This window comes from Pseudomonas sp. PS01301 (assembly GCF_029960215.1).
Lineage (GTDB): Bacteria > Pseudomonadota > Gammaproteobacteria > Pseudomonadales > Pseudomonadaceae > Aquipseudomonas > Aquipseudomonas coleopterorum.
The window spans coordinates 1-56749 of the sequence record NZ_JASCPM010000008.1 but is presented as its reverse complement, the minus strand read 5'-3'; the positions used below and the strand labels follow the sequence as shown (position 1 = coordinate 56749).

The window sequence follows — 56749 nt, the reverse complement described above, 5'->3', positions numbered from 1 at the left end:
GCATGCCGCTCAGACCCAGCGACCTTGTCCGGCACAACTGCCTGCGCTTCAGCGGGCTGGCGTCGTTTCCCGAGTGGCGGCTGCACCATGCGCAGCGGCAGGAGAGCGTGACGACCCAGGGCACCCTGACCTCCAACGACAGCGAAACCCTGCTCAGCGCCGCATTGGCGGGCGTGGGCATTCTTGGCGCGGGTGAGTGGCTGATGAGCCGTCAGCTGGCGTCAGGCGAGCTGGTTCAGGTACTGCCCGACTGGCGATTGGATTCAGTGGGCGGGGTCTACCTGATACGGCCGTCCTCGAAATTCCCGGCGGCCACTGTTCTGGCGTTCAAGGCGTGGATCGAATCCAGGTTTGCCAATGGGCCGCTCTGGGCGTTGTGAACGGTCCCTGGTGGGTCCTTTAGCACGCAAAGCGGAACCACGTCACAGTAGTGTCACTGTGATATTAAAGTCTCTGACAACTCGACCGATACCCCCATTACAGGCGAACACATGAGGGCCAACAGCCATCATCGAAGTTGCTTGCTCGCAACAAGTGATGGCACAATGTCATCATCGGTCATTGCGTCCTGAATTCAGGGCGTCATGGCCTTGGTTGGTTCGACATGCCCTATGCAGCCTTTGAGCTTCCTGATCATGCCGACCGACACCCGATCATGCTGTCAGTCACGATCCGACAGGATCGCCAGGGAACAATGGCGGCCTGGATCTCCACGTAGCGCTACAGGCCTGCGTTGACATCCAGGGTCTTTACAAACACTCGCGCAAGCGAACCTATTCTCATCCAGAGGGGTGAGAACCACGCAAGCAAGGTTGCTTTTATAATCCCAGAAATGGGATTGCTCCATTGGAACACAATGAATCGATCTATCTGCCTGACGCTCGGTCTGCTTCTTTCCGGCTGTAATGGCATCCCGACTCCCTTTGTAAGCGATGCTGCCTACAAAGACGCTTTCATGGTTACCTCCAGTCTTCCCGCGCCTCTTCTGTATCAAGCCTCGGCCGTGCAATGGAACGAGGACTACGCCGTTTCTGCCAAGCACACGCCTTATCTGAGTGATGTCGCGTACCGCGGTCGCGGCGACGTGGTCTTCATCAAGCGCAAAGCCACTTCGGCGCCGCACTGGCGTCAGGCAACAGTTGGCGAAAGCGTCACCGCTGTGGGTTTCAGCCCTTTGCTGATGCCCGTCAAAGGCAGTGGTCAGGTGAAGGAAGGCAAGCTGCTGCTCCAGAACCTCAACGATGGCGTGCTCTATTCCATCCACGATGGTCCCAGCGCCGTAGGCATGTCCGGCGGGCCGGTGTATGGCAAAGACGGCTCCGTGGTCGGTATGACGGTGGCATTCGTGCCCACGCACTACACCCAAAACCTGACCAACAGCGACCTGGCCGATGCCAAGCGTGTGAGCGTGTTCATGGGTTACAAGGAAATCGAGAAGGAATGGCGTCGCTTTCAGGGTGACGTCAAGGTACCGGCCCCGGTTGCAGGCTACGTGATACGTTGAGTGGGTTGCGCGAGGGCAGGGGTGTTGTCGAGGCGGGGAACGTGGCGGGAAAAGCACGGCTCGGGCGGCCTTGGCAGCCGCCCAAGCCCTTCACTCATTTCTGAGCGCGAGCTGCGTCACGCAGGGCCTTGATCTTGTCATGGTTGCGCATCACGCCTTCGAATTGCTTCTGGATCAAAGCGTGTGCCTCAGGGGTCACATCCTTGTTTTCCAGTGCCTTGGTGTAGCTCTTCTTGGCAACGTCTTCGCCACGCTCGGCTTCGTTGAGCAGGGCAACATCGTCTTTACCGGTGATGGCCGACTTCAGGTCGACCCAACGACGGTGCAGATCGCCGGCGACGCTGGTGGTGGTTTCAGCTTCGCCACCCAGTTGACGGACGTAGGCTTGCAACTCGGCAGCGCCGGAAGCGGTGTCGGCAGCAGCGGTGGTGAAGACGCCTTTGAGTTCGGCGTTTTTGGTGTTCTCGGCGAGATCCTTGAAACCAGCCTCACCATCTTTCGATGTCTCGATGAGGTCGTTGAGTACCTTGATCGTTTCTTTATGAGCGTCGGTCATTTCAAAATCTCCGTGATGGACGGTCTGGCTCAGACCCAAGAGGCAGCCATGGCGTATGCATGGTACGTACGCTGTGATTAGGGCGCCCGGTTGTGCCGAAGGTTCCGATTTTTTTGAAAATGAGCGTTCGACGTTCGTGCAGAACCCGTCCACTTGACGTGTCGAGGCGCGGCTGCACCCAGCAAAATCAGGTGACTGGCTGAGTTGTGTCGGCCAACTCCCTGACCAATCGATCCAGCTCGGCAAGTTCGAACGGTTTGCGCAGCACCACGGCACCGGCGATGGCGTCGAGCGCGAGGGTGTCGGCGTAGCCGCTGATGAAAATGATCGGTAACTGCGGAACGAATTGGCGGGCCTTGCGCGCCAGCTCGGCGCCGTTCATCTCCGGCATCAGAAAATCGATGACGGCCACCGCGAAGCGGGTGTTGCCCAGCAGCGCCAATGCCTTGCTGCCGCGGTCGACGTCGATCACTTGGTAGCCGCGGGCGCGCAGGTCATCGACCAGCACCGTGCGTACCGCATCATCATCGTCGACGACCAGCACCGGCTGGGCGAAGGGTATCGCCGGCGCGGTCGTCATGGGCTGCACCACGCCGCGCGAGGGCACCTGCGGTCGCTCGGCCGCAGGCAGCACCAGCTCGAAAGTCGAGCCCTGGCCCGGTTCACTGGTGATCCTCAGATCCCCGCCGCATTGACGGCACAGGCCATACACCTGAGCCAGGCCCAGGCCGGTACCGCGGCCCGATTCCTTGGTGGTGAAAAAGGGTTCACAGGCCTTGGCCAGCACCTCGGGCGACATGCCCGTGCCGCTGTCGCTGACGTGAATCGATACCGTGGGCGGCGTGCTCGACGGCTCGGTGGGCGAGCACTTGACGGTGAACCAGCCGCCATCGGGCATGGCATCTCGGGCGTTCAGGGCCAGGTTGAGGATGGCCATCTCCAGTTGCAGCGGGTCGGTGCTGACGAACAGATGACGATTCGGCGTCTGCATGTCGATGTTGATGTCAGGGCCCAGTGCGTTACCCACCAGTTCGAAGGCAGCGTTGACGCTATCGGCGAGATTGACCGCCGATACGTTCAGGCGTTGCGTGCGTGAGAAGGCCAGCAATTGCCCGGTCAGGCGAATGCCCTTTTCGGTCGACAGGGTGGCCCGTGTCACGTACTTCAGCGCCTTGGGATCGCTTACGACGTGGCGATGGAGCAATTCGAGATTGCCTGAAACGCCCATCAGCAGATTGTTGAAATCATGAGCGATGCCGCCCGTCAATTGGCCCACTGCGTCCAGGCGCTGGGCGCGGTTCATTGCCTGTTCGGCGACGATGCGTTGCGCCGATTCCTGTTCCAGCTCGGCCCGCTTCTCGTCCAGTTCCAGCTCCAGACGCTGCCTTATGGTGGTTTCCAGTCGCCGCTGCTTGTGCCGTTGAAGGTCCAGTCGAGCGGTTACCCGGCCATCCTTGATGATCAGAATCACCAGCGGCATGAACACCGTTGCCACCACCAGGGCCAGTGCGGCAGGCGCACCAATGGCACGGGCGTTGACGGCCGATAGCAGCAGCCAGCCGATGACTGGCAGGATGGCGGTCAGTAGCAACTGTCGACGGGTCGCGGCGCCGGCGCGATTGCTCAGCGTGACCACGTTCAACCAGCCCTGGTCGGCCTGAAACAGCATCATCGATACCGCCAGGCACACCAGCGCCAGGGCGGTGTGGACCGCCATGGCGTTGAACAGCAGCACCGAGTACAGGTCCTTCACGCCGTAGGCATAACCCAGCAGGCCAATGCCGGCCACGGCGAAAGCGAGCAGGGCGAGGACATCGCAGACTTTGTGTCGACCGGCGAGTTGCGCCATGCGCGCCACGCTCAGCAGGGCCAGACAGCTCGCCGTGGCCGGGGAAACACTGCCCAAAGCAAGCGCAGAAGGGGCAAACAACCACGCGTTCACCGGGCCACTGAACACGTCACGACCGATGAGCAAGTGCGCGCCCAGCAAGGCGAAGGCGATGCACGCGGCGACTCCGGCGAGCAGCCAACTGGGGCGCGCACGCCGTCCCAGCAGGCAGGAAAGCGCCAGCGCGGCAAGGGCCATGGCCGTCAGTGGCGACATTCCCGTGAGGGCTGGCGCCAAGTGATCGAGCAGTGGTCGACCCAACCCGTACTCGCACAGCGCTGCAGTACCGGTGAGCAGCGCCACCCAGGCCAATAGCTTGGCCACCCACCTGACCGACGTCGCGGCATGCAGACGGCTCAATCCCCAATCGGAAGTGCGGGTTCCGATGTCCAGGTCGTCGTCAGGTGCGTGCATCGGTGACAGGCCTCCGTGGTGGCATGGGCGATCGAGGGGCTGGTGAGTGTGCGGCGAAGGCTGGGTCTGTCATTTGTAGAGCCAATACCGCCAAGTCTCAAGCCTTGGGCTGCTTTATTCGGATCGGGAAACTACCGCCACGCCGCTGCCGGTGGGGAATCGTTGCCGGCTGGCAAACCCGTGCGCAGCTCCGCAATCTGGCCACGCCCGACCGTTCATCAGCAGAGATCACCATGACACACATTCAACAGGTACACGATGTCGTTGCGCGAACGTTATGGGGTGAAGCCCGTGGCGAAGGCATCCGCGGACAAATCGCGGTGGCCTGGGTCATCCGCAACCGCGTGCAGGACGCCCAGCCACGGTCATGGTGGGGCGAGGGCTACATCGGTGTGTGCCGCAAGCCCTGGCAGTTCAGCTGCTGGAACCTTCGCGATCCCAATTACCCCTATGTCAGTGGCGCTCGTCCCATTCCCCCGGCGCAGCTGGCGCAAGCCCTGGCAGTAGCCGAACAGGTGGTGGCCGGCCAGGTGGCAGACCCCACCCGGGGTGCCACCCATTACCACGCCACGCACCTCTCCCCACCGCCAGCCTGGACAAAGGGCGCTACCCGCACCTTGGTGCTGGGTGGCCATGCCTTCTTCAAGAACGTGGCCTGAGCCTACCTGCGGTCTCGACAAAACCTGGTCAGTATTACCGCCCGTGCAACAGTGTTTCACCGCGCTGCGCTATGGCGATTTGTCGCAGCTGCAGGATTTTTTTGATATCGTTGCGTAACTAACTAATTAGTTAATGCTGCGGCGGCACCCGTTTCCCTTCCGGGAGCTTTGACGGGAGGCCGTGCAGGTCGTGGAACCACGTCACCCATCGTGTCATGACAAGCGTGTCGTACAGGCTTGCCTACACTGTGTTCGACCTTCCAGAAACGTTCATGCGTCAACAGGATCATGCAACATGACTAAGCCTCAACCTTCGCCAGCGGTGCGCCGTTGGCCCATCTGGGTCGCTGCCTTGGGCGTACTCGTATTCGGACTGCTCTATCTTGCTGGCGGTGGCTACCTCGCCGCGCTGGGGGGGAGCTGGTACTTCCTGCTGGCCGGTCTGGGCATGACCGTCGCCGCCATCGCCCTGTTCAAGTCGCGCCTGCTGGGCGCCTGGCTGTTCGCCGCGGTTATGGTGCTGTCGGTGATCTGGGCCCTGGTCGACGCCGGTCTGAACTTCTGGCCGCAAATCTCCCGTCTGTTCGCTCCGGCGGTGCTGAGCCTGGTGGTGGCGTTGGCCTATCCGACCTTGCGTCGGGCCAATGGCCTCAGCGGCGGCCGCGCTGGCTATGTGCTCGGCGCCGTGCTGGCGGTGGCGGTGGTTGCTGGCGGCGCCGGCATGTTCGTACCACACCCTTCGGTCGCGCCGACCGGTGAAGGCCCCGGCCTGACCCAGGTCAACCCGGCCAATGCGCAGAAAGACTGGGCCCATTACGGCAACGACGAAGGCGGCAATCGCTTCGCGGCCCTGGACCAGATCAACCGCGACAACGTCGCCAGCCTGGTACCGGCCTGGACCTACCACACCGGTGACGTTGCCATCAGCAACGGCAACGGCGCCGAAGATCAGGCCACACCGTTGCAGGTGGGTGACAAGGTGTTCGTGTGCACCCCGCACAACAACATCATCGCCCTGAATGCCGACACCGGCAAAGAGCTGTGGAAGAACGAGATCAATGCCCAGGCTGCGGTCTGGCAGCGTTGCCGTGGCCTGGCGTATTTCGATGCCAGCAGCCCGGTGGTTGAGTCCAGTGAAGGCAACACGCCAGTCAAGGCGGTGTCGGTCGCACCCGGCGCCAACTGCCAGCGTCGCCTGCTGACCAACACTATCGATGCCCGCCTGATTGCCGTGGACGCCGACACCGGCGAGTTCTGCCAGGGCTTCGGTAACAATGGCCAGGTGGACCTGAAAGCCGGTCTGGGCAAGGTTCCCGATTCCTACTATCAGTTGTCGTCCGCGCCGTTGATGGCAGGCACTACCGTGGTGGTCGGCGGCCGTGTTGCCGACAACGTGCAAACCGACATGCCCGGTGGCGTGATCCGTGGTTTCGACGTGATCACCGGCGAGATGCGCTGGGCCTTCGATCCGGGCAACCCTGAGGACAAGCAGGCGCCGACCGGCGACAACACCTATGTACGCAGTACGCCCAACAGCTGGGCGCCGATGTCGTACGATCCGAAGATGAACACTGTGTTCCTGCCCATGGGCAGCTCGTCCACCGACATCTACGGTGTTGAACGTACTGCGCTGAACCATCGTTACGGTGCTTCGATTCTGGCGCTGAACGCGACCACGGGTGAGGAAAAGTGGGTCTATCAGACCGTGCACAACGATCTGTGGGACTTCGACCTGCCGATGCAGCCCACCTTGATGGACTTCCCCAAGCCTGACGGCAGCAGCGTGCCAGCAGTGGTGATCGGTACCAAGGCAGGGCAGATCTATGTGCTGGACCGCGCCACGGGTCAACCGCTGACCGCTGTGCAGGACATTCCGGTCAAGGGCTCGGACATTCCTGGCGAACCCTATGCCAAGACCCAGCCGCTGTCGGTGGGCATGCCGCAGATCGGCGCGCAACACCTGAGCGAATCGGACATGTGGGGTGCCACGCCGTTCGACCAGATGCTGTGCCGCATCTCGTTCAAGAAAATGCGTTATGAAGGCCTGTACACCGCGCCGGGCACCGATGTGTCGCTCAGCTTCCCGGGCTCCCTGGGTGGTATGAACTGGGGCAGCTTGTCGACCGATCCGGTGCATGGCTTCATTTTCGTCAATGATATGCGCTTGGGCCTGTGGGTGCAGATGGTGCCTCAGCAGAAAGATGCCAAGGCTTCTTCGGGTGGCGAAGCGCTGAACACCGGCATGGGTGCGGTGCCGCTCAAGGGCACGCCGTATGCGGTGAACAAGAACCGCTTCCTGTCCATCGCCGGCATCCCGTGCCAAGCGCCGCCATTCGGCACCTTGACCGCGATCGACATGAAGACTCAGAAAGTGGCGTGGCAAGTACCGGTCGGGACGGTGGAAGACACCGGCCCAATGGGTGTGAAGATGCACCTGCCGCTGCCGATCGGCATGCCGACCCTGGGTGGCACGCTGTCGACCCAGGGTGGCCTGGTGTTCATTGCCGGTACACAGGACTACTACCTGCGGGCGTTCAACTCGGCCACCGGTGAAGAGGCCTGGAAAGCCCGTCTGCCGGTTGGCAGTCAGGGCGGCCCGATGACCTTCGTCTCGCCCAAGACCGGCAAGCAGTACGTGGTCATCACCGCCGGCGGCGCGCGCCAGTCGCCAGACCGCGGCGACTACGTGATCGCCTACGCCCTGCCCGACAAGAAGTAACCCTCACCGCCGCTGCCACACCCCTGTAGCAGCGGCGCGAGCCGCGTCGGCGGTGCATGCGGTGTATCAGACAATCCGCGTCGAGGCCGGACGCGGCTTGCACCGCTGCTACAGGGGATTGCAGCGTCAATGTCTCACGCGGTGTGTCTACTTGCTCCGGGCGTCAAATCACCTCGGTGATGACCTGAACGTTGCCGCCCATGCTGACCTCATCGTCCACCTCTTTGCCCAACAGGCTTTGCCCCAGCGGCGAGCGTGGGGTGATGACCATGACCAGGCAGCCTTCGAACTCAAGCTTCAACCCCGCCGCATCCGGCCCCAGGAAAAACCACTGGCGCGCACCCGTTGCCGATTCCAGCGTCACCAGTGCGCCCAGCTCGATTCCCGCCCGAAAATCACGCAACTGCAACGCACGAAACTTCGCCAGCCCCTGGCGAATCTCCTCCATTCGCCGCGCCTGTCCGGTGGCCAGGTAGGACGCTTCCAGCCCCAGCGTGTCGTATTTGTTCTCGGCCACGTTCTCTTCGTGGGTGGCGGTTTCATAGGCCGTCTGGGCAGCCCGCTGGGCCACGTCCAGGTCCAGGGTCAGGCGTTCGATGATCGATTGCAGCAGGGCAGGCTTGTTCATGGGCAGACTGATGATTGGGGCGAGCGCACGATTGTCGCACGAACCGCCTTTAATGCTTCTGTGCGCCGGTGTTTATGCGGACAATAGCGCGCTTTGTGTAACCGTTTGCGTTGGAGTCAGCCATGAAGGCCACCTGGGACATTTTCTGTACGGTCGTGGACAACTACGGCGACATTGGTATCACCTGGCGCCTGGCCCGGCAGCTGCAGGTCGAGCACGGCATGCAGGTTCGTCTGTGGGTCGACGACCTGGTGCCGTTCGCCCGCCTGTGGCCTGCGGCGAACGCCGAGCAGGCGCAGCAGTGGCACGACGGCGTCGAAGTCCGGCATTGGAGTGGCGAATGGCAAGCGACCGAGGTCGCCGACGTAGTGGTGGGGGCCTTCGCCTGCAAGCTGCCGCCCGAATACGTCGACGCGATGGCGGCCCGCAGCCCGAAACCGTTGTGGTTGAACCTCGATTACCTGAGCGCCGAAACCTGGGTCGATGGCTGCCACGGCCTGCCGTCGCCGCAGCCGGGCGGACTGCGCAAGTACTTCTTCTTCCCCGGCTTCACCACGGGGACCGGTGGCCTGCTGCGCGAAGCCAGGCTGATCGAGCGGCGCGAGGCTTTCCAGGCCGATCCTGCGGCACGTCAGGCGTTTCTCGCAGAACTGGGGATTGAGCCCGAACAGGGAGCGCGCGTGCTCTCCCTGTTCGCCTACGAGCACAGTGGCCTGGCCTCATGGCTGGACGCGCTGGCTGACGATACGCGCAGCAACCATCTGCTGGTCCCCGAAGGACGAGTGCTGGCCGATGTACGGCAATGGCTGGGCGACGCTTCCCTGGAGGTCGGCAGCCAGGTGCAACGAGGCAGCCTGAAGGTCCAGGTGCTGCCGTTCGTCCGCCAGAGCGAATATGACCGGCTGCTGTGGTGCTGCGATTTCAATGCCGTGCGCGGCGAAGATTCCTTCGTTCGCGCCCAGTGGGCCGCCGCGCCGATGGTCTGGCACATCTATGTGCAGGAAGAATACGCCCACTGGGAAAAGCTCGAAGCGTTCCTCGATCGCTACGGCGAAGGCCTGTCGCCCGCGGCCTATGCGGCGCTGCGCGGACTGTGGCGGGCCTGGAACCAGAGCGTGGAGGGCGCCGACATCGGCCCGGCGTGGCGCGAGGCCCTCGAACACTGGCCGGAACTGGTCGCGCACGCGCGTCAATGGTGCGCGCTACAGGCCGCACAAGCTGATCTTGCGACGGCGCTGGTGCAGTTTTACCGAAATTGGCTATGATACGCGGCCTAGATTTTTGTAAATCACCATCCAAATTCGGATATTCGTAATGAAAACTGGTAAAGAACTGAAACCCGGTACCGTGATCCGTATCGACAACGACCCTTGGCTGGTTCAGAAAGCTGAATTCACCAAGTCGGGCCGTAACAGCGCGATCATGAAGACCAAGCTGAAGAACCTGCTGACCGGCTACAAGACCGAAACCGTCTACAGTGCCGACGACAAGCTGGACGACGTGATCCTGGACCGCAAGGAAGCGACCCTGTCGTTCATCAGCGGTGACAGCTACACGTTCATGGATACCACCGACTACACCATGTATGAACTGAACGCCGAAGACATCGAAGCCGTTCTGCCATTCGTGGAAGAAGGCATGACCGACGTCTGCGAAGCCGTGTTCTTCGAAGAGCGTCTGGTCAGCGTAGAGCTGCCGACCACCATCGTGCGTCAGGTCGACTACACCGAAGGTTCCGCTCGCGGCGACACGTCGGGCAAGGTCATGAAGCCTGCCAAACTCAAGAACGGTACCGAGCTGAGCGTTGCGGACTTCATCGAGATCGGCGACATGATCGAGATCGACACCCGTGAAGGCGGTTCGTACAAAGGTCGCGCCAAGTAAGCTTCATGCCTGCTTGATAGCGATGCAAAAACCCGACCTTGAGTCGGGTTTTTTTATGCCCAGTCACCGCCCATTTCGTAGGAGCGGTCATCGGCCGCGAAAAAAACGCCACGGTATATCCTGATACACCGTAGTGCTTTTTTCGCGGCCACTGACCGCTCCTACAGGCTGGCGTCGCGGGGCGGGGTGGTCAATGCGAATGCCGCGGCACCTCGGACCCCCTGCACCCGACCAGAAAATCGAAATCGCAACCCTGGTCGGCCTGCATCACGTGGTCGATGTACAGCTGCCGGTAGCCGCCCACCAGCAACGACTGCGATGGTGCCTGCCAGTCAGCCAGGCGGGCCTGCAGTTCGCTGTCGGGGATGTCCAGGTGCAAGCGCCCGCTGGCGCAATCGAGCTCGATGTAATCGCCTTCGCGGACCACCGCCAGCGGCCCGCCCGCAGCCGCTTCCGGCGCCACATGCAGGACCACCGTGCCGTAGGCAGTGCCGCTCATGCGCGCGTCGGAAATGCGCACCATGTCGGTGACTCCTTGCGCCAGCAGCTTGGCCGGCAGGCCCATGTTGCCCACCTCGGCCATGCCCGGATAACCCTTGGGCCCACAGTTCTTCATGACCAGGATGGAGCTGGCGTCCACGTCCAGGTCTGGATCGTTGATGCGCGCCTTGTACATGTCGAAGTCCTCGAACACCACCGCGCGACCGCGATGGGTCATCAGCGCAGGAGTGGCGGCCGAGGGCTTGAGCACCGCCCCTAGCGGCGCCAGATTACCGCGCAACACGCAGATGCCACCGTCGGCCACCAAGGGGTTGTCGATGGCGCGGATCACCTCGTCCTCGCCATAGATCGGCGAGTTCTGCACGTTCTGCCACAACGTCTGACCGTTGACGGTCAAAGCATCCGGGTTGGGGATCAGATTGTTTTCCCCCAGGCGGCGCAGGACGGCCGGGAGACCACCGGAATAATAGAACTCCTCCATCAGGAAGCGCCCCGACGGCTGCAAGTCGACCAGGGTGGGGGTGCCGCGGCCGATGCGCGTCCAGTCGTCCAGCTCCAGGTCCACGCCGATCCGGCCGGCGATGGCCTTGAGATGGATCACCGCGTTGGTCGAGCCGCCGATCGCCGCGTTGACCCGAATGGCGTTTTCGAACGCCTCCTTGGTAAGGATCTTCGACAGACGCAGGTCTTCACGGACCATCTGCACCGCACGCATGCCCGACATGTGCGCAAGCACATAGCGACGCGAATCCACTGCCGGAATGGCGGCGTTGTGTGGCAGCGAAGTGCCCAGCGCTTCGGCCATGCAGGCCATGGTCGAGGCGGTGCCCATGGTGTTGCAGGTACCGGCCGAACGCGACATGCCGGCCTCGGCCGAGAGAAACTCGTCGAGGCTGATCTGGCCTGCTTTGTACGACTCGTGCATCTGCCAGACGATGGTGCCGGCGCCGATGTCCTTGCCCTTGTGCTTGCCGTTGAGCATCGGCCCGCCGGTCACGACGATGGCCGGCACGTCGCAGCTGGCCGCGCCCATCAGCAGGGCAGGGGTGGTCTTGTCGCAGCCGGTGAGGAGCACCACGCCGTCGATCGGGTTGCCGCGGATCGCTTCTTCTACATCCATGCTGGCCAGGTTGCGGGTGAGCATCGCCGTGGGGCGCAGGTTGGACTCGCCATTGGAGAACACCGGAAATTCCACAGGGAAGCCACCGGCCTCGATCACGCCGCGTTTGACGTGTTCGGCGATGGTGCGGAAGTGGGCGTTGCACGGCGTCAGCTCGGACCAGGTGTTGCAGATGCCGATGATCGGCTTGCCATTGAACTGGTGATCGGCGATGCCCTGGTTCTTCATCCAGCTGCGGTACATGAAGCCGTTCTTGTCAGCCGTACCGAACCATTGGGCCGAGCGCAGGGTGGGTTTGTTGTCAGGCATGAGGGCTCTCTTATTGTAAGACTTGTTTTTGTGTATGCCCTCAAAATAGGCCATTGGATCGTCGATTGGAAGAGCTTGTGAAGCAAATAGTAATACTATAAAGTCGATTTCAGTGAAGGTTGAGCGTCGTTCAGGCCCCCCGAAAAGGGCGACGGGGCGCTGTGGCCTTCCCACCCAAAACAAGCATAAAAACAAGAAAGTGGAGATCGATCCCATGAGCCAGGAACTCGGGCTTATACGCCGCATCACCTTCAAATTGATCCCGTTCCTGATTCTGCTGTACCTGATCGCCTACGTGGATCGCTCCGCAGTGGGCTTCGCCAAGCTGCACATGGGCGCGGACGTGGGCATCGGCGACGCCGCCTACGGCTTGGGTGCAGGGCTGTTCTTCATTGGTTACTTTCTACTGGAAATCCCCAGCAACCTGATGCTCGAACGCTTCGGCGCCCGTCGCTGGTTCGCCCGCATCATGATCACCTGGGGCGCCATCACTATCGGCATGGCGTTCGTGCAAGGTCCGCACAGCTTCTATGTCATGCGCTTCCTGCTGGGGGCGGCTGAAGCCGGCTTCTTTCCCGGCGTGCTGTACTACATCACGCAGTGGTTCCCGGTCCGTCACCGCGGCAAGATCCTGGGTCTGTTCATTCTGTCCCAACCCATCGCCATGATGATCACCGGGCCTGTGTCCGGCGCTCTGCTGGGCATGGACGGCGTGCTCGGCCTGCACGGCTGGCAGTGGTTGTTCATCGTCATCGGCACGCCGGCCATCCTGCTGACCTGGCCGGTGCTGCGCTGGCTGCCCGATGGCCCGCAGCAGGTCAAATGGATGAACCAGGCTGAGAAAGACTGGCTGGCCACTGAACTGCAGAACGACCTGCAAGCCTATGGCCAGACCCGCCACGGCAACCCGCTGCATGCGCTCAAGGATTTTCGCGTGCTGCTGCTGGCGTTGTTCTACCTCCCGGTGACCTTGAGCATCTACGGCCTGGGCCTGTGGTTGCCGACCTTGATCAAACAATTCGGCGGCAGCGACCTGACCACCGGATTCGTGTCTTCGGTGCCGTATGTATTCGGCATCATCGGGCTGTTGCTCATCCCGCGCAGCTCGGATCGTCTCAACGACCGCTACGGCCACCTGGCGGTGCTGTACGTGCTGGGCGCAATCGGTCTGTTCCTCAGCGCCTGGCTGAGCCTGCCGGCGGCGCAGCTGGCGGCTCTGTGCCTGGTGGCGTTCAGCCTGTTCTCCTGCACGGCGGTGTTCTGGACCCTGCCGGGCCGCTTCTTCGCCGGGGCCAGTGCGGCGGCCGGCATTGCCCTGATCAACTCGGTGGGCAACCTGGGCGGCTACATCGGGCCGTTCGTGATCGGCGCGCTCAAGGAGTACACCGGTAACCTGGCCAGCGGCCTGTATTTTCTCAGCGGCGTGATGGTGTTCGGGCTGGTGCTGACCGCAGTGGTCTACCAGCTGCTGGAGCGCCGTCACGTGCTGCCGGCCGATACGTTCGCCGCCAGCGCCCGTTCCTGAACCCAGCAAAAGGAAGCTCGTCATGCATCTGGTGCAATTTGAATTGAACAACGGTCAACGTCGGGTCGGTCTGGTCGACGGCGATCGGGTCCACGAAGTGCGCGGCGCGAACAGCGTCCGTGAACTGGCTTTGGCCGCCATCGCCGCAGGTCATGGCCTGGCCCAGGCGGTGGATGGCTGCGGTCTGGGTGAGCAGCACGACTACCCGCAGTTGCTCGAACAGGGGCGCATTCTGCCGCCGCTGGATCACCCCGATCCGGCGCACATGCTGGTGACCGGCACCGGCCTGACCCACTTGGGCAGTGCCGCCACCCGCGACAAGATGCACCAGCACAGCGCCGACACGGCAGTCACCGACAGCATGAAGATATTCCAGTGGGGTGTGGAGGGCGGCAAGCCTGCCGCGGGCCAGCCCGGGGTGCAGCCGGAGTGGTTCTACAAGGGCGACGGCAGCATCGTCGTGCGGCCCGGCCAGGCGTTCCCCGTTCCGCCCTTCGCCGAAGACGCCGGCGAAGAGCCCGAGCTGGGTGGGCTGTACGTGATCGGCCCGGACCGCCGCCCGTATCGCTTGGGATTCGCCCTGGGCAACGAATTCTCCGACCATGTGATGGAACGCAAGAACTACCTCTACCTGGCCCATTCCAAGTTGCGCAGTTGCAGCTATGGTCCGGAGCTGCGCGTGGGCGAGCTGCCCGAACACCTGTCCGGTACCAGCCGTATCCGGCGGGCTGGCGAGGTGATCTGGGAAAAGGAATTTCTCAGTGGCGAAGCGAACATGTGCCACAGCTTCGACAACCTCGAGTACCACCATTTCAAGTACGCGCAGTTCCTCAATCCCGGCGACGTGCATATTCACTTCTTCGGCACGGCCACGCTGTCGTTCGCCGATGGCCTCGCCACCCAGGTGGGTGATCGCTTCGAAATCAGCCTGCCGGAGTTCGGCGCACCGTTGGTGAACAGCGTTGGCCAGGCAGAGCAAGCGTTCGCTCCAGGCACCGTGGGCGTCCTGTAGGGGCGCGACAGCAGGCCAGAAGGATGCATCGCAGGTATCATGGTCCGACTTTACCCAGGAGGTCCGACCATGACCCTGCCCACCGCGCTAGAAACCTGCGACATGCTGCTGATCGACACGCTGCATGCCTTCGACTTCTCCTTCGACGAAGAGCAGACCCTGCACATCGAATGCATGGACGGCCGCGAGCTCAAGCGTTGGGCGTTTACCCTGGCTGAGCAGCAGGCTGCTCAGCCAGGTGCCGAGCCCGACAGCTTCGTTATCACTCGCGACGGCACGTCCCACACCTTGACGTGCCTCAGTGCCTTTTCGGCCCGCGACGAAGACGATGAAACCCAGGCGTGAACACGGTGGTCTGTAAAGTCCGATCCACGTTCGCTCCTGCTGCCGCAACAACATTCAGCGCCATGCAAGATCGGCCACACACAAGAGGCTTCGGAGAAACCTTCATGAAGCGAGTTTTGCTATCCATGCTTGTCAACGGCTTGGCCCTGACATCCCTGCACGCCGCTGCAGCCGAAAAATATGACCTGCTGGTGGGCACCTACACCCAGGGTTCCAGCGAAGGCATCTACCGCTATGCCTTCGACAGCACTACCGGCCAGATCGAGGCCCAGCCTCGGCAGACGGTCAAGAGTTCCAACCCGTCCTGGCTGACCTTGTCCCAGGACCAGCGCCGCCTGTTCGTGGTCAATGAAAACGGCCCCGGCCAGAAAGACGTAATTGGCAAGGTCACCAGCTTCACCGTGGACGGCAAGACCCACGATATCCGTCAGGTCAATCAGGTGGCCACCAGCGGCGACGAGCCGACCCATTCCAGCCTGAGCCAGGACGGGCGCCACCTGTTCGTCGCCAACTATGCCGTCAGTGCCAATCCGGGCGGCAGCCTCAGCGTGCTGAATGTGGCCGAAGACGGCACCCTCAGTAACGTCGTGCAGGAGCTCAAGCACGTGGCCAGCCAGGTCAACCCCGAGCGCCAGGCCGGGCCCCACGTGCACTCGGTGGTGTCGCTGCCGCCTTCGGGCCGCTACGTCTACGCCAGCGACCTGGGCGCCGACCGGGTCTACGTGTACCGTTATGAGCCCAAGTCCGCCGAGCGTCCGCTGGTGCCCGCTCAACCGGCCTCGGTGCAACTGCCGGACGGCAGTGGTCCGCGTCACCTGCTGTTCAGTCGTGATGGCAAGCACGCCTACCTGACATTGGAAATGAGCGGTCAATTGGCCATGTTCGACGTCAAAGATGGCAACCTCGTACGCCAGCAGCTGCTCGAACTGGGCACTGTCGGCAAGGAAAGCGCCAGCGGCGCCTTGCACCTGTCTGCCGATGGTCGCTTCCTCTACGTGAGCAACCGTGGCACGGCCAACCAGATGCTGGTGTTCAGCGTCGACCCCGGCACCGGCCATCTCAAGGAGATCCAGCGTCGGCACGTGGACGGCGATCACCCACGCGAGTTCGCCCTAGACCCCACCGGTCACTTCCTGTTGATCGCCAACCAGAAGAGCAACCAGATCACCGTGCTCAAGCGCGACGCCAGCACCGGGATGCTGGGTGAGACGGTACAGAGCTTCAAGCAGGACGCGCCGTCGGACCTGAAATTCCTGACTCAGTAACACGCTACAGAGAACCCGGCGTGCCAGGCACGCCGCGTTGTCCGGGTCAGGGCGCTAGCCGCTGACCTCGACGCTGCTCAGCCCATTGCCCAAACGCCGCACCTGAATCTGCACCGGGATGCGTTCGTGCATCTCCTGCACGTGGGAAATCACCGCCACCTTGCGGCCCTGCGCCTGCAGGCCGTCGAGTGCGTCCATCGCCAGTTGCAGCGATTCGGGATCGAGGCTGCCGAAGCCTTCGTCGATGAACAGCGACTCGATGCGCAGCGTGCTCGATGCCATCGACGCCAGCCCCAAGGCCAGTGCCAGCGACACCAGAAAGGTTTCCCCGCCCGACAACGAATGCACCGAGCGCAGTTCGTCGCCCATTTCGGTGTCCAGCACCAACAGCCCGAGCATGCTGCCGCCGCGCTTGAGGCGGTAGCGGCGCACCAGCTGACGCAGTTGCACGTTGGCGTGATGCACCAGCAGGTCGAGGTTGTAGGCCTGGGCGATCTTGCGGAAGCGATCGCCTTCGGCCGAACCGATCAGCGCCGCCAGGCGCGCCCAACGCTGGTAGTGCGCATCGGCCTCGGCAATCTGCGTCTGCAGGGTCTGGTTGGCGCGGTGCCGACGCTGGTCTTCGGCTTGCTGTGCGCGCAGCTCGGCGCATTGCTGCTCCTGCCGTTCGACGTCCATCAGCAGGGCCGCGTGCTGTGCGTCCAGCGCCTCGGCACTGGCAATCGCGTCGACCTGTGTCCGATGAGCCTGCTGGCGCTGCTCGCGTTCGTGCAAGCGGATGCGCGCCTGTTCCAGGGTTTTTTCCGTGGCCTGCAGGCGGCTGCGCAGCTCATCGACTTGGGGTTCATCGATGGCGAGCAGTGCCTGCAACCCGTCGTCGTCCAGTTGCGGACGCTGCTCGCGCCAGGCGTGCAGGGTCTGCTGCACGTCAGCCAGGGTTTGCTGCAATTGGGCCTGCTGCGCAGTGTCGGCCTCCAGGGCGCTGGCGGTCTGCACTGTCTGGGTTCGGAGATCCTGTTGCTGTCGGTCGACCTGCCGTTCCTGCTCGCGCGCCGTCTCGACCTGATCGTGCAAGGCCGTCTGCCAGGCGGACGCCTGGGCATGCTCGCCCAGCAATTCGCGCAGTCGTGCTTCGCAAGTCTGCAGGTGCGTGGACAGCGCCTCGACCCGCTGGCGTTGCTGCTCGCAGTCGGTCTGGTGCCGCGCATGCTCGCTGCGGGCCTGCTCGATGCGTCGCGCACGGGCGTCGAATTCCGACTGTTCTTCATCGCGCTGCTCGATCTGCGCCAGGCGCTCGGCGATGTTCTGCTCCAAGGCCATGAACGTCTGCGCCGGGTGTTCGCGCAGGGCCTGCAGGCGAGCGGCGGGCAACTGACTGGCCAGCGCCTGCAACTCGTCGTCGAGCCGCTGCTGGTCGGCGTCCAGGTGGGACTGATGCGCCTGCAGTGTCTGCTGCGCCTGCTGGCTGGCTTCCCTGGCCTGCGTCACGGCGCGCTGCAGGGCGGTCGCCTGCTGTTGCAAGGCCAGCAGGCTGTTCTGCTGACGTTCATCCTCGTCAATCAGACGCGTGTGGTTGGCCAGGGTGTCGCGCAGCCAGTCCGCCGGCTGCTCGGCGTCGCTCAGGGCAGGGTAGAGCGGATGCCGGGCCAGCTCGGCGTCGCCTGGCTGGTCGAGCCATTGTTGCTCCTGCGCCTTGAGCTGCTTGTGCTGCTCGATCAGCGCGCCGACTTCGGTACGCAGCTCGACCAGGCGTTCGGACAGCGGCTTCAGCGCAGCGCGGGCGCGCTGCTCTTCGTCGTCATCGTGCGCCGACAGCGCCTGCAACAGCGCCTCCGGCGCATGATAGGGGTGCTCGATACTGCCACAGACCGGACAGGGCTGCTCGGGCTGCAAACGTTCGCGCAACTGCTCGACGCTTTCGCTGCGCGCCAGGCGCTGGCGTTCGAGCAGTTGCAGGGTCACCTTCAAGGCTTGCTCGGCCTGTTCATGGGCCGCGCGGACCTCCAGCCCCTGGGCGGTCAATTGCTCGCGCCGGGCCAGCAAGGTGGCCTGCTGCTGGCGCCCTTGTTCCAGACGTTCCTGAACGGCGTTGCGCCGCTGCCACAGCCGTTCCAGTTCCTGTACGCCACGCAGTTCCAGGCGTTGCTGTTGCAGGCGCTGGGTCAGTTGCTGCAAGCGCTCGGGCAGGTCCTCGGCGCTGCATGGGGCATGCTGAAAGACGTGGGCAAGGTCGCTTTGATGCGCTTCCAGGCTCGTCTTTGTGGCCTGTGCCTGCGTCTGCAACTCTGGCAGTTCGATCTCGCCCTGGCGCAGGCGACTGCTCAGCGTCACCACTTGCTGCAGGCGCGGCAGGTAGGCGCTCCAGGTGGCGGCCAGCGGCGCCAGTTCGGCGCTGCGCTCGAGCGCGTCGGCGACCTGCTGCAGGCGTTCGCCACTGTCGGTCTGTTGCTGCTCCATGCCCAGCAACGCCTGCGCCCCGGACGCAAGCTGCCGCTCGGAGTCGGCCAGCGCCGGACTCAGGGGTTCGAGCTCGGCCTGCAATCGGCTTCGGTTCGACTGCTCGTCGAAGGCCTGCTGCAACCGGGGCTGCGCTTGGGCCTGTTGCGCCAACGCCTGTTGCAGCGTGCGCCCGGCCTGCTCGCGTTGCTCGTCCAGTTGTTGCTGCTGCACCGCCTGCTGTTGCTGCCGCGAACGCGACAGCTCGATACGTTCGGCTAGGGGCTGGAGCTGGGTGCGCACTTCCTGCTCGCGGCTGAACAGGTAGCGTTGCGGTGCCAGTTGTTCGAGCATGTGCAATTGCAAACGTTGCTCGGCGCCTGCTTCCCATGCCTGGGATGCGTCTTCCACCTGCTGCCGTGCCGCCTGGCAGTCGTCGCTCAGGCGCCGGTCTTCGCGGTGCCACTGTTGTTGCTGTTCCACCTGCTTGAGGTGCGCCTGGTGCTGCCGCAGTTGCTCGCTGGCGGTGTGAAATTCCAGATCCAGCGCTTCGCGCGCTTCGGCGGTCAGTGGCGCGATACCGGTGGCCTGGTCCTGCCAGTGCTTGAGCTGCTCGCGGGCGTCGCGGCTCTTTTCGAAGGCGCGTTTGCCCAGGCGCGTATAGAGCGCGGTGTCGGTGAGCTTTTCCAGCAGTTCGCTGCGTTCATTGTCGTCGGCCTTGAGAAAGGCACTGAACTCGCTCTGCGCCAGCATCACCGCACGGGTGAATTGCTCGAAGTTCAGCCCCAGGCGGGCTTCCAGCAGTTGCTTGTATTCCCCTTTCTGGCTGGCGAGCAACTGGTCATTGTCCAGATCGCGCAGCGACTGCCGGCTGTTCTGCAACTTGCCCGCCGGTTTGTCCCGTGCCCGGTTGGCCTCCCAGCGCGCGCGATAGCGACGACCGTCGACGCCGAGGAAATCCACTTCCGCATAGCCCGCCCCGGTACCCCGGCGCAACAGGGTCCGCGGGTCGTAGCTGCCGATTTCACCGTCGGCGTCGGGCACCTTGGCACTCTGCGACGCATTGCCCAGACGCGGTACGGCGCCGAACAGCGCCAGGCACAGGGCGTCGAGCAGGGTGCTCTTGCCCGCGCCGGTGGGGCCGGTGATGGCGAACAGACCGGCGCTGGCCAGCGGTTCGGCGGTGAAGTCCAGTTCGAACGGGCCTGCCAGCGAGGCGAGGTTCTTCAGGCGGATGGCGAGAATCTTCATGGGGTTTCGCCCTCCAGCTGCACTTCCTGCAACAACTGCGCGAAGTCGTCCAGGGTCTGTTCGTCCACCTCGCTGCCGTAGCTGTCCAGCCAGGCGCGGCTGAACAGTTCGTGGGGGCTGAGCTGGTCCAGCTCGATCAGGGCGCCGACATCCTCGTGGTCGGCGTTGACCCGCCCGGCGTACTCGGCAGCGATCCGCACCAGACGCACGGCTTTGCCTTGCAGGGCGGTTTCGATGTGCTGGCGCAGGTCCGGTTGCGGCTCGTCGAGTACTACCCGCACTTCCAGCCAGGGGTAGCTCAGCACATCGGCCAACAGGTCCACGTCCGGTAGTTGCTGCAACTGTTCGCGGACCTGCGGCAACGGCGCCGGGCCGATGCGCAGCAGGTCGACCGCGCGCGGGATCAGGATCGGTTCCACGCTCACCAGCTGCTCGCCGGCGCACTCGATCTCGAGGATCTGGTGCGGGTACTCGATCTCGGAAAACGACAGCGGTATGGGCGAGCCGCTGTAGCGAATGCGTGATTCGCCGTTGACCTTCTGTGGCTTGTGCAGATGGCCCAGCGCAACGTAGCTGATGCTGGCATCGAACAGGCTGGCCGGAAGGGCTTCGGCGCTGCCGATCACCAGGCTGCGCTCGGACTCCATCGACACCGAACCGCCCGCCATGTGCGCGTGGCTGATGGCGATCAGGGCCTGACCCGGCGTGCGTCGGGCATTGGCAGCGGCGATCAGCATTTCGTGGACCTGGGCGATGCCTTGCAGGTAATCCTCGCCCAGGGTTGCGCCGGTCACCTCGGCGGGGCGCAGGAAGGGCAGGGCCAGGCACCAGGCCTGCACCTGGCCATGGGCATCGGGCAGCGGCAGCAACAGCCGCTCGCTGTCGAGGCGGCCGTCTTCGAGCCACATCACCCGGCCCAGCGCATGGGTGCGCAGGCGACGCATCAACGGCCCCGGTAATTCGATGCGCGAACCGGAGTCGTGGTTGCCGGCGATCATCACGATGGTCAGCTGCGCTTGTTGCTCATGGGCGCTGACGATGAAGTTGTAAAGCCGCTCCTGCGCCCGCACCGGCGGATTGACCGTATCGAAGATGTCGCCCGCCACCAGCAGCACGTCGGGCTGGCGCTGGGCGAGCTGACGCAGCAGCCAGCGCAGGAAGCTTGCGTGTTCGAAGTCGCGCTCCTGACCGTGCAGGCTTTGGCCGAGGTGCCAGTCGGAGGTGTGGAACAGGCGCATGAAGGCTCCAGGGGGCAGGGAAGGCCGCCATGATAGCCGTTCGGTCCCGCGCTTCCCATGCGCCCGCTCGTAGCGGGATGTGACGGACCGATTTTTACGCTTTCTTTACGGCCAGGCCCGGGTATCGATCTCGCGCCTTTACACCCTGGCCTCGGAGAATGTCGGCAAGCGGCAGCCGCCGCGCCTGGAGATATTCCCATGTCTGTTCTGGACGGCCTGTTCCTGCTGCTGGCCATCGGTTTGTTCGTGTACCTGCTCGTTGCCCTCTTGCGCGCCAGTGGAGGCTAGTCATTGATGAACAGTCACGATTTCGCCCTGATAGCGGCCTTTCTCGCCTTGATCCTGCTGCCGGCGCCCTGGCTCGGACGTTTCTACTACAAGGTCATGGAAGGCCAGCGCACCTGGCTCAGCGTACCGCTGCAACCGGTGGAGAAGCTGTGCTACCGCGTTTGCGGTATCGATGCGCAACAGCAGCAGAGCTGGCAGCAATATGCCTTGGCGCTGCTGGTTTTCAACCTGGCCGGATTCGGCCTGCTGTTCGCCATGCTGATGCTGCAGGGATATCTGCCGCTCAATCCCCAGCACCTGCCGGGCCAGGAATGGACCCTGGCGTTCAACACCGCCGTCAGCTTCATGGCCAACACCAACTGGCAGGCGTACAGCGGCGAAACCTCGCTGAGCTACCTGAGCCAGATGGCTGGCCTGGGCGTGCAGAACTTTCTCAGTGCTGCCACCGGGTTGGCGGTGCTGGTGGCGCTGTGCCGTGGCATCAGTCGCCGTTCGGCCAGTACCCTGGGCAACTTCTGGGTCGATGTGACCCGTGCCACCCTGTATGGGCTGCTGCCGCTGGCCTTGCTGCTCGCTGTGTTCCTCGTCTGGCAGGGTGTGCCGCAGACATTCGCGCCCTATGTGGACGCGCTGACCTTGCAGGGCAACCCACAGACCATCCCCCTCGGCCCGGCAGCCAGCCAGATCGCCATCAAGCAACTGGGCACCAATGGCGGCGGGTTCTTCGGGGTCAACTCGGCCCATCCGTTCGAGAATCCCACGGCCTGGAGCAACCTGTTCGAACTGGTCGCGATCCTGACCATCCCGGTCGCCCTGGTCTTCACCTTCGGCCATTACGTGAAGGACCTGCGCCAGAGCCGGGCGATCCTGGCCTGCATGTTGACCTTGCTGTTGCTGGGCCTGGGGCTGTCGCTGTACGCCGAGCAGCAACCCAACCCATTGCTGGCCAGTGCCATGGTCGAACAGACCGCGCCGCTGGAAGGCAAGGAAAGCCGCTTCGGCACCACCGCCAGCGTGCTCTGGTCGGTGACCACCACGGCCGCCTCCAATGGCTCGGTCAATGCCATGCACGACAGCCTCAACCCGCTCTCCGGGATGGTCGCGCTGGTCAACATGATGCTCGGCGAAGTCATCTTCGGCGGTGTCGGTGCCGGTCTCTACGGCATGCTCCTCAACGTGCTGCTGACGGTGTTCCTGGCCGGCTTGATGATCGGTCGGACTCCGGAATACCTGGGCAAGAAACTCCAGGCGCGCGAGGTGCGCTGGTTGGTGGCGAGCCTGCTGGTGATGCCCGTGGGCGTGCTGGTGCTCAGCGCCATCGCCGTGAGCCTGCCGGGGCCGGCCGGAGCGGTGAGCAACCCCGGCCCCCATGGCTTCACTCAGCTGCTGTATGCCTACACCTCGGCCAGCGCCAACAACGGTTCGGCCTTCGCCGGCCTGTCCGCCAACACGGCCTTTCACAACCTCATGCTGGCTTTGGGCATGTTGCTTGGCCGCTTCGGCTACATCCTGCCGGTGCTGGCCCTGGCCGGAGCCCTGGCCAGCAAAAACGCCAGCGCGCCGAGCGCCGACAGCTTCGCCACCCACGGCCTGCTGTTCATCACCCTGCTGACCGTGACCCTGCTGATCGTGGGTGGCCTGACTTTCCTGCCGGTGCTGGCCCTGGGGCCGATCGCCGAGCACTTGAACCTGCATTTCTGAGGCCTGGACCATGAACCGATCGACCGTTGCCGCTGCCACGCAACCACAACCGCCCGCCGGGGCCACCTTGAGTGCCCTGTGGCGACCCGCGCTGCTGCAGGCGTTCGTCAAGCTCGACCCCCGGCGACTGCTGCGCAGCCCCGTGCTGCTGGTGGTGGAATTGTGCGCCGTACTGACCACTGGCCTGTGCCTGCTGCCCGACCCGGCAGTGTCGGCCTCGGTTGCCGTGCAGATTGCCGTGTGGCTGTGGTTTACCCTGCTGTTCGCCAATTTCGCCGAAGCACTGGCCGAAGGCCGTGGCCGTGCCCGCGCCGACAGCCTCAAGGCCGGCAGCCAGGGCCTGCAGGCTCGCCGGCAACGTGCCGACGGCAGCTTCGAGACGGTTGCCGCCACCGCCTTGCGCAAGGGCGATGTGGTTCGCGTCGAAGCCGGGCAGATGATTCCCGGTGACGGCGAGGTGCGCGAGGGCATCGCCGCCGTCAACGAGGCCGCCATCACCGGTGAGTCGGCGCCGGTAATCCGTGAATCGGGTGGCGACCGCTCGGCCGTCACCGGCAATACCCTGGTGGTGTCGGACTGGCTGCTGATCGAGATCAGCACCGACCCCGGCGAGTCGACCCTGGATCGCATGATCGCTCTGGTGGAGGGCGCGAAGCGGCAGAAGACGCCCAACGAAGTGGCCCTGGACATCCTGCTGATCGGCCTGACCATGGTCTTCCTGCTGGTGGTGGTCACCCTGCAGCCGTTTGCTCGCTTCTCCGGGCACAGCCTGCCGTTGGTGTTTCTCCTGGCATTGCTGGTGACCCTGATCCCGACCACCATCGCCGGCCTGCTGTCGGCCATCGGTATCGCCGGGATGGACCGCCTGGTGCGGCTCAACGTCGTGGCCAAGTCCGGCCGCGCCGTGGAAGCGGCCGGCGACGTCCATGTGTTGCTGCTCGACAAGACCGGCACCATCACCTTCGGCAACCGCCGCTGCAGCGCCTTGCATGCCGCCCCTGGCGTCAGCGACGCACAGATGGCCGAAGGTGCGCTGCTGGCTTCGCTGGGCGATGAGACGGCGGAAGGGCGCTCGGTGGTCGAGTTTATCCGGCCGCTGTTCAGCATCGACGAGCCGGCCGCCGAGCGCTGGCAATCGGTGCCGTTCAGCGCCCAGACACGGCTGTCGGGCGTCGACCTCGACCAGCAGAGCTACCGCAAGGGTGCGGTGGACTCGCTGCTGGCGTTCATCGGCCAGTCCAGGGCGCAGCTTGCGCCTGCGCTGGCCGAACACATCGAGCGCATCGCGCAAAGTGGCGGCACACCGTTGCTGGTATGCCGCGACCGGCAGTTGCTGGGTGTCATCCACCTCAAGGACGTGGTCAAGCCCGGCATTCGCGAGCGCTTCGAGCAGCTGCGCAAGCTGGGCATCCGCACCGTGATGGTGACCGGCGACAACCCGCTGACGGCTGCCGCCATCGCCGCCGAAGCCGGGGTCGACGATGTGCTGGCCGAAGCCACGCCGCAGAAGAAGCTGGCGCGCATACGCCAGGAACAGGCCGACGGCCGCCTGGTGGCCATGTGCGGCGATGGGGCCAACGATGCCCCGGCGCTGGCCCAGGCCGACGTCGGCGTGGCGATGAACGATGGCACCCAGGCCGCGCGCGAGGCAGCCAACATGGTCGACCTGGACAGCGATCCGACCAAGCTGCTCGACATCGTGCGTATCGGCAAGGAACTGCTGGTCACCCGCGGCGCCTTGACCACGTTTTCCATCGCCAACGACGTGGCCAAGTATTTCGCCATCCTCCCGGCGCTATTCGCTGCGGTGTACCCATCCCTGGGCGTGCTCAACGTGATGAACCTGGCCAGCCCGCAGAGCGCGATCCTCTCGGCCATCGTCTTCAACGCCTTGATCATCATCGTGTTGATCCCCCTGGCCCTGCGCGGCGTGCGGGTGCAGGCCGACAGCGCCGCGCAACTGCTGCGGCGCAACGTTCTTATCTATGGCCTGGGTGGTTTGGTGGTGCCCTTCATCGGCATCAAGGCCATCGATATCGTCCTCACCGCTTTGCACCTGGTCTGACCCTGGAGCTTGAATGATGAACAGTTTGTTGCGTCCGGCCTTGAGCCTGATTCTGTTGATGACCTTGCTCACCGGCGGTGCCTATCCGCTGCTGGTGTGGACGGTAGGGCAGTGGGCCTTTTCCGCCCAGGCCAACGGCAGCCTGGTGCGCGACGCGCAGGGCGAGGTGCGCGGTTCCACCTTGCTCGCCCAGGCCTTCACCGATGAGCGCTGGTTCCATTCACGGCCTTCGGCAGCCGACTACGCGACCCTGGCGAGCGGTGCGAGCAACCTGGCGCCGAGCAATCCAGCGCTGGGCACTCGCGTGCTGGCGCAGGCCGATGAGCAGTTCGATGCGCAGCAAGGTCCGGTGCCGCTGGCGCTGTTGACCACCTCGGCCAGTGGCCTGGACCCTGATCTGCCACCGGCAGCGGTGAGCTATCAGGTCCCCCGGGTGGCGCGCGAACGCGGGCTGCCCGAGTCGACTCTGCGCGCGCTGGTGCAGGCGCAGACTCGATCGCCGGCCATCGGCCCGCAGGTGGTCAACGTGCTGGCTTTGAACCAGGCGCTGGATCGGCTAACGTCACAGTCCCGATGACCACGAGGCGATGCCATGAGCCCAGACCATGAGTGATTCCGGCCGCGCCGATGCCCTGCTGGCCGCCTTGCCCCGCAGCGGGCGTGGCCGCTTGAAAGTGTTTCTCGGCGCCGCGCCCGGTGTCGGCAAGACCTACGCCATGCTCCAGGCCGCCCACGCTCGCCAGCGTCAGGGCATCGAGGTGCTGGCTGCCGTGGTGCAGACCCACGGCCGCGCGGAAACCGAAGCGCTGCTGGTCGGTCTGCCCCAGCAGGCGTTGCGGCGCTGCGAATACCGCGACGTGACCCTCGAGGAAATGGACCTGGATGCCGTGCTCGCTGCCCGCCCGGCCCTGGTCCTGGTCGACGAGCTGGCGCACAGCAATGCGCCTGGCAGCCGTCACGCCAAGCGTTGGCAGGACGTGCAGGAACTGCTCGCCGCCGGCATCGATGTGTACACCACGGTCAACGTCCAACACCTGGAAAGCCTGAACGATCAGGTCCAGACGATCACCGGCGTGCAGGTGCGCGAAACCCTGCCCGATTGGGTGGTGCAGGAGGCCGACGATCTGCTGCTGATCGACCTGCCGCCGCGCGAGCTGCTCGAACGCCTGCGCGAGGGCAAGGTGTACGTGCCGGAGCAGGCGCGGGCCGCCATCGACGCCTTCTTCACCCAGACCAACCTCAGCGCCCTGCGCGAACTGGCCATGCAGACGGCCGCCGCCCAGGTCGACGACGATCTGCGCGAAGGCTACCGCAGCCTCGGCCAGCAGGCGCCCAGCGTGCGCGGACGACTGCTGGTAGGCATCGCCGCCGACGAGCAGGCCGAGCGCCTGGTGCGCCACGCCAGCCGCGTCGCCCGCCGTCGTCATCTGCCCTGGTCCGTGGTCCATGTGGACGACGGCTCGCTGCTGGATGAAACAGGGCGTCAGCGCCTGAAACTGGCCCAGCAGATGGCCGAACGGCTGGGCGGCGAGGTGGTGGAGCTGCGCGATGCGGAAGTGGCCAGGACCTTGCTGCAACACGCCGCCGACCGCCGAGCCAACCTGGTACTGGTCGGCCAGTCGCGCCGGCGCCGCTTCGGCGCGGGCCTGGCCGAACGCTTGCTGCGCCATCCCAGCGGTCTGGAAATCAACGTGCTGGCGCGGGCTCAGGTGCCGTCACCGCCAACGCCGCGCACACGGCCCGTCGGACGTTGGCGCGAGTATGCCCTGGCGATACTGGCAACGCTTTTGGCCAGCGGGCTGGCCTGGGCCGTGGCACAGGTGCTGGACTTGCCCAATATCTCCCTGGTGTTCCTCGCCGCCGTGCTGCTGGTGGCGGTCCGCAGCAGCCCGGGGCCGGCGCTCAGCTGTGCCGCGCTGTCGTTCCTGGCGTACGACTTTCTGTTCATCCCACCTAATTTCTCCCTGAGCATCCAGCGTCAGGAGGACGTCCTGACCCTGCTGTTCTTCCTGCTGATGGCAGCGCTCACGGGCAACCTGGCCGCGCGCCAGCGCCAGCAGCTCAGCGCCTTGCGCGAAACTCAGGCGCACACCGCGCAACTGCTGGAGCTGTCCCGACTGCTGGCAGCAGCGACCGACCGCCAGGCGGTGTTCAGTGCAGCCGCGCAGCACTTGCAGGGTTGGCCGGGGCTGGACATCTGTCTGCTCGAGCGCAGCGAGCAGGGCTGGAAGGTGGTTCAGGGCGGGGCGGTGTCGTTCTCGACCACCGAACTGGCTGCAGCGCAGTGGGCCGGCAACCACGCGCAACCGGCCGGGCTGGGCACCACCACATTGCCGGCGGGGCGTTGGTGGTGGTTGCCGGTAACGTGGGAGGGCCAGGTGCTGGCGTTGCTCGCGGTGGCCGAACAGCAGGCCGGTCGGCTCGACGACCCCGGCCGACGCCTGCTCGGCGCGCTGGTGCAGCCGGTGGCGCAGGCCCTGGCCCGTGCTGACCTGGCCCATGACCTGGAAGCGGCGCGCCTGCACGGTGAAACCGAACAGTTGCGCAGTGCCTTGCTGGCCTCGGTGTCCCATGACCTGCGCACGCCGCTGACCGCCATGCGTGGCAGCATCGACAGCCTGCTGGCACTGGGCACGGCCCTGGCGCCGGACGATCGCCAGGCGTTGCTCGAGGTCACCCGTGACGAAGCCGAGCGCCTGGACCGCTACATCCAGAACCTGCTCGACATGACGCGCCTGGGCCACGGCGCTCTCAAGCTGGCGCGGGACTGGGTGGCGGCCGGGGATATCGTCGCCAGCGCCGTGAGTCGATTGCGCGCGCCGCTGGCACCGTTGCAGGTCCAGGTGCAGGTACCCGCGCAACTGCCCTTGCTTTATGTGCATGCGGCGTTGATCGAGCAGGCCCTGGTCAACGTGCTGGAAAATGCCGCGCGGTTTTCGCCCGTGGGCGGACGCTTGCAGGTGTCGGCCCGTGTGCGTGACGACAGCCTGCTGCTCGCGGTCAGCGACGAGGGGCCCGGTATTCCCGAAGCCGAGCGGGCGAAGATTTTCGACATGTTCTACACCGCCGCGCGCGGTGATCGAGGCGGGCAGGGCACGGGGCTGGGCCTGGCGATCTGCCAGGGTATGGTCGGCGCCCATGGCGGTCGCGTGGAAGTCGGCAGCGGGATCGATGGCCATGGCACCTGCATCGCCTTATGCTTGCCGCTGCGCGCTCAACCGGGCGCCGATCCGGATACCTGAGCATGAGCCTTACCCATTCTCCTCTGGCCAGCACCTTGCTGGTCATCGACGACGAACCGCAGATCCGCAAATTCCTGCGCATCAGCCTGGTCTCCCAAGGCTACAAGGTGATCGAAGCGGGCACCGGCGCCGAGGGCCTGAGCCAGGCTGCGCTGCTGCGTCCGGACCTGATCGTGCTGGACCTCGGCCTGCCGGACATGGACGGCCAGCAGGTGCTGGAGCAGTTGCGCCAGTGGAGCACGGTACCGGTGCTGGTGCTCTCGGTGCGCGCCAGCGAGGCACAGAAAGTCCAGGCCCTGGACAACGGCGCCAATGACTACGTGACCAAGCCCTTCGGCATCCAGGAGTTCCTCGCCAGAGTGCGTGCGCTGTTGCGCCAGGCCAGCGGTAGCCCGGTCCACGAAGCGGCGTTGCAACTGGGTCCGCTGCAGGTCGACCTGGCATCGCGCCGGGTCACCCTCGATGGCGTCGAGGTGGCCCTGACCCGCAAGGAGTACGCCGTGCTTGCACAGCTGGCGCGCTATCCGGGGCGAGTCATCACCCAGCAGCAATTGCTCAAGGATATCTGGGGCCCGACCCACCTCGACGACAGTCACTACCTGCGCATCGTCGTCGGCCACCTGCGCCACAAACTCGGCGACGACCCCGCCGCCCCGCGCTTCCTCATCACCGAACCCGGCGTCGGCTACCGCCTCGCAAGCCCCGACTGACGCGCCGCCCCCAGCCCACACCTATCCCCTGTGGAAGCTATCTCCTGTGGAAGCTATCCCTGTGGGAGCGGGTTCTACTCGCGAAGACGCCAGCCCCCACACCATCAATCCCGGATTTACATTCGAATCCAGCGGTGTCAGTGCCGACGCCTTCGCGGGTAGAACCCGCTCCCACAGGAACCCGCTCCCACAGGAACCCGCTCCCACAGGAACCCGCTCCCACAGGAACCCGCTCCCACACAACGGCACTTTTTAGATGGCACATCGTCTGACCCAGCATTACCCTGACGTTTTTCCCGAGGTGTCATCGATGAAAGCCTGGATCTGTGTGCCGCTGGTGGCACTGGCCTTGAGCGGTTGTGCCGGCAAGACCGCCTACCGCGACAGCTGCGCCACGCAGCTCGATGGTGCCTGGCACGAGCTTGACCTGGCCAAGGCCGAAGGCCTGGCCGGTACCGTAAGCTATTCCAAGGCGCTGTCGCTGCTCACCGGGGCCAAGACCCAGCAGCAGTTCGAAGCCTTCGAGGGGTGCACCAACAAGGCCGAAAAAGCGCGGTTCTACATCCGCGAGTCGCGTGCCGGACGCTGAAGCACTTCGGTCGCCCAGGCGCGCCTGACAGCGGGCCAGCAGACGTAGTATCGACAAGGAGTGTCTGCCATGCGCAGCCGATTGGATGAATGCCTGCAAGCCGTCAATGAAGTCCTGCTGGGCAAGGAAACCCAGGTTCGCCTGGCGTTGACCTGCCTGATCGCCGATGGCCACCTGCTCATCGAGGATCTGCCCGGCATGGGCAAGACCACCCTGAGTCATACCCTGGCCAAGGTGCTGGGCCTGAGTTTCCAACGTATCCAGTTCACCTCCGACCTGCTGCCCAGCGATATCCTCGGCACGTCGGTGTTCGACAAGGACAGCGGTCGTTTCGTCTTCCACCCCGGACCGATCTTCGCCGAACTGGTGCTGGCGGACGAAATCAACCGCGCCACGCCCAAGAGCCAGAGTGCCCTGCTCGAAGCCATGGAGGAGGGCCAGGTCACCATCGAGGGCGCCACCCGTCCATTGCCCCAGCCGTTTTTCGTGATCGCCACGCAGAACCCCACCACCCAGGGCGGCACCTTCGCGCTGCCCGAGTCGCAACTGGACCGTTTTCTCATGCGCCTGTCGCTCGGCTACCCGGCCAAGGCCGCCGAAAAGGCCTTGCTGATGGGCGAGTCGCGACGCGATCTGCTGCCACGCATGAGCGCCGTACTCGACCACGCGCAGCTGTCCGCATTGCAAGCTCAGGCCCGTGCAGTGCGGGCCAGCGACGCGTTGGTGGACTACGTACTGCGCCTGGTGGAAGCCACCCGCACCCAGCCGCAGTTCGCCTATGGATTGTCGCCACGGGGCAGCCTGGCGTTGCTTGCCGCTGCCAAGGCGTGGGCCTTGCTGCTCGATCGCGACTACGTGATTCCCGAAGACGTGCAAGCGGTACTGCCCTCAGTCGTCAGCCACCGCCTGCGCGAACGGGCCGACCCTACCGGTCAGGGCGGCGGAGCGCTGGTGCAGTGGCTGCTGCGGGAGGTGCCTGCGCTGTGAGGCGGCTGCTCGGCGAGCGCTGGCGGCGCTGGCAGGCGCGCCGCTTGCCGGCAGCGCCGCGCATCGAGCTGGACCAGCGCAGAATCTTCATCGTCCCCAGCCGCAGCGGTACCGGTTTCATCGTCGTGCTGCTGTTGATCTTCCTCGCCGCCATCAACTACCAGAACAGCCTGGCCTATGCCCTTGTATTCCTGCTGGGCTCGGTGTTCGTCGTCGCCATTCTGCACACCTACCGCAATCTCAGCGGCTTGCTGGTCAGCGGCAACGGCGCCACCTCCGTGTTCGTCGGCGAGCAGGCGCGCTTCGGCCTGCGCCTGGAAAGCGGTGGCAAGGAGCACCAGGCCATCGGTGTGGGTTGGAACGCGCAGCAACTGCAACGCAGCGACGTCGCCCCCGATCACGTACAGGCCTTGGAACTGAGCCTGCCGACCGAGCGCCGCGGCTGGCTTCCAGCACCGCGCATGCGCGTGGAGACCAGCTTTCCCCTCGGCGTGCTGACCGCCTGGACCTGGGTCGACCTGGGCCAGCGAGTGCTGGTTTATCCGCAACCGTTGCAGGGTGAAGTGCCGACCTTGCACAGCGAGTCGGCGGATATCGAAGACCAGGCGCAACGCCTGCACGGCCAAGGCGTGGACGATTTTCAGGGCCTCAAGCAATACCAGCCGGGCGATTCCTGGCGGCGCATGCATTGGAAGGCCTATTCACGCGGCGAAGGGCTGCTGGTCAAGGACTTCGCCGACCTGCGCGGCCAGGAGCTGTGCCTGGACTTCGTGGCCCTGGGCGGCGATGTCGAACAGCGCCTCTCGCGCCTGTGCTATTGGGTATTGGCCCTGTCCCGCGAGCAGCGGCCTTTCGCCCTGCAGTTGCCCGGCAATCGGCTGGATACCGACAGCGGCGACGCACACCGCGAAGCCTGTCTGCGTGCCTTGGCACTTTTTGGAGAACAGCCATGAGCACGCCCGCCGCGATTCCGCGGGTCAGCCTGACCTGGTTGCTGCTGGCGCAGTCGCTGGTACTGGTGCCGCTGTGGTGGCACGTGCCGTTATGGCTGCTGGGGTTGTGGTTGGGCTGCACGCTGTGGCGCGTGCAGGTGTTTCGCATGCGTGCGCGCTATCCGGGACGGCTGATCAAGGTAGCGCTGATGCTTGCGGTGGCCGCCGGGGTGTATCTGTCCAGCGGCACCTGGGTGGGCCTGGAGGCCACCGCCGCGCTGCTGGTGGCCGCGTTCCTGCTCAAGCTTCTGGAGATGCAAACCGCCCGCGATGCCCGCGTGGTGATCTTTCTCGGCCTGTTCTGCCTGGCGGTGGCCTACCTGTTCGATGCCAGCCTGGGCTGGGCGCTGTATAGCGTTCTGCCGCTGCTGGCGCTGCTCGCCGCCTTGATCGGATTGCAGCAGACCTCACTCATCGCACGCCCGATGGCCACGCTGAAACTGGCCGGTAGCCTGATGTTGCAGGCGTTGCCACTGATGCTGCTGCTGTTCGTGTTCTTTCCGCGCCTGGAACCGCTCTGGTCGCTGCCGCTGCCCGCGCCGGGGCAAGGCGTGACCGGTTTGTCGGAAAGCATGAGCCCGGCCGACGTGGCCAGCCTCAGTCAATCCGGAGAAGTGGCCTTTCGTGCCAGCTTCGAGGGCGACATACCGCCCAAGCGCGACCTGTACTGGCGCGCGTTGAGCCTGGATGTGTACGACGGCCGCACCTGGAGCCAGTCGCCCTGGATCCAGACCCAACTGGCAGCACAGTGGCAACCGACCGGGCCTTCGTTGACCTATCAAATCATTCAGCAACCCAGCGGCAAGCCCTGGCTGTTCGCCCTGGACGTCGCGCGCACCGCCTTGCCCGGCGTGCGCCAGCTCAGCGACGGACGCCTGCAGCGTCGTCGCCCGGTCGACCAGCCGTTGATGTACGCGGTCACTTCCTGGCCGCAGGTGATCCGCGAACCCCAGCTGGCACCTCCCGCATTGCGCACGGCGCTGCAATTGCCGGCGCAGGGCGACCCGCGCACGCGCCAGTGGGCGCAAGACCTGCACGCCCGTTTCAGCACGGCACCGGCACTGGTCAACGAAATGCTCCGACAGTTTCGCGAGCTGCCCTTTCACTACACGCTCAACCCACCGGTGCTGGGCCGCGACAGCATCGACGAATTCCTCTTCGACAGCCGCCGGGGCTTCTGCGCCCACTACGCTGGCGCCATGGTCTACGCGCTGCGCGTGGCCGGGGTGCCCGCGCGCGTGGTGGCCGGCTATCAGGGCGGTGAGGTGAACCCGGCAGGCAACTACCTGACCGTGCGTCAATTCGAAGCCCATGCCTGGGTCGAGTACTGGCAGTCAGGCATCGGCTGGCAACGAGCCGATCCCACTGCCGCAGTGGCACCCGCGCGGGTCGAACAGGGCTTGCAGCAGGCGCTCTCGGCAGATGAGGAATTTCTCGCCGGCTCACCGTTTTCGCCCTTGCGCTACCCGCATCTGACGTGGCTTAACGACCTGCGCCTGCAGTGGGACAATCTCAACTACGGCTGGCAGCGCTGGGTGTTGGAGTATCAGGGCGAGCGCCAGATCGAATTTCTCGCGCGCTGGTTCCAGGGCCTGCAGCGCTGGGCGCTGCCGGTCGGCGGGTTGTTGTTCATGGTGCTGGCCAGTGTCTGGCTGCTCAAACCGTGGCAGCGTCGGACCGATCCCCAGCTCAAGGAGTTCGTCGCCTTCGAGCGTCTGTTGCGTCGGCGCGGCCTCGTGCGGCATACCGGTGAAGGGGCCATGGCATTCGCCGAGCGCGCAGCGGCTCGTCTGCCCAAACAGAGCGAAGCCATCCTGGCCTTCGCCTACGCCTTCATGGCCCAGCGCTACGCTGGTCGACCGGTTTCCCGCGAGCAATTGCGCGCTGCGTTGGCGACCTTGCGCCGACAACTGGCGACCGCGCCTGGCCCAGGGATCCGCTAGCGGCGTATCGCCACGAAAGCTGCGCAAACTGTAAATTGGCCGATATGAAACCTGCGATCGGGCGCCGAGCTGGCTACCATCTAGCCCATCGACCCTCACCCTCAAGGCCGGCCCATGAACCTTCGCGACCTGCTAGCAAGCGCACGACGTCCACCCCACAGTGTCACCGTACCTCGCGAATGGAGCCAGGGCCGCGCCTGTTACGGCGGGCTCATGGCCGCTTTGCTGCACGAGGCGATGGCGGCGCACGTTCCCGACCGACCGGTCCGTTCGATGGCGATCACGTTCGTGGGCCCCGCCGCATTGGACGTGCCCATCGATCTGCAGGTGGAAATACTGCGCGAGGGCAGTGCCGTGACCTCGGTGCTGGCCCGTGCAGTTCAGCACGGTCGCACCATGACCGTGGTCCAGGCCAGTTTCGGCCTGGCGCGGCAATCGGCAATCGACATCAGCGCAATGCCGGTGGCGCCCATGAAACCCTTGGCCGAATCGACGCCGCTGCCGTACCTGCCGGGCGTTACCCCGGAGTACATCCGACACTTGGACATGCGATGGGGCATCGGTGCGCTGCCGTTCAGCAATACACCGGTCGCCGGGATCGGTGGGTGGATGCAGCTACGCGAACACGAAGTCGACGAGCCCATCACCGAAGCACTGCTGCTGGTGCTGGGAGACGCCTGGCCACCCGCACTGCTGCCTTATCTGAGCAAACCAGCGCCTGGCAGCAGCCTGACCTGGACTATCGAATTCATCCAGCCCATGCCCGCCATGGGAAGCCTGGACTGGTGCCGCTACCAGGCTGTGATCGAACATGCCCGGGACGGCTATGGCCACACGTCCGCAGCCATGTGGAACCCGCAAGGCGAGCTGTTGGCGATCAGCCGGCAGACGGTGACGGTGTTTGGCTGAGCGCATGCTGCGGGCGACCCAGCGCGAAGGCGGCAACCAGGCCGATCACGCCGATGGCAGCTTCGGCGATGCTGGAGCAGGCAGCCGCATCGACCAGCATCAGGGCAGACAGGGCCAGCAACGGCAGGGCGATGGCTCGCGAGACGCGGATGCCGTTGTTCGGGTCGTTGACGATGTTCAGCGCGTTCATATCGTTCATGGCTCAATGCTCCATAGGCATGGTGCAACAGGACCTGGGTTCGGCAAGGCGGGTGGCATGAGCTGTAGAGTCCAGCCAACCGCCGATTGTTCAAGCCAGATCCAGATCCGGATCGGTTGAGAACGATAATAGTCACCGCTCGCATCGCCCGCGAATCAAGCTTTGCTATCAGCGTCATAGAGAGCGGGCGCGCCTGAGCTGATCTGGGGCAGGCGAAAAAATGCCCGGGCGCAAGCGGTCGTACTCGACGCCAGATCGGCCAGGCTTTCATTCCGATGCTGGGCCACCTCGCGCAAAACCTCGGTGAGAAAGGCCGGTTCGTTGCGGCCACTCTTGGGCTTGGGCCGCAAGGTGCGCGGCAACAGATACGGTGCGTCGCTCTCCAGCATCAGCCGCGAGGCGGGAATGCTGCCCACCAGCGGGTGCAGGTGAGTGCCGCGACGCTCATCGCAGATCCAGCCGGTGATACCGATGTGCAGGTCCAGATCCAGGTAATCGAACAAGGCCTTGCGCTCGCCGGTGAAGCAGTGCACCACGGCTGCCGGCAGGTGATCGCGGTAGTCCTTGAGGATGTCCAGCAGGCGCTGAGGCGCATCGCGTTCGTGGAGAAACACCGGCAGCTGCAGCTCGACAGCCAGCGCCAGGTGCTCCTGCAACACTTTCTCCTGCTGTGGTCGCGGCGAGAAGTCGCGGTTGAAATCCAGACCGCATTCGCCCACTGCCTTGACTTGTGGCTGGCTCAGCAGATCACGCAAACGCGTGGCACTGTCGCCGTTCCACTCACTGGCGCTGTGCGGGTGGATGCCGGCGGTGGCGAACAAGCGCTCACCGGCTTCGTCCCACTGCTGACACAGCTGCAAGGCCTGTTCGCTGCCCTCGACACTCGTGCCGGTGAGCACCAACTGACAGACGCCAGCGGCGTAGGCCCTCTGCAGAATGGCCTCGTGCTTTTGCGCGAAGCTCTCATGGGTAAGGTTGACGCCAATATCGATGAGTTGCATGGTGCTACCTCAAAGCAGGAGGCGAAAAGCATACCAGAGCTTGGTGATAGGCAAGAAAACCAAGAACTTCAAAAGGTTATGGCGGTCTTTGAGGGCTGCTCGAGACATTTGCCGGGGAACCATGGGCGCAAGATCACTGATTGTCATGCTGTGTCTGGTCCTCGGACTGCCCTCGGCAGCCGCCGCTCGTCCGGCAGGTCCCCCGTTGGCGGCACACCCGGCAAAGGTCCGCGACTTGGCCCAGATTCAGTCGAGCCGCGTGTTGCACGTGCTGGTCAATCAGAGCCGCAACAGCTCCGGCCAGGTCCGTGGCCAAGCCATCGGCGTCGAATACCATCGCCTGCAGGCGTTCCAGAACTTCCTCAACGCCCACGCCGGCAAAGGTCAGGCGTTGCAACTCAAGATCATTCCGCGAGCCAAGGAACAACTGCTCGGCGCCCTGCAGCGTGGCGAAGGCGATCTGGTCGCGCCGGGCGAACTGATGGAGTTGCATCCCGCCAGCAAGGTCGCGGCCAGCGATGCCGTGATCGCCAACGTGCCATTCGTGCTGGTCAGCGGCAAAGGCGGGCGGCGCCTGGTGCGGGTCGAGCAACTGGCAGGCAAAACTCTCGCCTTGCCCAATGGCAGCGCTGCGGGCGCCGCCATCGAACGCCTGAATCAGAAGCTGGCCCTGCGCAAACTGGCGCCCATCGACATCGAATGGGTCGACCCCAGCCTGGCCGTGGAAGACGTGCTGGAGATGGTCCAAGCCGGGATCTACCCGCTGACCGTGGTCGAATTGCCCATCGCCGAGCGCTGGGCCAAAGTCATGCCACGGCTGCGGGTGGACCGCCGTGTGGTGCTCAGCGCGCCCGGCTCGGTGAGCTGGTACGTGCGCCGCGACGCACCGCAGCTCGGCGCCAGCGTTGATCGCTTTCTGGCGTCCTATAAGACGCCAAGCGACCAGGACGCCGCGTTCGTCAAGGTTTACCGTGGCCTGTACAAGGTTCACTACCCACTGGCCCGCAGTGATCGCCAGCGGCTGGAAAACCTGCGTCCGGTCCTCCAGCGCCACGCCCGCGAGCAACACATGGACTGGCTCAACCTCGCCGCGCTGGCCTTCAAGGAGTCCAAGCTCGATCCGGCGGCGCGTGGGGGCGGCGGCGCCACTGGCCTGCTGCAGATCACCCCGGCGGCGGCTCGTCGGGTAGGCGTGGGCAACATCCAGAACGTCGACAACAACGTGCAGGCCGGGGCCAAGTACCTGGCGATGATCCGCCGCAAATTCTTCTCCAGCAACAAGCTCAACGAGCGTGAACGCATGGCCTTCACCCTGGCCGCCTACAACATGGGCCCTGAACGGGTGCAGGCCATGCGCAAGGAAGCCCGCCGCCGTGGCCTCAACCCCGACCAATGGTTCTTCCAGACCGAACGCATCGCCATGGAACAGATGGGCATGGCCTCGGTGAGCTACGTCAACAGCGTGAACAAGTACTACCTGGCGTTCGCCCGCGAACGCGATTCGCTGGAGCCAGGCGCGCGCAAGCTGGCGTCGGCGCGTTGAATCATGAGCCTTGCTGGCAGGGCAGGGTGTTTGTTGTAGGCTACGCTTTTATGTCTGGCCGGAGTCCGCATTGGCAACGAACATCATTACGCGTGAGGGGCACGAGGCGCTGAGGTCAGAGCTCGATCATCTGTGGCGCGTCTATCGGCCAGAGATCACGCAGAAGGTCGCTTGGGCGGCATCTTTGGGGGATCGCAGTGAGAACGCGGACTACCAGTACAACAAGAAGCTGCTGCGCGAGATCGACCGTCGCGTGCGTTATCTGCGCAAGCGCTTGGAAGACGTCAAGGTCGTCGATTATTCGCCCGAACAAGAAGGCAGGGTGTTCTTCGGTGCTTGGGTAGAGATCGAAAACGACGCAGGCGAGACCAAGACCTTTCGTATCGTCGGCTATGACGAAATCTATGGTCGCAACGACTATATTTCCATCGATTCACCCATGGCCCGCGCGCTGCTGAAGAAGCAGGAAGGCGACGAAATCGTCGTACAGATCCCCGATGGCGAGGCGCTGTGGTATATCAATCAGATCCGCTACAAGCCGGCCTGACGTGTGCACCAGGCGGTTGACACCCTGCCGACCGATTCAATAGGATTACCCCTTATGCGCCGATTTAGACAGCTACTTGCGGGGCGCCTGGAGGTTCTTGCGAGCCTTCGAAATACCGCTAAAGCGCTGGTTCGGTGATGCCTCCCACCGCTGTCCAGCTCTCCCACATGAAGCGGTCGAGGCTGAGAACACCATCATGAACTGTCCCCGTCCCATCGTTTGCCTGGCGCCGATCCCGGCGAGTCCTTCCCTGCGCAACCCGCGCATCCTGCTGGTGGGCCAGCACCAACCGAACCTGCTGCGCAGCCTCGATGGCTGGCCTCGCCGTCGTGGCAAGCCCGGTGCTTTCGTGGCTCGCTTCATCGACCAGCACAGCGCCTTGAAAGGTTTGCCCGACAACAGCTTCGAACTGGCCGTGATCCAGGCACCGTCGGCGCAGGATGCCCATGAGGTGATTGCCCATGCCGTGCGCATTGCCCGGCAGGGGCTGATCACCCTTCGCTGATCGGCGGGTAGCACATCAGCCTTCTCTGAGTACCTGCAACGGGCTTGCATTGAGGGCTCGACGGGTGCCGAAGACGCCCGCCCCACCGACAAGCAGTGCGCCGATCAGCGGCAAGCAAAGCAACCACGGGTGCGGGGTCCAGGCCAGGTCGAAGGCATAGCGATACAGCACAAAGCTGATCAGTTCGCTACCCAACGCCGCCAGCACACCGCTGGCGGCACCCAGCAGACCGAACTCGATGCGCCGTGCCTTGACCAGCAAGCGCCGCTCGGCACCCAGCGCCCGCAGCAGTGCGCCTTGCCGAATGCGCTCGTCCAGCGTCGCCTGCAACCCGGAGAACAACACGGCCATGCCCGCGGCAAGCACGAACAGCAGCACGTACTCCACCGCCAGGGTGACCTGAGCCAGGATGCTGCGCAGCTGTTCCAGCAGTGCCTCCACCCCCAGGATGGTCGCCGCAGGGAAGGCGCGAGACAGCTCGACCACCTGTGAATCATGCCCAGGAGCGATGTAAAAGCTGGTCAGGTAGGTGGTCGGCAGGTCATCGAAGGTGCCGGGCTGGAAGATCATGAAGAAGTTGGGCTGGAAGTTGTTCCAGTCCACGGTGCGCAGGCTGGTGACCACAGCATCGCGATTGGAGCCGCCAATGTTGAAGGTCAAGCGGTCGCCCAGCTTGAGCTTGAGGCTTTGCGCAACGCCTTCCTCGACGGACACGCCGGGCAGGTCCTGGTTCTGCGCAGCGCTCCACCACTGCCCGGCGGTGATCCGATTGCCGTTGGGCAGATGCTCGGCCCAGGTCAGGCTCAAATCTCGTTGCACCGCGCGTTCACCGCGCGAATCCTTCTCGACCAGTTCCTGCACCGGCGCATCGTTGATATCCACCAGACGTCCCGGCATCACCGGGTACAGGGGCGCCGCACGAGCGCCGGCGTCCTGCAGGTGACGGGCGAAGGCATCGCGCTCGTCCGGCAGGATGTTCAGGGCGAAATAGTTCGGCGCATCCTTGGGCAACTGGTTCTGCCAGTTGTCCAGCAACTCGCCACGCAGCAGCGCGATCAGCGTCATGGCCAGCAGAATCAGGCCGAAGGCCAGGGCCTGGCCAGCCGCAGCCAGCGGATGCCGAAGCAGTTGCCCAAGCCCCAGACGCCAGGGCAGGGTGGAACGGGCCAGCAGACGGCGCAGGCTTTTCAGGCCCAGCAGCAACAGGCCACCCAAGATCAGCGCGGCCAGCAGGCCACCGGCGAGCAAGGCGAAGGTCAGGACCAGATCGAGGCTCAACCGCCACATGATCAGGCCCAGCGCCAGCAGCGCAGTGCCGTACACCAGCCAGGTGCTGGTCGGCACCGGCAGCAGGTCGCGCCGCAGCACGCGCAGCGGCGGTACCGCACCCAGGGCCGCCAGCGGTGGCAGGGCGAACCCGGCCAAGGCGACCAGCCCGGTACCGATGCCGGCCAACGCGGGCAATACGCCCCCGGCCGGAACCACGGCAGGCAACAAGCCATGGAGCATCTGGAACAGGACCATTTGCGCCAACCAGCCGATCAGTGCACCGCTCAGGCACGCCAGCACACCGAGCAGGGCCAGTTGCACGCAGAACATCAGCATCACTTCGCGGCGTGACAGGCCCAGGCAGCGCAGCAGGGCGCTGGCATCGAAACGTCGCGCGGCGAAGCGGCTGGCCGACATGGCCACCGCCACGCCGGCGAGCAGTACCGCCACCAGGCTGGCCATGTTCAGATAGCGTTCGGCCTTGCCCAGCGCGCCGCCGATCTGCTGGTTGCTGTCCTTGGAATCTCGCAGCCGCTGGTTGGGATCGAGCGCCGACTCCAGTCGCTGCTGATAGCTGGCCAGTTGCTCGGGCGTGCCACGCCAGAGCTCGCGGTAGGTCACTCGGCTGCCTGGCTGCACCACGTTGGTGGCGGCCAGGTCCTGCAGGTTGATCATCACCCGTGGCGTCAGGCTATAGAAGTTGCCGGCTCGGTCCGGCTCATAGGTCAGCACCCGTGCCAGGCGCAGGGTCTTGCTGCCCACATCCAGGGTGTCGCCAACCTTGAGGTTCAGCGCTGCCAGCAAGCGTGACTCCGCCCAGGCCTCGCCGGGCGCCGGGCCTGCGCCAGCGGTTTCTTCACCATAGGGCTGCGCAGCGCTCTCGAGCTCGCCACGCAACGGGTACGCCTCATCGACCGCCTTCACGCTGGACAGCTGGATGCCGTTGTCGGCGGCGATCACGCTGGCGAACTCGACCACGCGCGCATGCTCGAGCCCCGCCTGGGTGCCGGCATCGATCTGTTCCTGGCGGGCCGGGCTGCTGCCTTGCAGGATAAGGTCGGCGCCAAGGAACTCGGTCGCGCGCAGTTGCATCGCGCCATTGAGGCGCGCCCCGAAATAGCCGATCGCAGTGCTGGCAGCGACCGCCACCAGCAGGGCAAAGAACAGTACGCGCAGCTCGCCGGAGCGGGCGTCACGCAACAACTGCCGGGCGGCCAGGGCCACCAGGCGGAACATCGGCAAGCCGACCATCAGGGCTCCAGAGGCGCGACGAGGCGCCCGGCATCGAGGCGGATCAAACGCTGGCAGCGATGCGCCAGACGCTCGTCGTGGGTTACCAGTACCAGGGTCGTGCCGCGCTCCTTGTTCAATTCGAAGAGCAGGTCACTGATGCGCTCGCCGGTATGGCTGTCGAGGTTGCCGGTGGGTTCGTCGGCGAACAGCACGTCGGGTTCGGCAGCGAAGGCGCGGGCGATGGCCACGCGCTGTTGTTCGCCGCCCGAGAGCTGGCGCGGCGAGTGTGTCAGGCGTTGGCCCAGGCCAACCCGTTCGAGGAGGTTGCGCGCATGCTCCCGGGCATCCTTGCGGCCGTCGAGCTCCAGCGGCAGCATCACGTTTTCCAACGCATTGAGGCTGTCCAGCAGTTGGAACGACTGAAACACGAACCCCACGTGTTCGGCGCGCACCCGAGCCCGCTGGTCCTCGTCGAGGGTGCCGAGGTCCTGGCCAGCCAGGGTCACGCTGCCCGCACTGGGCAGGTCGAGGCCGGCCAGCAGGCCAAGCAGGGTGGACTTGCCCGAACCCGAGGCACCGACGATCGCCAGGCTGTCGCCTTTCGCCAATTGCAGGGAGAGTTCGTGCAGTATGGTCAGTTCACCTTCCGCGCTGGTGACCACTTTGCTAAGGTTCCGCGCTGTAAGAATGCTTGCGCCCATGGAGAGTCCCGATGCGAATGTGGTTGATGAGTGCTGGCCTGGGCCTGATGTTGGCCGCCCAGAGTGCAGTGGCAGGTACCGTCCTGATCGTTGGCGATAGTATCAGCGCGGCTTTCGGCCTGGATACCCGCGCCGGCTGGGTAGCACTGCTCGAAAAACGCCTGGCGCAACAGGGTTTCGACGACAAAGTCGTCAATGCCTCGATCACCGGTGATACCTCGGCCAATGGCTTGGCGCGGCTGCCCGCGCAGCTTGCAGCGCACAAGCCGGACCTGGTTCTGCTGGAGTTGGGCGGCAACGATGGCCTGCGCGGAATGCCTGTCGCGCAATTGCAACAGAATCTTGCATCGATGATCGATCTCTCTCGCAAGGCTGGTGCCCAGGTGCTGCTGTTGGGCATGCAATTGCCGCCCAACTACGGCGCGCGCTACACCAAGGCGTTCGCCCAGGTCTATCAAACACTCGCGGACGAGAAAAAAGTGGCCTTGGTGCCGTTCCTGCTCGAAGGGGTGGGCGGCGTTCCGACGTTGATGCAGGCCGACGGCGTCCATCCCACCGCCGGTGCCCAGGGCAAACTGCTGGAAAACGTCTGGCCGACGCTCAAACCGTTGCTTTGACGCTTTTCTGGATGCTGGCTTTCGGCTAATGTGGCGCCCCCTGTTTGGAGCCCCCGATGCCGCGTCCCGCCTGGTCCCTGTTTGCCTACCAACTGATCGAACCCGACGATCAGCTGGACCTGTTCGCCTGCCAGGAAAGCCGGGTGCATCTGGTGGCGCGCCAGCTGGAGCTCGGTGGGTCGGTGGACCGCACCCTGTGCGGCACCTTGCTGCCGGCCCAGCCGCGCTGGCTGGAGGTGCACAAGCAGATCTTCCGTGATCAGCGCCTGTGCAAACTGTGCCGTGCCATTCTGTTCGCCCAGCGCAAAGGCACGCGGCCGGTATGGCCCGAGCTTCAGTCGATCCCCTGATCGCCGCGCCGAGGGTCTTCGGCTACACGCGCCCGGCAACTGCGCGTACAATCGCGGCATTGTCCCGTTCAGTTCGATCAAGGATTTCCTGGATGCCGCCGAGCCTTTCCGTCTTCACTCGCTGCCTGTCGCTGGCCGCCGCGTTCGCTGCGGCGCCGGTGATGGCGCTGGAATTCCCGTTGCCGCCTCCGGGTGAAGACATCATTGGCCAGGTGCAGACCATCACCGCCAAGTACGAAGACACCTTCGCCGATATTGCGACCGCCAACGACCTTGGCTACCTGGAAATGGTTGCGGCCAACCCCGGTGTCGATCCCTGGCTGCCGGGTGCCGGCACGCAGATCGTCCTGCCTACCCGCTTCATTCTGCCCCCCGGCCCGCGCGAAGGCATCGTCATCAACCTGGCCGAATATCGCCTCTACTATTACCCCAAGGGCGAGAATGTCGTGCGTACCTATCCACTGGGGATAGGCCGGGAAGGGTGGGGGTCGCCCATCGCGCAGACCAAGGTCATCGCCAAGACCGCAAATCCGACCTGGACGCCGCCGGCCTCGATCAAGGCCGAGCACGCTGCGGATGGCGACCCGTTGCCCAACGTCGTCCCGGCCGGTCCGGACAATCCGTTGGGGCCGTTCAAGTTCACCCTCGGCCTGCCGGGCTACCTGATTCACGGCTCGAACAAACAGTTCGGCATCGGCATGCGCACCAGTCATGGCTGTTTCCGCATGTACAACGACAACGTGCTGGAGTTGGCGAGCATGGTGCCGGTGGGCACCGGCGTGCGCATCATGAACGAGTCATACAAGTTCGGTATGAGCGGTGGCAAGGTGTACCTCGAGGCCCACGCGCAATTGACCGACAAGGGTGACCCGGTGGCCTTGGACAGGCACACCGCTGTGATCAACGCCTTGCTCAACCGCAGGGACTTCGCCCCGGACATCAAGATGAACTGGGACGTGGTCCGCGATGTGGTCGCTGCCGAAGACGGCCTGCCGGTCGAGATCGCCGTTTCCGGCGCGCCGATGATCAGCAGCGCACCCGACACGGCGCCGGCGCCATAACCCGGTCTTCATCAGGCATAAAAAAACCGACCCAATGGGTCGGTTTTTTTACAGCCTCGAAAAGCTGTTACTTGCGGCTGGCCTTGTCGAGCATGCGCAGGGCGCGCTCGTTGGCTTCGTCGGCAGTCTGCTGAGCTTTCTGAGCAGCGGTCAGTGCTTCGTCAGCCTTGCGGTAGGCTTCGTCGGCACGGGCTTGCGAACGTGCAGCGGCGTCTTCGGTAGCGGTCAGACGAGCTTCGGTTTCTTTGGATGCGCTGCTGCAACCGGTAGCCAGAACGGCGGCCAGGGCCAGTGCAGAGAATTTCAGAGCGTTGTTCATTGTGTTCCCCTTCGAAGGACATTCTTTTAAGTAGCCATTTCTCATGAATGAGAAACTGGCCGCCGTACATAGTACTCATTACTTGTAGTAAGTAAACGGACGCAACGCAAGAGATGAAAAAAAATCCATGCGTGCCCAGGGTGGCGGAACGTAACCCGCAAAGCGCGGTCTAGCGCTGCTTGCGCAAGGGTCGAGGGTTATCGCAAGTGCGCGGTTTAGTTGTCGCAGACATGAACTAAGGCGGGATTTACATGTCCGCTTCTGCGGGTCAATCGAGAAGGGTTAGAAAGCGGCCCTTGATTTAGCACGATGCGGGACAACTAAGCCAAACGTAAGCCGAACGACGATATTTATCACGTCGAACGCGCAGGCTTCGCCCGGCCTTGATGACAAAAACAGCACAAGTCGGCACAACTGTTTCTAAGTCGTACAAAGAGCGGTAAGGTAGAGATCAAAATCCAAGACCCGCGAGGAATTGCCATGAGCGAGGCGCTATCCATCCACCACGATCAGGCCGGTCACCAGTTCGAAACCAACATCGACGGCCACCGTGCGTACCTGACGTACATGGACCTGGGCAAACAGACCCTGGACATCTACCGCACCTTTGTCCCCAACGCTCTGCGCGGGCGCGGGATCGCTGCAGCGTTGACCGAGCAGGCCCTGGACTACGCCGAAAGCCATGGCTATACGGTGATTCCGTCCTGCTCGTATGTCGAACGCTACATGGAGCGTCATCAGCGTCGTGCGGCAAAGCTGTAACGCTGTGCCCCGGGTACCGGGGCAGCGAAGGCTCGACTGACCCGGTACTGGCGGTCAGCGGGTACGCTTTGGCAATACATCCTTGAGTTTGGCGTGCATGCTGCGCAGCGTCTTTTCGGTGCTGGCCCAGTCGATGCACGCGTCGGTGACCGACACCCCGTATTGCAGGTCGCCCAGGTCCTTGGGTATCGACTGGCTCCCCCAATTCAAATGGCTTTCCACCATCAGGCCGATGATCGACTGGTTGCCTTCCAGAATCTGGTTGGCCACGTTCTCCATCACCAGAGGTTGCAGCGCCGGGTCCTTGTTGGAGTTGGCATGGCTGCAGTCGACCATGATGTTGGCCTTGATGCCGGCCTTCTCCAGCGCTTGCTCGCACACCGCCACGCTGACCGAATCGTAGTTGGGCTTGCCATTGCCACCACGCAGAACCACGTGGCCGTAGGCATTGCCCTTGGTGGTGACGATGGAGACGCCACCTTCCTGGTTGATTCCCAGGAAGCGGTGAGGGTTGGACACCGACTGCAGGGCGTTGATGGCCACGGTCAGGCCACCATCGGTACCGTTCTTGAAGCCCACGGCCGAAGACAGGCCCGAAGCCATTTCGCGGTGGGTCTGGGATTCGGTGGTGCGCGCGCCGATGGCCGACCAGCTGATCAGGTCCTGCAGGTACTGCGGCGAGATCGGGTCAAGGGCTTCGGTGGCGGTAGGCAGGCCCATCTCGGCCAGGTCCAGCAGCAATTGCCGACCGATGTGCAGGCCATCCTGGATCTTGAACGAGTCATCCAGGTACGGATCGTTGATCAGGCCTTTCCAGCCGACCGTGGTGCGCGGCTTCTCGAAGTACACGCGCATCACCAGGTACAGGGTGTCCGAGACTTCGGCGGCCAGCGCCTTCAGGCGCCGGGCATACTCGTGCGCCGCATCGATGTCGTGGATCGAGCAGGGGCCGATGACCACGAACAGGCGATGATCGCGGCCATCGAGGATATCGCGCACCACTTCACGGCCGGCAGCGACAGTTTTGTGCGCAGCGGCGCTGAGCGGAATTTCCCGCTTCAGCTGGGCAGGCGTGATGAGGGTTTCATTGGAGGCGACGTTAAGGTCGTCGATCGGTAGGTCAGCCATCGTGTTACTCGTCAGGTCACGGGTGCCGGCCGCCAGCGAACCCCGCACGGCGAGGCACAGCATGATTATGAGCGGCGGGGGAGTCGAACCTTAGCGCGTTAGAGCGCATGCAGACAACGGATTTGTGCCATCGCTGTGCCGACGACCGGTGCACTGCGAACGGCGCTGCTACGCTCAAGTGTGCCCTGTCGCCTTGGCCACTTCGGAGGTCGCATGATCCGCTCCATGCTATACGCCACTGACCTGGGGGTGTACGCCCCATTCGTCATGCAGCACGCCGTCGCCCTGGCGCGCAGCTTCAATGCGCAGCTGTATGTCATCCATGCCGTCGAGCCCATGGGCCTGATCGCCGAATCGGTGCTGCAGAGCTATCTGGACGAGTCCACCCTGGATCGCCTGCACAACCACGGCTTGAGCGCGGTGATGGCGGGGATTGAAACGAAGGTGCTGCAGAGCCTGCGCAGCGATCTGGGCGACGACGAGCCAGACCTCGCCCTGATCCGTGCCGTGCGGGTGCTTCAGGGTGATCCGGCCGAGGTCATTCTCGATCAGGCCCAGCGCCTGAAAGTGGACCTGCTGGTGCTGGGCAGCCACAGTCAGGTGGCCACCGTCGATGTTTCACTGGGCCGCACGGCTACCCGCGTGTTGCAGCTGTCCCCGGCGCCGGTCTATCTGGTACCCCTCACCGAGCAACGCAGCCGTCTGAAGAGCTAGACGACAAGCTGGTTATTTTTCCTACAAATTTAATGAAAAGTTCTAGATTTATTGCCTGGACCTTTAATATAGTTATAACCCTTCGCCGACGACTGGCGGTTTTCCTGTGTGAGGGATTCATATGAAGCTTCAGCAACTGCGCTACATCTGGGAGGTAGCGCACCATGACCTCAACGTCTCCGCCACGGCGCAAAGCCTGTATACCTCACAGCCGGGTATCAGCAAGCAGATCCGCCTGCTGGAAGACGAACTGGGTGTTGAAGTCTTCGCACGCAGCGGCAAGCACCTGACCCGCGTCACGCCGGCAGGTGAGCGCATCATCACCACCGCCGGTGAAATCCTGCGCAAGGTGGAAAGCATCAAGCAGATCGCCCAGGAATTCTCCAACGAGAAGAAGGGCACGCTGTCCATCGCCACCACCCACACCCAGGCGCGCTATGCCCTGCCAACGGTGATCAGCAGCTTCATCAAGCAGTACCCGGACGTTGCCTTGCACATGCACCAGGGCTCACCGATGCAGATCGCCGAAATGGCTGCCGACGGTACCGTCGACTTCGCCATCGCCACCGAAGGCCTGGATTCGTTCGGTGACCTGATCATGATGCCGTGCTACCGCTGGAACCGCTGCATCGCGGTGCCCCAGGGGCATCCCCTGACCAAGGTTCCGAAGTTGACCCTGGAAGCGCTCGCCGAATACCCGATCGTCACCTACGTATTCGGTTTCACCGGCCGTTCCAAGCTGGATGAAGCGTTCTCGCGCCGCGGCCTGGCGCCCAAAGTGGTGTTCACGGCGGCCGATGCCGACGTGATCAAAACCTACGTGCGTCTGGGGCTGGGCGTGGGTATCGTGGCCAAGATGGCCGTCGATCCCAAGCTCGACAATGACCTGGTGGTGCTCGACGCCGACCATCTGTTCGAATCCAGCGTGACCCGTATCGGCTTCCGCCGTGGCACCTTCCTGCGCGGCTTCATGTGCGACTTCATCGAGAAATTCGCGCCGCACCTCACCCGCGAGGTCATGGCCAAGGCCATCCAGTGCCACAACAAGCAGGAGCTCGAAGCCCTGTTCGAAGGCGTCGAGCTGCCTGAGCATTGATCACGCTGCGGGCCTGCACCTGACAGGCCCGTACCTGTGAGGTTCAGGCCTTGCTGATCAGATTGCCTGCGTGCAGTCCGCATTCCTTCTGCGTGGCTTCCTCCCACCACCAGCGCCCCTCGCGCTCGTGCTGGTTGGGCAGGACCGACCGCGTGCACGGCTCGCAGCCAATGCTGATGAAGCCGCGCTCGTGCAGGCTGTTGTAGGGCAGTTCCAGCATGCGGATGTAACCCCACACTTCTTCACTGCTCATCTGCGCCAGGGGGTTGAACTTGTACAGCGTGCGCTCGGGCGTCGAGAACGCGCCGTCCACTTCAACTGCCGCGACCTGGCTGCGTGTGCCGGGACTCTGGTCGCGCCGCTGGCCGGTGGCCCAGGCGCTGACGGTCGAGAGCTTGCGCCGCAACGGCTCGATCTTGCGGATGCCGCAGCACTCGCCGTGGCCGTCGCGATAGAAGCTGAACAGGCCCTTTTCCTTGACGAAAGGATCCAGCAACGCATTGTCCGGTGAGACCAGTTCGATGGTGATCTTGTAGTGCTCGCGCACCTGTTCGATGAACCGGTAGGTTTCCGGGTGCAGGCGACCGGTGTCCAGGCTGAACACCTTGACGTTCTTGTTCAGTTTCCAGGCCATGTCCACCAGCACCACGTCTTCGGCGCCGCTGAAGGAAATCCAGAGGTCGTCGCCGAAGTGGGCGAAGGCAAGCTTGAGAATGTCCTGGGGGGACTTGTTGGCGTAGGTCGTTGCCATTTCGGCGACATCGAAGGGCTGGCTCATCAGGCGGCTTCCTGGTCAAAGTGGCGCTGGGCGCTCTATATGGCGCCATGGTAACAAAAAACACCCAGCGGCATGGCCGGGATCAGAGCCCGGCCAGGGTGTCCAGCAAGACCTTGACCTTGAAGATCGATTCTTCGTATTCGGCTTGCCACTGGGAGTCGGCCACGATCGCGCCGCCGCCCCAGCAGCAGACCTGTTCGTCCTTGATCAGCAGCGTACGGATAGTGATCGAGCTGTCCATTTCGCCGCGCACATCCAGGTACAGCAACGAGCCGCAGTAGATCGCACGCTGGGTCGGTTCCACTTCATCGATGATCTGCATGGCGCGTATCTTCGGTGCGCCGGTGATCGAACCACCGGGAAAGCTGCCTGCGATCAGGTCCAGGCAGTCCCTGTCCGCTGCCAGCTCACCGGTGACGGCGCTGACCAGATGATGCACGTTCGGGTAGCTTTCCAGGGCGAACAGCTGCGGCACCCGTACCGAGCCGATCCGGCAGGTGCGTCCCAGATCGTTGCGCAGCAAGTCGACGATCATCAGGTTCTCCGAGCGGTCCTTGGCACTGGCCAGCAGTTCGCGGCCATGGCGTGCATCCTCTTCAGGGTCGAGGCTGCGCGGGCGGGTGCCCTTGATCGGCCGGGTTTCCACCTGGCCAGCCGTGACCTTGATGAAGCGCTCCGGGGAGAAGCTCAACAGAGCCGCGCCGGTGCTCAGTTGCAGATAGCCGGAAAACGGCGTGGAGCAGGCGGCGCGTACTGCCTGATAGGCGGTCCAGGGATCCCCGGCGCAGGCCGCGCGAAAGCGCTGGGTAAGGTTGACCTGATAGCAATCGCCCGCCTGGATGTAGGCCTGCACCGTCTCGAATGCCAGTCGATACTGCTCCGGGGTCTGGTCCGGCGTCATCGGCGACTGCAGGCTGAAGGGCTGCGCCTGGTCTCGGGCCGGTTGGCCGAACAGGTCGATCAGGCGTTGCCGTTCGCAGGCCTGCAGCGCGGGATGGAACATCAGGTGGCTGGTCTGCCGTTGATGGTCGCTGATCAGGGCCCAGCCATACAGGCCGAGGCTGGCATGCGGCAGGTCGAGATCGTCGTGGTTGGGGTCTGGCAGGTTCTCCAGCCGGCGGCCGAAATCGTAGCTCAGGTAGCCGATCAGGCCGCCGGCGAACGGTAGTTCGCAGCCATCGGGCAATTGCGCCTGACCCAATCCGGCCAATGCCTGGCGCGCACGGTGCAGATACTGCTGGCCGGATTCATCGGCTTGAACGCTGAGCGTCTGCAGGGGCCAGGCGCTGATCAGGTCGAAGCGGCCGCGTTGGGCAATCGGCTGCGCACTGTCGAGCAGTACCGCGCCGGGGGCATGGCGGACCACAGCGAAATAGGGCGCCGGATCGGCCAGGTAGGGCAGGGCGTGGAGCAAGCAGGTCGGCATGATAGATCGGTGGCCAGTGGCGGGGCTGGGATTGTAATGCACCCGGCCGCTCGTGTGCGGGCGGTGTGGCGTCTGGTCTCAGCTCGTCACGGCAGGCACGTGACCGAACAGCGCCTGGACGAACCGCGTGCGTTCTTCCACGGTTTCGACGAGGCCTTCGGCGGCCAGTTCTTCCAGGTGTTTTTCCACGGCCTGGGTGCGCAGGGTCAGGCCGCAATCGTTGGCGATCTGGATATTCAGCCCGGGGCGGGCGTTGAGCTCCAGGATCAGCGGGCCTTTTTCCTGGTCCAGAACCATATCGACGCCGATGTAGCCCAGCCCGCAGAGCTCGTAGCAGCCCGCCGCCAGACGCATGAAACCGTCCCAGTTGGGCAGTTGCACACCGTCCACCGCGTTGGTGGTGTCGGGGTGCTTGCTGATGATGTTGTTGAGCCAGGTACCGCGCAGGGTCACCCCGGTGGCCAGATCGACGCCCACGCCGATGGCACCCTGGTGCAGGTTGGCCTTGCCGCCCGATTGCCGGGTCGGCAGGCGCAGCATGGCCATGACCGGGTAGCCCATGAGCACGATGATGCGGATGTCCGGCACGCCTTCGTAGCTGATGCTCTTGAAGATCTGGTCGGGAATCACCCGGTATTCGATCAGCGCGCGATCGCGGTGCCCACCCAGTGAATACAGGCCGGTGAGAATGCTGGAGATCTGGTGCTCGATGTCGGAGCGGCTGATGATCTTGCCCGACACGGTGCGAAAGCGCTCCTCGAAGCGGTCGGCGACCACCAGGATGCCGTCACCGCCGGCCCCTTGGGCGGGCTTGACCACGAAGTCACTACGCCCACCGATGATCTCGTCCAGACGGTCGATCTGTTTTTCCGTGGAAATGACCCCGAACATCTCAGGCACGTGAATGCCTGCGGCGATGGCGCGCTCCTTGGTGATGATCTTGTCATCGACGATGGGGTACAGGCTGCGCCGGTTGTACTTGAGCACATAGTCGGCGTTGCGCCGGTTGATGCCCATGATGCCGCGGGCCTCCAGCGCCTTCCAGGTCTTCCACAAACCGAACATCAGGAATCGGCCTGCTTGAGGAATGCCTTGAAACGGACCAGTTCGGTCAGGCGGTAGCCCCGGTAGCGGCCCATGGCGAGCATGAAACCGACCAGAATCAACAGGATCGCCGGGAAGGTGAACACGAAGTACACCAGTTCCGGAACGCTCATCAGGATGTGCGCAAGGGACGCGGCGAACAGCGTGCCCACGGCGACCTTCAGGGCGTGCCCGCTGCCGCGTTCTTCCCAGGTGATCGACAGGCGCTCGATGGTCATGGTCAGGATCACCATCGGGAACAGCGCCACCGACAGCCCGCGCTCCAGGCCCAGCTTGTGGCTGAACAGGCTGATGGCGGCAATCAGCACCACGACGAAGGTGAGCACCACGGACAGCCTGGGCAGCATCTGCAACTTCAGGTGTTCCAGATACGAGCGCAGCGACAGCCCCAGGGCGGTGATCACGGTGAACAGGATGATGCCGAACCCCAGTTGGGTTTCGCGGAACGCCAGGGCGATCAGCACCGGGGTGAAGGTGCCCAGGGTCTGGATGCCGATCAGGTTGCGCAGGATCAGGATGACCAGCACGCCGATCGGGATCATCACCATGATCATGAAGGTCTGCTGGGTCTGCAGCGGCAGGCCGTAGAGGCTGTATTCGAGAAAGTCGGCGTCGGTGTTTTCGTCGGTCAGCTTGGCCAGGCGAATGGCGTTCATCTCGCTGTTGTTCATGGTGAAGGTCACGGTCGCCTTGCGTCCGCCCTCCACGCTGACCAGGTTCTCGTCGCCCGTCCACCACAGCAGGCGATCCTCGGGCAGGCCCTGTTCGCCGGTATCAGGGTTGAAGTACAGCCAGTCGCTGCCGTTGAAGCTGCGCAGCCACAGTTCCGGCGTCTGCGCCTGATCGGCCAGCAGGCGCACGGTGTGGACCTTCTCCATCGGCACGTGGGCGATGGACAGCAGCAGGTCGACGATCCGCGCCTTGTGCAGGGTCGAGGTGTCGCCGGCCAGCAGCAGCTTGACGTTGTCGTCGGCCAGGTTGTTGACCCGCTTGATGGTTTCGCCGACGAAGGTTTCGACGTCCGCCGAATGCTGGCGGATGGGGGCGAGCAATGCCTCGGCGGCGATCTTCTCCGGGCCTTCCACGGCCAGGCTGTCGCGGAAGATGGGCCCCTTGACCTTGGGCTTTTCACCGCTGTAGCGCTTGGTCAGCACCAGGCGGTAATACAGTGTCTGGTTGCCCGAGGCGCGGCGGGCCGACCAGGTCACCTTGCGGTTGCCGTCCAGGCGATTGACGCTGACCCCGTAGTTGTTGGAGATGAAGCTCTCGTTGAGGCTCACGTAGTCCCGGCTCAGTGGCGGCACGAACATCTGCACCTTCACCGGGTCCTTGGCGCTGGCGACGAACTCGACCTTGGCATCGATGTTCCACAGGTCGTCGGTTTCGTCTTCGGTTACCGGAATGCCGAGGACCAGAATCTGATAGGCCGTGATGGCGATGCCCAGAGCCACCAGCGCGGTGATCAGGATCTTCAGGTGCAGGGTTAGCGCGCGCATTGAAATTACTCTGCGATTTTGGCGACAGTGGCGCAGGCGGGTTTGCCGGCAGCGTGTTTGCGGCTGGGGTCGACCAGCGCATCGAAGCGGGTCAGCGCATCGGAGCCGATCAGCAGCGGGTAGTCGAATGCGGTGCGGTCGGTCAGGTTGACCTCGATGCGTCGCTGGGTGTGGCCCATGCACACGTCGAGTTCGATCACCGGTCGCTGGGTGTGAGTCTTGCGTTCCTGGGCGCTGCATTCGCAGTCATCGGCACGGCGCTTGATGGAGCTCATGCGCACCAGCGGCCGTTCGATGGGGTGGGAATGGGCGTTGTCGATGGCCAGATAGAAACGCACCCAGGATTGCCCGTTGCGCTTGAAGCGCTTGATGTCACGGGCGCTGAGCGAGGCGGTCAGCGCGCCGGTGTCGAGCTTGGCCGCGACCCGCAGGTCGATGTCGGTCAGTTGTGCGTATTCGTTCAAGCCGTAGGTGGTCTTTTCGGCGGCCAGGCTCAGGCCCGGAATGAAGAGGAGGCTGAGCAGGCGGGAGAGGGGCTTGAGAGTCATGAATTGAAATTATGAATACCGAATCGGACACCGCGAAAACGTTCCGCGGGTAACAGGAAGGGAGCGCTGCATTCTAGCACGGTGCTTTCATGCCGCCAGCGCAGGCACCGCCAGGCGAGGCCTTGGAGTCTGGATCGATCCGAAAGTTCGCCGAGCGCCTGCCCGGTGCGCCTGGCGATAGCTACTTGAAGCGCCGTTCGACGCCTTTTTCGACGAGGATCTTCGCGGAGATTTCCTCCACCGAAAAATGCGTGGAATTGATGTTGGGAATGTTCTCCCGGCGAAACAGGCCTTCCACCTCGCGCACCTCGAATTCGCACTGGGCAAAGCTGGCGTAGCGACTGTTCGGCTTGCGCTCGTGACGGATCGCGGTCAACCGGTCGGGGTCGATGGTCAGGCCGAACAGCTTGTGCTGGTGAGCCTTGAGCGCGGGCGGCAACTGCAGGCGCTCCATGTCGTCCTCGGTCAATGGGTAGTTGGCGGCACGGATGCCGAACTGCATGGCCATGTACAGGCAGGTCGGGGTTTTGCCACAGCGCGAAACGCCCACCAGGATCAGGTCGGCCTTGTCGTAGTAGTGGGTCCTGGCACCGTCGTCGTTGTCCAGGGCGAAGTTGACCGCCTCGATGCGCTCCATGTAGTTGGCGTTGTGGGCGATGGAGTGAGACTTGCCGACCGAATACGAGGAATGGGCGCTGAGCTCCATTTCCAGCGGCGCCAGGAAGGTCGAGAAAATATCGATCATGAAACCGTTGGAGGTCGCCAGGATCTCGCGGATGTCTTGATTGACGATGGTGTCGAAGATGATTGGCCGTACGCCGTCCTTGTCAGCGCAGTTATTGATTTGCTGTACCATGGCCCGAGCCTTGTCCACGCTGTCGATATAGGGCCGCGTGAACTTGCTGAAGGTAATGTTTTCGAACTGCGCCAGTAGACTTTGCCCCAGCGTTTCGGCGGTAATGCCGGTACCGTCGGAGATGAAGAATGCAGATCGTTTCATTGTACGCCCCGGCCCTTAAGCAACTGACGATTCTTGGATATGATAGGCCCGATTGATGGCCAGCATTGCCAGGCATTCTCGTTCATTTCCAGGGCTGCGGCCACAGCCCCCGTGTGCGTTCATTCGCGCCGGGCACCCGAGCTTTTCCAACCCAGTCAGTGGAGAGATCACCTTGGTAGAGTACGTAGTTTCCCTCGATAAGCTTGGTAATAATGATGTGGAACACGTGGGGGGCAAGAACGCGTCCCTGGGCGAGATGATCAGCAACCTGGCCGGTGCCGGCGTGTCGGTCCCCGGCGGCTTTGCCACCACTGCCCAGGCCTATCGCGACTTCCTCGAGCTCAGCGGCCTGAACGAACAGATCCACGCCGCCCTCGATGCGCTGGACGTGGACGACGTCAATGCCCTGGCGCGTACCGGTGCGCAGATTCGCCAGTGGGTCATGGAAGCCGAATTTCCCGAGCGCCTCAACGAAGAGATCCGCATCGCCTTCGCCGAACTTTCCAAGGGCAATCCGGACATCGCCGTGGCCGTGCGCTCCTCGGCCACCGCCGAAGACCTGCCCGATGCTTCCTTTGCCGGCCAGCAGGAAACCTTCCTCAACATCCGCGGCGTCGACAACGTCATCCGTGCGGCCAAGGAAGTCTTTGCCTCGCTGTTCAACGATCGTGCCATTGCCTACCGCGTGCACCAGGGCTTCGACCACAAGCTGGTCGCCCTGTCGGCCGGTGTGCAGCGCATGGTCCGTTCGGAAACCGGTACTGCGGGGGTGATGTTCACCTTGGACACCGAGTCCGGCTTTCGCGACGTGGTGTTCATCACCGGCGCCTACGGCCTGGGTGAAACCGTGGTGCAGGGCGCGGTCAACCCCGACGAATTCTATGTGCACAAGAACACCCTGGAAGCCGGTCGCCCGGCCATCCTGCGGCGCAACCTGGGCAGCAAGGCGATCAAGATGGTCTACGGCGACGAAGCCCGCGCCGGTCGCTCGGTCAAGGTAGTGGACGTCGACAAGGCCGAACGCGCGCGCTTCTGCCTGACCGATGCGCAGGTCAGCGAGCTGGCCAAGCAGGCGATGATCATCGAGAAGCACTACGGCCGCCCGATGGACATCGAGTGGGCCCAGGACGGTGACGACGGTCAGCTGTACATCGTTCAGGCGCGCCCCGAAACGGTCAAGAGCCGCTCCAGCGCCAATGTCATGGAACGTTACCTGCTCAAGGAAAAGGGCACCGTGCTGGTCGAAGGCCGGGCCATCGGCCAGCGCATCGGCGCCGGCAAGGTGCGCATCATTCACGACGTATCCGAGATGGACAAGGTCCAGGCCGGCGACGTGCTGGTTTCTGACATGACCGACCCGGACTGGGAACCGGTGATGAAGCGCGCGAGCGCCATCGTCACCAACCGCGGCGGACGCACCTGCCACGCGGCGATCATCGCCCGTGAACTGGGCATTCCTGCCGTTGTGGGCTGCGGCAATGCCACCCAGTTGCTCAAGGACGGTCAGGGCGTGACGGTTTCCTGTGCCGAAGGCGACACCGGTTACATCTTCGAGGGCGAGCTGGGCTTCGACATCAAGCAGAATTCGGTCGATGCCATGCCCGAGCTGCCGTTCAAGATCATGATGAACGTCGGCAACCCGGATCGCGCCTTCGATTTCGCCCAGCTGCCCAACGCCGGTGTCGGCCTGGCGCGCCTGGAGTTCATCATCAACCGCATGATTGGCGTGCACCCCAAGGCGCTGCTGAACTACGACACCCTGACCCCGGAAATCAAGGACAGCGTGGACAAGCGCGTGGCCGGCTACAGCGACCCGGTGAGTTTCTACGTCGACAAGCTGGTCGAGGGCATCAGCACCCTGGCAGCGGCGTTCTGGCCGAAAAAGGTCATCGTTCGGCTGTCCGACTTCAAGTCCAACGAATACGCCAACCTCATCGGCGGCAAGCTCTACGAACCCGAAGAAGAAAACCCGATGCTGGGCTTCCGCGGGGCGTCGCGCTACATCAGTGAGTCGTTCCGCGACTGCTTCGAGCTCGAATGCCGGGCAATGAAGCGGGTGCGCAACGAAATGGGGCTGACCAACGTCGAGATCATGGTGCCGTTCGTGCGCACCCTGGGCGAAGCGTCGCAGGTGATCGACCTGCTCGCCGAGAACGGCCTGGCCCGTGGCGACAACGGCCTGCGCATCATCATGATGTGCGAGCTGCCGTCCAATGCGATCCTGGCGGACGAATTTCTCGAGTTCTTCGACGGCTTCTCGATCGGCTCCAACGACCTGACCCAGCTGACCCTGGGCCTGGACCGCGACTCGGGGATCATCGCCCACCTGTTCGACGAGCGTAACCCGGCAGTCAAGAAGCTTCTGGCCAACGCCATCCAGGCGTGCAACAAGGCCGGCAAGTACATCGGCATCTGCGGCCAGGGGCCATCCGATCACCCCGACCTGGCCAAGTGGCTGATGGAGCAGGGCATCGAAAGCGTTTCGCTGAACCCGGACTCGGTCCTGGAAACCTGGTTCTTCCTGGCTGAAAAGGAAGGCGTCGCCTAAGCACCGCACCCCCCCCAGACCGGTGTGTCCTCCCACACACCCGGTCCCCTGTAGCAGCGGCGCAAGCCGCGTAGCTTTTGATCTTGCTTTTCAAAGGCAAATCAAAAAGCTACGCGGCTTGCGC

The 56749-nt window shown here is 63.9% G+C and carries 49 protein-coding genes (1 of these 49 cut by a window edge); 31 read left to right on the top strand and 18 right to left on the bottom strand.

The window, feature by feature from the left end; translation table 11 throughout:
* Positions 1 to 380: the 3' portion of a LysR family transcriptional regulator gene (locus QMX89_RS06185; RefSeq protein WP_282347479.1), read on the top strand. It extends 547 nt beyond the left edge of the window; only the last 380 of its 927 coding nucleotides appear in the window; its start codon lies beyond the left edge, outside the window; the stop codon is at positions 378 to 380.
* A 575-nt stretch (positions 381 to 955) separates the two neighbouring features.
* Complete coding sequence (locus QMX89_RS06180; RefSeq protein ID WP_090359386.1) at positions 956 to 1504, top strand: trypsin-like peptidase domain-containing protein; 549 nt, start codon at positions 956 to 958, stop codon at positions 1502 to 1504.
* A gap of 94 nt (positions 1505 to 1598) precedes the next feature.
* On the opposite strand, the gene QMX89_RS06175 is transcribed toward QMX89_RS06180, so the two are convergent.
* Positions 1599 to 2060 (bottom strand): PA2169 family four-helix-bundle protein, encoded by a 462-nt coding sequence (locus QMX89_RS06175; RefSeq protein WP_056843640.1) that lies wholly within the window; start codon positions 2058 to 2060, stop codon positions 1599 to 1601.
* A 187-nt stretch (positions 2061 to 2247) separates the two neighbouring features.
* Positions 2248 to 4362 carry an ATP-binding protein gene (locus QMX89_RS06170; RefSeq protein WP_282347477.1) on the bottom strand — a complete coding sequence of 705 codons (2115 nt, stop codon included), beginning with the start codon at positions 4360 to 4362 and terminating at the stop codon, positions 2248 to 2250.
* 233 nt (positions 4363 to 4595) lie between these two features.
* Here QMX89_RS06170 and QMX89_RS06165 point away from each other — a divergent pair, with 233 nt between their 5' ends.
* Positions 4596 to 5021, top strand: a complete 426-nt coding sequence (locus tag QMX89_RS06165; protein WP_282347476.1) for a cell wall hydrolase — start codon at positions 4596 to 4598, stop codon at positions 5019 to 5021.
* Positions 5022 to 5316: 295 nt separating this feature from the next.
* Positions 5317 to 7740, top strand: coding sequence for a glucose/quinate/shikimate family membrane-bound PQQ-dependent dehydrogenase (locus QMX89_RS06160; protein WP_049858927.1), 2424 nt, complete (start codon positions 5317 to 5319; stop codon positions 7738 to 7740).
* A 163-nt stretch (positions 7741 to 7903) separates the two neighbouring features.
* On the opposite strand, the gene QMX89_RS06155 is transcribed toward QMX89_RS06160, so the two are convergent.
* Positions 7904 to 8368 (bottom strand): GreA/GreB family elongation factor, encoded by a 465-nt coding sequence (locus tag QMX89_RS06155; RefSeq protein ID WP_282347475.1) that lies wholly within the window; start codon positions 8366 to 8368, stop codon positions 7904 to 7906.
* Between the two features lie 122 nt (positions 8369 to 8490).
* Between QMX89_RS06155 and earP the strand changes: the two genes are divergently transcribed.
* Both earP and QMX89_RS06145 read left to right on the top strand, forming a co-directional pair.
* Positions 8491 to 9633, top strand: a complete 1143-nt coding sequence (earP, locus tag QMX89_RS06150) for an elongation factor P maturation arginine rhamnosyltransferase EarP (protein WP_282347474.1) — start codon at positions 8491 to 8493, stop codon at positions 9631 to 9633.
* 49 nt (positions 9634 to 9682) lie between these two features.
* Entirely contained in the window at positions 9683 to 10252 is a 570-nt protein-coding gene (locus tag QMX89_RS06145; protein ID WP_049858924.1) for an elongation factor P, read from the top strand.
* Between the two features lie 190 nt (positions 10253 to 10442).
* On the opposite strand, the gene QMX89_RS06140 is transcribed toward QMX89_RS06145, so the two are convergent.
* Positions 10443 to 12182, bottom strand: a complete 1740-nt coding sequence (locus QMX89_RS06140; protein WP_282347473.1) for an IlvD/Edd family dehydratase — start codon at positions 12180 to 12182, stop codon at positions 10443 to 10445.
* A gap of 214 nt (positions 12183 to 12396) precedes the next feature.
* On the opposite strand from QMX89_RS06140, the gene QMX89_RS06135 reads away from it, so the two are divergent.
* The 4 genes from QMX89_RS06135 (at position 12397) to QMX89_RS06120 (ending at position 16329) form a co-directional block, all read left to right on the top strand.
* Positions 12397 to 13707 carry an MFS transporter gene (locus QMX89_RS06135; protein ID WP_049858922.1) on the top strand — a complete coding sequence of 437 codons (1311 nt, stop codon included), beginning with the start codon at positions 12397 to 12399 and terminating at the stop codon, positions 13705 to 13707.
* 22 nt (positions 13708 to 13729) lie between these two features.
* Complete coding sequence (araD1, locus tag QMX89_RS06130; RefSeq protein WP_049858921.1) at positions 13730 to 14719, top strand: AraD1 family protein; 990 nt, start codon at positions 13730 to 13732, stop codon at positions 14717 to 14719.
* Positions 14720 to 14788: 69 nt separating this feature from the next.
* Positions 14789 to 15064: a DUF5629 family protein gene (locus tag QMX89_RS06125; RefSeq protein WP_236707082.1), complete on the top strand. Its 276-nt coding sequence runs from the start codon at positions 14789 to 14791 to the stop codon at positions 15062 to 15064.
* Positions 15065 to 15168: 104 nt separating this feature from the next.
* The gene (locus QMX89_RS06120) at positions 15169 to 16329 is read left to right on the top strand and encodes a lactonase family protein (RefSeq protein ID WP_056843630.1); all 1161 of its coding nucleotides are present in this window, start codon (positions 15169 to 15171) and stop codon (positions 16327 to 16329) included.
* Positions 16330 to 16383: 54 nt separating this feature from the next.
* Here QMX89_RS06120 and QMX89_RS06115 read toward each other — a convergent pair whose 3' ends face one another.
* Together QMX89_RS06115 and QMX89_RS06110 are read right to left on the bottom strand one after the other, a co-directional pair.
* Entirely contained in the window at positions 16384 to 20016 is a 3633-nt protein-coding gene (locus QMX89_RS06115; RefSeq protein ID WP_282347472.1) for an AAA family ATPase, read from the bottom strand.
* The gene (locus QMX89_RS06110) at positions 20013 to 21254 is read right to left on the bottom strand and encodes an exonuclease SbcCD subunit D C-terminal domain-containing protein (protein WP_282347471.1); all 1242 of its coding nucleotides are present in this window, start codon (positions 21252 to 21254) and stop codon (positions 20013 to 20015) included. The genes QMX89_RS06115 and QMX89_RS06110 overlap by 4 nt, the downstream gene beginning before the upstream one ends.
* Positions 21255 to 21452: 198 nt before the next feature.
* Here QMX89_RS06110 and QMX89_RS06105 point away from each other — a divergent pair, with 198 nt between their 5' ends.
* From QMX89_RS06105 to QMX89_RS06055, 11 genes are all read left to right on the top strand, one after another.
* Positions 21453 to 21542: a potassium-transporting ATPase subunit F gene (locus QMX89_RS06105; RefSeq protein ID WP_082223535.1), complete on the top strand. Its 90-nt coding sequence runs from the start codon at positions 21453 to 21455 to the stop codon at positions 21540 to 21542.
* Positions 21543 to 21548: 6 nt separating this feature from the next.
* Positions 21549 to 23243 (top strand): potassium-transporting ATPase subunit KdpA, encoded by a 1695-nt coding sequence (gene kdpA / locus QMX89_RS06100; protein WP_282347470.1) that lies wholly within the window; start codon positions 21549 to 21551, stop codon positions 23241 to 23243.
* Between the two features lie 10 nt (positions 23244 to 23253).
* Entirely contained in the window at positions 23254 to 25308 is a 2055-nt protein-coding gene (kdpB, locus tag QMX89_RS06095) for a potassium-transporting ATPase subunit KdpB (RefSeq protein WP_282347469.1), read from the top strand.
* 16 nt (positions 25309 to 25324) lie between these two features.
* On the top strand, positions 25325 to 25885 hold the full coding sequence (kdpC, locus tag QMX89_RS06090) for a potassium-transporting ATPase subunit KdpC (RefSeq protein ID WP_282347468.1): 561 nt from the start codon (positions 25325 to 25327) through the stop codon (positions 25883 to 25885).
* 28 nt (positions 25886 to 25913) lie between these two features.
* Complete coding sequence (locus tag QMX89_RS06085) at positions 25914 to 28550, top strand: sensor histidine kinase KdpD (RefSeq protein WP_282347467.1); 2637 nt, start codon at positions 25914 to 25916, stop codon at positions 28548 to 28550.
* A gap of 2 nt (positions 28551 to 28552) precedes the next feature.
* Positions 28553 to 29260 (top strand): response regulator, encoded by a 708-nt coding sequence (locus QMX89_RS06080; protein ID WP_282347466.1) that lies wholly within the window; start codon positions 28553 to 28555, stop codon positions 29258 to 29260.
* A gap of 310 nt (positions 29261 to 29570) precedes the next feature.
* The gene (locus QMX89_RS06075) at positions 29571 to 29849 is read left to right on the top strand and encodes a hypothetical protein (RefSeq protein ID WP_043193238.1); all 279 of its coding nucleotides are present in this window, start codon (positions 29571 to 29573) and stop codon (positions 29847 to 29849) included.
* Between the two features lie 69 nt (positions 29850 to 29918).
* The gene (locus QMX89_RS06070) at positions 29919 to 30836 is read left to right on the top strand and encodes an AAA family ATPase (protein ID WP_049858911.1); all 918 of its coding nucleotides are present in this window, start codon (positions 29919 to 29921) and stop codon (positions 30834 to 30836) included.
* Positions 30833 to 31789: a DUF58 domain-containing protein gene (locus QMX89_RS06065; protein WP_134723237.1), complete on the top strand. Its 957-nt coding sequence runs from the start codon at positions 30833 to 30835 to the stop codon at positions 31787 to 31789. Before QMX89_RS06070 ends, QMX89_RS06065 begins: the two co-directional genes overlap by 4 nt.
* Entirely contained in the window at positions 31786 to 33771 is a 1986-nt protein-coding gene (locus tag QMX89_RS06060; protein WP_282347463.1) for a transglutaminaseTgpA domain-containing protein, read from the top strand. The genes QMX89_RS06065 and QMX89_RS06060 overlap by 4 nt, the downstream gene beginning before the upstream one ends.
* 114 nt (positions 33772 to 33885) lie before the next feature.
* The gene (locus QMX89_RS06055; RefSeq protein WP_282347462.1) at positions 33886 to 34680 is read left to right on the top strand and encodes a thioesterase family protein; all 795 of its coding nucleotides are present in this window, start codon (positions 33886 to 33888) and stop codon (positions 34678 to 34680) included.
* Here the strand turns inward: QMX89_RS06055 and QMX89_RS06050 are convergent.
* Positions 34649 to 34879 carry a hypothetical protein gene (locus QMX89_RS06050; RefSeq protein ID WP_049858907.1) on the bottom strand — a complete coding sequence of 77 codons (231 nt, stop codon included), beginning with the start codon at positions 34877 to 34879 and terminating at the stop codon, positions 34649 to 34651. The two genes, QMX89_RS06055 and QMX89_RS06050, sit on opposite strands and share 32 nt — an antisense overlap.
* A gap of 155 nt (positions 34880 to 35034) precedes the next feature.
* Complete coding sequence (locus QMX89_RS06045) at positions 35035 to 35880, bottom strand: TatD family hydrolase (RefSeq protein WP_282347461.1); 846 nt, start codon at positions 35878 to 35880, stop codon at positions 35035 to 35037.
* A 121-nt stretch (positions 35881 to 36001) separates the two neighbouring features.
* On the opposite strand from QMX89_RS06045, the gene QMX89_RS06040 reads away from it, so the two are divergent.
* The 3 genes from QMX89_RS06040 (at position 36002) to QMX89_RS06030 (ending at position 38475) form a co-directional block, all read left to right on the top strand.
* Positions 36002 to 37423 carry a transglycosylase SLT domain-containing protein gene (locus QMX89_RS06040; protein ID WP_282347460.1) on the top strand — a complete coding sequence of 474 codons (1422 nt, stop codon included), beginning with the start codon at positions 36002 to 36004 and terminating at the stop codon, positions 37421 to 37423.
* Positions 37424 to 37493: 70 nt separating this feature from the next.
* On the top strand, positions 37494 to 37970 hold the full coding sequence (gene greB, locus QMX89_RS06035) for a transcription elongation factor GreB (protein ID WP_122743562.1): 477 nt from the start codon (positions 37494 to 37496) through the stop codon (positions 37968 to 37970).
* A gap of 196 nt (positions 37971 to 38166) precedes the next feature.
* The gene (locus QMX89_RS06030) at positions 38167 to 38475 is read left to right on the top strand and encodes a hypothetical protein (protein WP_049858902.1); all 309 of its coding nucleotides are present in this window, start codon (positions 38167 to 38169) and stop codon (positions 38473 to 38475) included.
* Positions 38476 to 38490: 15 nt separating this feature from the next.
* On the opposite strand, the gene QMX89_RS06025 is transcribed toward QMX89_RS06030, so the two are convergent.
* Together QMX89_RS06025 and QMX89_RS06020 are read right to left on the bottom strand one after the other, a co-directional pair.
* Positions 38491 to 40995 carry an ABC transporter permease gene (locus tag QMX89_RS06025; protein WP_282347459.1) on the bottom strand — a complete coding sequence of 835 codons (2505 nt, stop codon included), beginning with the start codon at positions 40993 to 40995 and terminating at the stop codon, positions 38491 to 38493.
* Positions 40995 to 41678, bottom strand: coding sequence for an ABC transporter ATP-binding protein (locus tag QMX89_RS06020; protein WP_049858900.1), 684 nt, complete (start codon positions 41676 to 41678; stop codon positions 40995 to 40997). Before QMX89_RS06020 ends, QMX89_RS06025 begins: the two co-directional genes overlap by 1 nt.
* Before the next feature lie 11 nt (positions 41679 to 41689).
* On the opposite strand from QMX89_RS06020, the gene QMX89_RS06015 reads away from it, so the two are divergent.
* The 3 genes from QMX89_RS06015 (at position 41690) to QMX89_RS06005 (ending at position 43706) form a co-directional block, all read left to right on the top strand.
* Entirely contained in the window at positions 41690 to 42295 is a 606-nt protein-coding gene (locus tag QMX89_RS06015) for an arylesterase (protein WP_049858899.1), read from the top strand.
* A gap of 56 nt (positions 42296 to 42351) precedes the next feature.
* Positions 42352 to 42645: a hypothetical protein gene (locus tag QMX89_RS06010; protein ID WP_049858898.1), complete on the top strand. Its 294-nt coding sequence runs from the start codon at positions 42352 to 42354 to the stop codon at positions 42643 to 42645.
* 92 nt (positions 42646 to 42737) lie between these two features.
* Positions 42738 to 43706, top strand: coding sequence for a L,D-transpeptidase family protein (locus QMX89_RS06005; RefSeq protein WP_056843610.1), 969 nt, complete (start codon positions 42738 to 42740; stop codon positions 43704 to 43706).
* Between the two features lie 67 nt (positions 43707 to 43773).
* On the opposite strand, the gene QMX89_RS06000 is transcribed toward QMX89_RS06005, so the two are convergent.
* On the bottom strand, positions 43774 to 44025 hold the full coding sequence (locus QMX89_RS06000) for an Lpp/OprI family alanine-zipper lipoprotein (protein ID WP_043185736.1): 252 nt from the start codon (positions 44023 to 44025) through the stop codon (positions 43774 to 43776).
* A 480-nt stretch (positions 44026 to 44505) separates the two neighbouring features.
* On the opposite strand from QMX89_RS06000, the gene QMX89_RS05995 reads away from it, so the two are divergent.
* Complete coding sequence (locus tag QMX89_RS05995) at positions 44506 to 44787, top strand: GNAT family N-acetyltransferase (protein ID WP_049858896.1); 282 nt, start codon at positions 44506 to 44508, stop codon at positions 44785 to 44787.
* Positions 44788 to 44841: 54 nt separating this feature from the next.
* Here the strand turns inward: QMX89_RS05995 and QMX89_RS05990 are convergent, their stop codons facing one another.
* Positions 44842 to 45915: a 3-deoxy-7-phosphoheptulonate synthase gene (locus tag QMX89_RS05990; protein WP_049858978.1), complete on the bottom strand. Its 1074-nt coding sequence runs from the start codon at positions 45913 to 45915 to the stop codon at positions 44842 to 44844.
* A 213-nt stretch (positions 45916 to 46128) separates the two neighbouring features.
* Between QMX89_RS05990 and QMX89_RS05985 the strand changes: the two genes are divergently transcribed.
* Together QMX89_RS05985 and cysB are read left to right on the top strand one after the other, a co-directional pair.
* Positions 46129 to 46629, top strand: coding sequence for a universal stress protein (locus QMX89_RS05985; protein WP_049858895.1), 501 nt, complete (start codon positions 46129 to 46131; stop codon positions 46627 to 46629).
* Positions 46630 to 46750: 121 nt separating this feature from the next.
* Entirely contained in the window at positions 46751 to 47725 is a 975-nt protein-coding gene (cysB, locus tag QMX89_RS05980; RefSeq protein ID WP_049858894.1) for an HTH-type transcriptional regulator CysB, read from the top strand.
* 43 nt (positions 47726 to 47768) lie between these two features.
* On the opposite strand, the gene QMX89_RS05975 is transcribed toward cysB, so the two are convergent.
* The 6 genes from QMX89_RS05975 to QMX89_RS05950 form a co-directional block, all read right to left on the bottom strand.
* A complete protein-coding gene (locus QMX89_RS05975; RefSeq protein ID WP_282347441.1) occupies positions 47769 to 48503 on the bottom strand; it encodes a phosphoadenylyl-sulfate reductase in 735 nt (244 codons plus the stop codon).
* Positions 48504 to 48585: 82 nt separating this feature from the next.
* A complete protein-coding gene (gene pabB, locus QMX89_RS05970) occupies positions 48586 to 49929 on the bottom strand; it encodes an aminodeoxychorismate synthase component I (protein WP_282347439.1) in 1344 nt (447 codons plus the stop codon).
* 78 nt (positions 49930 to 50007) lie between these two features.
* The gene (locus QMX89_RS05965; RefSeq protein ID WP_282347437.1) at positions 50008 to 50994 is read right to left on the bottom strand and encodes an alpha-L-glutamate ligase-like protein; all 987 of its coding nucleotides are present in this window, start codon (positions 50992 to 50994) and stop codon (positions 50008 to 50010) included.
* Entirely contained in the window at positions 50994 to 52529 is a 1536-nt protein-coding gene (locus tag QMX89_RS05960; protein WP_049858890.1) for an inactive transglutaminase family protein, read from the bottom strand. Before QMX89_RS05960 ends, QMX89_RS05965 begins: the two co-directional genes overlap by 1 nt.
* 5 nt (positions 52530 to 52534) lie before the next feature.
* Positions 52535 to 53077, bottom strand: coding sequence for an ATP-dependent zinc protease (locus QMX89_RS05955; protein WP_049858889.1), 543 nt, complete (start codon positions 53075 to 53077; stop codon positions 52535 to 52537).
* Between the two features lie 181 nt (positions 53078 to 53258).
* Entirely contained in the window at positions 53259 to 54077 is an 819-nt protein-coding gene (locus tag QMX89_RS05950; protein WP_049858888.1) for a pyruvate, water dikinase regulatory protein, read from the bottom strand.
* Between the two features lie 172 nt (positions 54078 to 54249).
* Between QMX89_RS05950 and ppsA the strand changes: the two genes are divergently transcribed.
* Positions 54250 to 56625 carry a phosphoenolpyruvate synthase gene (ppsA, locus tag QMX89_RS05945; protein WP_056843605.1) on the top strand — a complete coding sequence of 792 codons (2376 nt, stop codon included), beginning with the start codon at positions 54250 to 54252 and terminating at the stop codon, positions 56623 to 56625.
* Positions 56626 to 56749 lie beyond the last annotated feature (124 nt).

What these genes read in the sequence shown, in the direction of transcription:
- QMX89_RS06180 (WP_090359386.1), top strand. Translation starts at nt 956, where the DNA reads ATGGTTACCTCCAGTCTTCCCGCGCCTCTTCTGTATCAAGCCTCGGCC.
- QMX89_RS06175 (WP_056843640.1), bottom strand. Translation starts at nt 2,060, where the DNA reads ATGACCGACGCTCATAAAGAAACGATCAAGGTACTCAACGACCTCATC.
- QMX89_RS06170 (WP_282347477.1), bottom strand. Translation starts at nt 4,362, where the DNA reads ATGCACGCACCTGACGACGACCTGGACATCGGAACCCGCACTTCCGAT.
- QMX89_RS06165 (WP_282347476.1), top strand. Translation starts at nt 4,596, where the DNA reads ATGACACACATTCAACAGGTACACGATGTCGTTGCGCGAACGTTATGG.
- QMX89_RS06160 (WP_049858927.1), top strand. Translation starts at nt 5,317, where the DNA reads ATGACTAAGCCTCAACCTTCGCCAGCGGTGCGCCGTTGGCCCATCTGG.
- QMX89_RS06155 (WP_282347475.1), bottom strand. Translation starts at nt 8,368, where the DNA reads ATGAACAAGCCTGCCCTGCTGCAATCGATCATCGAACGCCTGACCCTG.
- earP (WP_282347474.1), top strand. Translation starts at nt 8,491, where the DNA reads ATGAAGGCCACCTGGGACATTTTCTGTACGGTCGTGGACAACTACGGC.
- QMX89_RS06145 (WP_049858924.1), top strand. Translation starts at nt 9,683, where the DNA reads ATGAAAACTGGTAAAGAACTGAAACCCGGTACCGTGATCCGTATCGAC.
- QMX89_RS06140 (WP_282347473.1), bottom strand. Translation starts at nt 12,182, where the DNA reads ATGCCTGACAACAAACCCACCCTGCGCTCGGCCCAATGGTTCGGTACG.
- QMX89_RS06135 (WP_049858922.1), top strand. Translation starts at nt 12,397, where the DNA reads ATGAGCCAGGAACTCGGGCTTATACGCCGCATCACCTTCAAATTGATC.
- araD1 (WP_049858921.1), top strand. Translation starts at nt 13,730, where the DNA reads ATGCATCTGGTGCAATTTGAATTGAACAACGGTCAACGTCGGGTCGGT.
- QMX89_RS06125 (WP_236707082.1), top strand. Translation starts at nt 14,789, where the DNA reads ATGACCCTGCCCACCGCGCTAGAAACCTGCGACATGCTGCTGATCGAC.
- QMX89_RS06120 (WP_056843630.1), top strand. Translation starts at nt 15,169, where the DNA reads ATGAAGCGAGTTTTGCTATCCATGCTTGTCAACGGCTTGGCCCTGACA.
- QMX89_RS06115 (WP_282347472.1), bottom strand. Translation starts at nt 20,016, where the DNA reads ATGAAGATTCTCGCCATCCGCCTGAAGAACCTCGCCTCGCTGGCAGGC.
- QMX89_RS06110 (WP_282347471.1), bottom strand. Translation starts at nt 21,254, where the DNA reads ATGCGCCTGTTCCACACCTCCGACTGGCACCTCGGCCAAAGCCTGCAC.
- QMX89_RS06105 (WP_082223535.1), top strand. Translation starts at nt 21,453, where the DNA reads ATGTCTGTTCTGGACGGCCTGTTCCTGCTGCTGGCCATCGGTTTGTTC.
- kdpA (WP_282347470.1), top strand. Translation starts at nt 21,549, where the DNA reads ATGAACAGTCACGATTTCGCCCTGATAGCGGCCTTTCTCGCCTTGATC.
- kdpB (WP_282347469.1), top strand. Translation starts at nt 23,254, where the DNA reads ATGAACCGATCGACCGTTGCCGCTGCCACGCAACCACAACCGCCCGCC.
- kdpC (WP_282347468.1), top strand. Translation starts at nt 25,325, where the DNA reads ATGAACAGTTTGTTGCGTCCGGCCTTGAGCCTGATTCTGTTGATGACC.
- QMX89_RS06085 (WP_282347467.1), top strand. Translation starts at nt 25,914, where the DNA reads ATGAGTGATTCCGGCCGCGCCGATGCCCTGCTGGCCGCCTTGCCCCGC.
- QMX89_RS06080 (WP_282347466.1), top strand. Translation starts at nt 28,553, where the DNA reads ATGAGCCTTACCCATTCTCCTCTGGCCAGCACCTTGCTGGTCATCGAC.
- QMX89_RS06075 (WP_043193238.1), top strand. Translation starts at nt 29,571, where the DNA reads ATGAAAGCCTGGATCTGTGTGCCGCTGGTGGCACTGGCCTTGAGCGGT.
- QMX89_RS06070 (WP_049858911.1), top strand. Translation starts at nt 29,919, where the DNA reads ATGCGCAGCCGATTGGATGAATGCCTGCAAGCCGTCAATGAAGTCCTG.
- QMX89_RS06060 (WP_282347463.1), top strand. Translation starts at nt 31,786, where the DNA reads ATGAGCACGCCCGCCGCGATTCCGCGGGTCAGCCTGACCTGGTTGCTG.
- QMX89_RS06055 (WP_282347462.1), top strand. Translation starts at nt 33,886, where the DNA reads ATGAACCTTCGCGACCTGCTAGCAAGCGCACGACGTCCACCCCACAGT.
- QMX89_RS06050 (WP_049858907.1), bottom strand. Translation starts at nt 34,879, where the DNA reads ATGAACGATATGAACGCGCTGAACATCGTCAACGACCCGAACAACGGC.
- QMX89_RS06045 (WP_282347461.1), bottom strand. Translation starts at nt 35,880, where the DNA reads ATGCAACTCATCGATATTGGCGTCAACCTTACCCATGAGAGCTTCGCG.
- QMX89_RS06040 (WP_282347460.1), top strand. Translation starts at nt 36,002, where the DNA reads ATGGGCGCAAGATCACTGATTGTCATGCTGTGTCTGGTCCTCGGACTG.
- QMX89_RS06030 (WP_049858902.1), top strand. Translation starts at nt 38,167, where the DNA reads ATGAACTGTCCCCGTCCCATCGTTTGCCTGGCGCCGATCCCGGCGAGT.
- QMX89_RS06025 (WP_282347459.1), bottom strand. Translation starts at nt 40,995, where the DNA reads ATGGTCGGCTTGCCGATGTTCCGCCTGGTGGCCCTGGCCGCCCGGCAG.
- QMX89_RS06020 (WP_049858900.1), bottom strand. Translation starts at nt 41,678, where the DNA reads ATGGGCGCAAGCATTCTTACAGCGCGGAACCTTAGCAAAGTGGTCACC.
- QMX89_RS06015 (WP_049858899.1), top strand. Translation starts at nt 41,690, where the DNA reads ATGCGAATGTGGTTGATGAGTGCTGGCCTGGGCCTGATGTTGGCCGCC.
- QMX89_RS06010 (WP_049858898.1), top strand. Translation starts at nt 42,352, where the DNA reads ATGCCGCGTCCCGCCTGGTCCCTGTTTGCCTACCAACTGATCGAACCC.
- QMX89_RS06005 (WP_056843610.1), top strand. Translation starts at nt 42,738, where the DNA reads ATGCCGCCGAGCCTTTCCGTCTTCACTCGCTGCCTGTCGCTGGCCGCC.
- QMX89_RS06000 (WP_043185736.1), bottom strand. Translation starts at nt 44,025, where the DNA reads ATGAACAACGCTCTGAAATTCTCTGCACTGGCCCTGGCCGCCGTTCTG.
- QMX89_RS05995 (WP_049858896.1), top strand. Translation starts at nt 44,506, where the DNA reads ATGAGCGAGGCGCTATCCATCCACCACGATCAGGCCGGTCACCAGTTC.
- QMX89_RS05990 (WP_049858978.1), bottom strand. Translation starts at nt 45,915, where the DNA reads ATGGCTGACCTACCGATCGACGACCTTAACGTCGCCTCCAATGAAACC.
- QMX89_RS05985 (WP_049858895.1), top strand. Translation starts at nt 46,129, where the DNA reads ATGATCCGCTCCATGCTATACGCCACTGACCTGGGGGTGTACGCCCCA.
- cysB (WP_049858894.1), top strand. Translation starts at nt 46,751, where the DNA reads ATGAAGCTTCAGCAACTGCGCTACATCTGGGAGGTAGCGCACCATGAC.
- QMX89_RS05975 (WP_282347441.1), bottom strand. Translation starts at nt 48,503, where the DNA reads ATGAGCCAGCCCTTCGATGTCGCCGAAATGGCAACGACCTACGCCAAC.
- pabB (WP_282347439.1), bottom strand. Translation starts at nt 49,929, where the DNA reads ATGCCGACCTGCTTGCTCCACGCCCTGCCCTACCTGGCCGATCCGGCG.
- QMX89_RS05965 (WP_282347437.1), bottom strand. Translation starts at nt 50,994, where the DNA reads ATGTTCGGTTTGTGGAAGACCTGGAAGGCGCTGGAGGCCCGCGGCATC.
- QMX89_RS05960 (WP_049858890.1), bottom strand. Translation starts at nt 52,529, where the DNA reads ATGCGCGCGCTAACCCTGCACCTGAAGATCCTGATCACCGCGCTGGTG.
- QMX89_RS05955 (WP_049858889.1), bottom strand. Translation starts at nt 53,077, where the DNA reads ATGACTCTCAAGCCCCTCTCCCGCCTGCTCAGCCTCCTCTTCATTCCG.
- QMX89_RS05950 (WP_049858888.1), bottom strand. Translation starts at nt 54,077, where the DNA reads ATGAAACGATCTGCATTCTTCATCTCCGACGGTACCGGCATTACCGCC.